At 66.6% G+C, this 56,506-nt stretch carries 53 protein-coding genes (1 of these 53 cut by a window edge); 14 read left to right on the plus strand and 39 right to left on the minus strand.

The features are described from left to right. Window positions 1-311: 311 nt before the first annotated feature. The 23 genes from QRO91_RS01480 to QRO91_RS01590 form a co-directional block, all read right to left on the minus strand. Complete coding sequence (locus QRO91_RS01480; protein WP_285310200.1) at window positions 312-1,817, minus strand: sigma-54 dependent transcriptional regulator; 1,506 nt, start codon at window positions 1,815-1,817, stop codon at window positions 312-314. Further along, complete coding sequence (locus tag QRO91_RS01485; protein WP_197651269.1) at window positions 1,814-2,191, minus strand: response regulator transcription factor; 378 nt, start codon at window positions 2,189-2,191, stop codon at window positions 1,814-1,816. The genes QRO91_RS01480 and QRO91_RS01485 overlap by 4 nt, the downstream gene beginning before the upstream one ends. 14 nt (window positions 2,192-2,205) lie before the next feature. Continuing rightward, window positions 2,206-3,615: an RNA polymerase factor sigma-54 gene (rpoN, locus tag QRO91_RS01490; RefSeq protein WP_285310201.1), complete on the minus strand. Its 1,410-nt coding sequence runs from the start codon at window positions 3,613-3,615 to the stop codon at window positions 2,206-2,208. Between the two features lie 411 nt (window positions 3,616-4,026). Then, window positions 4,027-4,659, minus strand: coding sequence for a response regulator transcription factor (locus QRO91_RS01495; protein WP_005413261.1), 633 nt, complete (start codon window positions 4,657-4,659; stop codon window positions 4,027-4,029). Between the two features lie 92 nt (window positions 4,660-4,751). Next, window positions 4,752-5,330: a PilZ domain-containing protein gene (locus QRO91_RS01500; RefSeq protein WP_197619111.1), complete on the minus strand. Its 579-nt coding sequence runs from the start codon at window positions 5,328-5,330 to the stop codon at window positions 4,752-4,754. Further along, window positions 5,327-5,620 (minus strand): hypothetical protein, encoded by a 294-nt coding sequence (locus QRO91_RS01505; protein ID WP_049427432.1) that lies wholly within the window; start codon window positions 5,618-5,620, stop codon window positions 5,327-5,329. Before QRO91_RS01505 ends, QRO91_RS01500 begins: the two co-directional genes overlap by 4 nt. Continuing rightward, window positions 5,617-6,033, minus strand: a complete 417-nt coding sequence (gene fliS / locus QRO91_RS01510) for a flagellar export chaperone FliS (RefSeq protein ID WP_049427435.1) — start codon at window positions 6,031-6,033, stop codon at window positions 5,617-5,619. Before fliS ends, QRO91_RS01505 begins: the two co-directional genes overlap by 4 nt. A gap of 128 nt (window positions 6,034-6,161) precedes the next feature. Next, a complete protein-coding gene (fliD, locus tag QRO91_RS01515; protein ID WP_197619112.1) occupies window positions 6,162-7,580 on the minus strand; it encodes a flagellar filament capping protein FliD in 1,419 nt (472 codons plus the stop codon). A 440-nt stretch (window positions 7,581-8,020) separates the two neighbouring features. Next, on the minus strand, window positions 8,021-9,199 hold the full coding sequence (locus QRO91_RS01520; protein ID WP_072166967.1) for a flagellin: 1,179 nt from the start codon (window positions 9,197-9,199) through the stop codon (window positions 8,021-8,023). Window positions 9,200-9,285: 86 nt separating this feature from the next. Next, window positions 9,286-10,476 carry a flagellin gene (locus QRO91_RS01525; RefSeq protein WP_099482075.1) on the minus strand — a complete coding sequence of 397 codons (1,191 nt, stop codon included), beginning with the start codon at window positions 10,474-10,476 and terminating at the stop codon, window positions 9,286-9,288. 72 nt (window positions 10,477-10,548) lie between these two features. Continuing rightward, window positions 10,549-11,769 carry a flagellin gene (locus QRO91_RS01530; RefSeq protein WP_100443521.1) on the minus strand — a complete coding sequence of 407 codons (1,221 nt, stop codon included), beginning with the start codon at window positions 11,767-11,769 and terminating at the stop codon, window positions 10,549-10,551. Between the two features lie 418 nt (window positions 11,770-12,187). Continuing rightward, complete coding sequence (flgL, locus tag QRO91_RS01535; protein WP_285310202.1) at window positions 12,188-13,390, minus strand: flagellar hook-associated protein FlgL; 1,203 nt, start codon at window positions 13,388-13,390, stop codon at window positions 12,188-12,190. Beyond that, window positions 13,387-15,267: a flagellar hook-associated protein FlgK gene (gene flgK, locus QRO91_RS01540; protein ID WP_285310203.1), complete on the minus strand. Its 1,881-nt coding sequence runs from the start codon at window positions 15,265-15,267 to the stop codon at window positions 13,387-13,389. Before flgK ends, flgL begins: the two co-directional genes overlap by 4 nt. A gap of 8 nt (window positions 15,268-15,275) precedes the next feature. Beyond that, on the minus strand, window positions 15,276-16,475 hold the full coding sequence (gene flgJ, locus QRO91_RS01545) for a flagellar assembly peptidoglycan hydrolase FlgJ (RefSeq protein ID WP_049432140.1): 1,200 nt from the start codon (window positions 16,473-16,475) through the stop codon (window positions 15,276-15,278). A gap of 1 nt (window position 16,476) precedes the next feature. After that, window positions 16,477-17,613 carry a flagellar basal body P-ring protein FlgI gene (locus tag QRO91_RS01550; protein ID WP_100443520.1) on the minus strand — a complete coding sequence of 379 codons (1,137 nt, stop codon included), beginning with the start codon at window positions 17,611-17,613 and terminating at the stop codon, window positions 16,477-16,479. Window positions 17,614-17,615: 2 nt separating this feature from the next. Beyond that, window positions 17,616-18,308 (minus strand): flagellar basal body L-ring protein FlgH, encoded by a 693-nt coding sequence (flgH, locus tag QRO91_RS01555; RefSeq protein ID WP_049432141.1) that lies wholly within the window; start codon window positions 18,306-18,308, stop codon window positions 17,616-17,618. A 22-nt stretch (window positions 18,309-18,330) separates the two neighbouring features. Then, on the minus strand, window positions 18,331-19,116 hold the full coding sequence (flgG, locus tag QRO91_RS01560; protein WP_005409571.1) for a flagellar basal-body rod protein FlgG: 786 nt from the start codon (window positions 19,114-19,116) through the stop codon (window positions 18,331-18,333). 102 nt (window positions 19,117-19,218) lie between these two features. Further along, complete coding sequence (locus QRO91_RS01565) at window positions 19,219-19,968, minus strand: flagellar basal body rod protein FlgF (protein WP_049432144.1); 750 nt, start codon at window positions 19,966-19,968, stop codon at window positions 19,219-19,221. A 32-nt stretch (window positions 19,969-20,000) separates the two neighbouring features. After that, a complete protein-coding gene (flgE, locus tag QRO91_RS01570; protein ID WP_049432148.1) occupies window positions 20,001-21,224 on the minus strand; it encodes a flagellar hook protein FlgE in 1,224 nt (407 codons plus the stop codon). A gap of 32 nt (window positions 21,225-21,256) precedes the next feature. Then, window positions 21,257-21,940 carry a flagellar hook capping FlgD N-terminal domain-containing protein gene (locus QRO91_RS01575; RefSeq protein WP_005413273.1) on the minus strand — a complete coding sequence of 228 codons (684 nt, stop codon included), beginning with the start codon at window positions 21,938-21,940 and terminating at the stop codon, window positions 21,257-21,259. Window positions 21,941-21,963: 23 nt separating this feature from the next. After that, complete coding sequence (gene flgC / locus QRO91_RS01580) at window positions 21,964-22,371, minus strand: flagellar basal body rod protein FlgC (protein ID WP_033835497.1); 408 nt, start codon at window positions 22,369-22,371, stop codon at window positions 21,964-21,966. Between the two features lie 3 nt (window positions 22,372-22,374). After that, entirely contained in the window at window positions 22,375-22,770 is a 396-nt protein-coding gene (flgB, locus tag QRO91_RS01585; protein WP_005409576.1) for a flagellar basal body rod protein FlgB, read from the minus strand. A 146-nt stretch (window positions 22,771-22,916) separates the two neighbouring features. Next, entirely contained in the window at window positions 22,917-23,861 is a 945-nt protein-coding gene (locus QRO91_RS01590; protein ID WP_106549951.1) for a chemotaxis protein, read from the minus strand. 292 nt (window positions 23,862-24,153) lie between these two features. Here QRO91_RS01590 and flgA point away from each other — a divergent pair, with 292 nt between their 5' ends. The 4 genes from flgA (at window position 24,154) to QRO91_RS01610 (ending at window position 26,838) form a co-directional block, all read left to right on the plus strand. Further along, on the plus strand, window positions 24,154-24,810 hold the full coding sequence (gene flgA, locus QRO91_RS01595; protein ID WP_049432152.1) for a flagellar basal body P-ring formation chaperone FlgA: 657 nt from the start codon (window positions 24,154-24,156) through the stop codon (window positions 24,808-24,810). A gap of 75 nt (window positions 24,811-24,885) precedes the next feature. Next, window positions 24,886-25,191, plus strand: coding sequence for a flagellar biosynthesis anti-sigma factor FlgM (flgM, locus tag QRO91_RS01600; RefSeq protein WP_049432154.1), 306 nt, complete (start codon window positions 24,886-24,888; stop codon window positions 25,189-25,191). After that, window positions 25,188-25,526 carry a flagellar protein FlgN gene (locus QRO91_RS01605; RefSeq protein ID WP_006366325.1) on the plus strand — a complete coding sequence of 113 codons (339 nt, stop codon included), beginning with the start codon at window positions 25,188-25,190 and terminating at the stop codon, window positions 25,524-25,526. The genes flgM and QRO91_RS01605 overlap by 4 nt, the downstream gene beginning before the upstream one ends. Window positions 25,527-25,617: 91 nt before the next feature. Further along, window positions 25,618-26,838, plus strand: a complete 1,221-nt coding sequence (locus tag QRO91_RS01610; protein WP_049432157.1) for an ATP-binding protein — start codon at window positions 25,618-25,620, stop codon at window positions 26,836-26,838. Between the two features lie 44 nt (window positions 26,839-26,882). Here QRO91_RS01610 and QRO91_RS01615 read toward each other — a convergent pair whose 3' ends face one another. Together QRO91_RS01615 and QRO91_RS01620 are read right to left on the minus strand one after the other, a co-directional pair. Then, window positions 26,883-28,655: an EAL domain-containing protein gene (locus QRO91_RS01615; protein WP_049432160.1), complete on the minus strand. Its 1,773-nt coding sequence runs from the start codon at window positions 28,653-28,655 to the stop codon at window positions 26,883-26,885. Between the two features lie 4 nt (window positions 28,656-28,659). After that, window positions 28,660-30,762, minus strand: a complete 2,103-nt coding sequence (locus QRO91_RS01620) for a PAS domain-containing sensor histidine kinase (protein WP_197649988.1) — start codon at window positions 30,760-30,762, stop codon at window positions 28,660-28,662. 131 nt (window positions 30,763-30,893) lie between these two features. Between QRO91_RS01620 and QRO91_RS01625 the strand changes: the two genes are divergently transcribed. Continuing rightward, window positions 30,894-33,653 (plus strand): EAL domain-containing protein, encoded by a 2,760-nt coding sequence (locus tag QRO91_RS01625; RefSeq protein WP_197649989.1) that lies wholly within the window; start codon window positions 30,894-30,896, stop codon window positions 33,651-33,653. Between the two features lie 157 nt (window positions 33,654-33,810). Here QRO91_RS01625 and QRO91_RS01630 read toward each other — a convergent pair whose 3' ends face one another. From QRO91_RS01630 to QRO91_RS01660, 7 genes are all read right to left on the minus strand, one after another. Then, the gene (locus QRO91_RS01630) at window positions 33,811-34,338 is read right to left on the minus strand and encodes a hypothetical protein (protein WP_197649990.1); all 528 of its coding nucleotides are present in this window, start codon (window positions 34,336-34,338) and stop codon (window positions 33,811-33,813) included. 124 nt (window positions 34,339-34,462) lie between these two features. Then, complete coding sequence (locus tag QRO91_RS01635; protein ID WP_197649991.1) at window positions 34,463-34,678, minus strand: hypothetical protein; 216 nt, start codon at window positions 34,676-34,678, stop codon at window positions 34,463-34,465. Window positions 34,679-34,776: 98 nt separating this feature from the next. Continuing rightward, a complete protein-coding gene (locus tag QRO91_RS01640) occupies window positions 34,777-35,967 on the minus strand; it encodes a methyl-accepting chemotaxis protein (RefSeq protein ID WP_049427835.1) in 1,191 nt (396 codons plus the stop codon). Window positions 35,968-36,130: 163 nt separating this feature from the next. Further along, window positions 36,131-36,745 carry a high frequency lysogenization protein HflD gene (gene hflD, locus QRO91_RS01645; protein WP_285310204.1) on the minus strand — a complete coding sequence of 205 codons (615 nt, stop codon included), beginning with the start codon at window positions 36,743-36,745 and terminating at the stop codon, window positions 36,131-36,133. Further along, window positions 36,742-37,884: a tRNA 2-thiouridine(34) synthase MnmA gene (gene mnmA / locus QRO91_RS01650; protein WP_197649993.1), complete on the minus strand. Its 1,143-nt coding sequence runs from the start codon at window positions 37,882-37,884 to the stop codon at window positions 36,742-36,744. Before mnmA ends, hflD begins: the two co-directional genes overlap by 4 nt. Beyond that, window positions 37,881-38,342: an NUDIX hydrolase gene (locus QRO91_RS01655; protein WP_049427056.1), complete on the minus strand. Its 462-nt coding sequence runs from the start codon at window positions 38,340-38,342 to the stop codon at window positions 37,881-37,883. The genes mnmA and QRO91_RS01655 overlap by 4 nt, the downstream gene beginning before the upstream one ends. Before the next feature lies 1 nt (window position 38,343). Beyond that, complete coding sequence (locus QRO91_RS01660) at window positions 38,344-38,814, minus strand: hypothetical protein (RefSeq protein ID WP_197649994.1); 471 nt, start codon at window positions 38,812-38,814, stop codon at window positions 38,344-38,346. A gap of 112 nt (window positions 38,815-38,926) precedes the next feature. Between QRO91_RS01660 and clpS the strand changes: the two genes are divergently transcribed. Beyond that, window positions 38,927-39,253, plus strand: a complete 327-nt coding sequence (gene clpS / locus QRO91_RS01665) for an ATP-dependent Clp protease adapter ClpS (RefSeq protein WP_049432234.1) — start codon at window positions 38,927-38,929, stop codon at window positions 39,251-39,253. A gap of 190 nt (window positions 39,254-39,443) precedes the next feature. Here the strand turns inward: clpS and QRO91_RS01670 are convergent, their stop codons facing one another. Further along, window positions 39,444-40,256, minus strand: coding sequence for an APH(6) family putative aminoglycoside O-phosphotransferase (locus tag QRO91_RS01670; RefSeq protein WP_197649995.1), 813 nt, complete (start codon window positions 40,254-40,256; stop codon window positions 39,444-39,446). 138 nt (window positions 40,257-40,394) lie between these two features. Between QRO91_RS01670 and clpA the strand changes: the two genes are divergently transcribed. Beyond that, entirely contained in the window at window positions 40,395-42,680 is a 2,286-nt protein-coding gene (clpA, locus tag QRO91_RS01675) for an ATP-dependent Clp protease ATP-binding subunit ClpA (RefSeq protein ID WP_285310205.1), read from the plus strand. Between the two features lie 75 nt (window positions 42,681-42,755). On the opposite strand, the gene QRO91_RS01680 is transcribed toward clpA, so the two are convergent. The 3 genes from QRO91_RS01680 to aat all read right to left on the minus strand — a co-directional run bounded on the left by QRO91_RS01680 (window position 42,756) and on the right by aat (window position 44,386). Then, window positions 42,756-43,139, minus strand: coding sequence for a hypothetical protein (locus tag QRO91_RS01680; RefSeq protein ID WP_197619132.1), 384 nt, complete (start codon window positions 43,137-43,139; stop codon window positions 42,756-42,758). Window positions 43,140-43,340: 201 nt separating this feature from the next. Beyond that, a complete protein-coding gene (gene infA, locus QRO91_RS01685; protein ID WP_005409596.1) occupies window positions 43,341-43,559 on the minus strand; it encodes a translation initiation factor IF-1 in 219 nt (72 codons plus the stop codon). A gap of 86 nt (window positions 43,560-43,645) precedes the next feature. After that, entirely contained in the window at window positions 43,646-44,386 is a 741-nt protein-coding gene (aat, locus tag QRO91_RS01690; RefSeq protein ID WP_197619313.1) for a leucyl/phenylalanyl-tRNA--protein transferase, read from the minus strand. Between the two features lie 71 nt (window positions 44,387-44,457). Here aat and QRO91_RS01695 point away from each other — a divergent pair, with 71 nt between their 5' ends. Then, a complete protein-coding gene (locus QRO91_RS01695) occupies window positions 44,458-45,726 on the plus strand; it encodes a hypothetical protein (protein ID WP_197649996.1) in 1,269 nt (422 codons plus the stop codon). A gap of 121 nt (window positions 45,727-45,847) precedes the next feature. Here the strand turns inward: QRO91_RS01695 and QRO91_RS01700 are convergent, their stop codons facing one another. Together QRO91_RS01700 and trxB are read right to left on the minus strand one after the other, a co-directional pair. Then, window positions 45,848-46,972 carry a GNAT family N-acetyltransferase gene (locus QRO91_RS01700; protein WP_285310206.1) on the minus strand — a complete coding sequence of 375 codons (1,125 nt, stop codon included), beginning with the start codon at window positions 46,970-46,972 and terminating at the stop codon, window positions 45,848-45,850. 102 nt (window positions 46,973-47,074) lie between these two features. Next, window positions 47,075-48,046, minus strand: coding sequence for a thioredoxin-disulfide reductase (trxB, locus tag QRO91_RS01705; RefSeq protein ID WP_197649998.1), 972 nt, complete (start codon window positions 48,044-48,046; stop codon window positions 47,075-47,077). Between the two features lie 233 nt (window positions 48,047-48,279). Here trxB and QRO91_RS01710 point away from each other — a divergent pair, with 233 nt between their 5' ends. The 5 genes from QRO91_RS01710 to QRO91_RS01730 all read left to right on the plus strand — a co-directional run bounded on the left by QRO91_RS01710 (window position 48,280) and on the right by QRO91_RS01730 (window position 55,447). After that, window positions 48,280-50,640, plus strand: coding sequence for a DNA translocase FtsK (locus QRO91_RS01710; protein ID WP_100443517.1), 2,361 nt, complete (start codon window positions 48,280-48,282; stop codon window positions 50,638-50,640). Window positions 50,641-50,679: 39 nt separating this feature from the next. Then, window positions 50,680-52,623: a DUF3857 domain-containing protein gene (locus tag QRO91_RS01715; protein WP_049432215.1), complete on the plus strand. Its 1,944-nt coding sequence runs from the start codon at window positions 50,680-50,682 to the stop codon at window positions 52,621-52,623. Between the two features lie 111 nt (window positions 52,624-52,734). Continuing rightward, window positions 52,735-53,373, plus strand: a complete 639-nt coding sequence (lolA, locus tag QRO91_RS01720; protein ID WP_049432212.1) for an outer membrane lipoprotein chaperone LolA — start codon at window positions 52,735-52,737, stop codon at window positions 53,371-53,373. A 217-nt stretch (window positions 53,374-53,590) separates the two neighbouring features. After that, window positions 53,591-54,868: a replication-associated recombination protein A gene (locus tag QRO91_RS01725; RefSeq protein WP_227199431.1), complete on the plus strand. Its 1,278-nt coding sequence runs from the start codon at window positions 53,591-53,593 to the stop codon at window positions 54,866-54,868. A 189-nt stretch (window positions 54,869-55,057) separates the two neighbouring features. Then, a complete protein-coding gene (locus QRO91_RS01730) occupies window positions 55,058-55,447 on the plus strand; it encodes a DUF805 domain-containing protein (protein ID WP_197619315.1) in 390 nt (129 codons plus the stop codon). Window positions 55,448-55,520: 73 nt separating this feature from the next. On the opposite strand, the gene QRO91_RS01735 is transcribed toward QRO91_RS01730, so the two are convergent. Next, window positions 55,521-55,895, minus strand: coding sequence for a hypothetical protein (locus QRO91_RS01735; protein WP_049432205.1), 375 nt, complete (start codon window positions 55,893-55,895; stop codon window positions 55,521-55,523). Between the two features lie 280 nt (window positions 55,896-56,175). Here QRO91_RS01735 and QRO91_RS01740 point away from each other — a divergent pair, with 280 nt between their 5' ends. Further along, window positions 56,176-56,506, plus strand: partial view of an alpha/beta hydrolase gene (locus QRO91_RS01740; RefSeq protein ID WP_285310207.1) — the start only. 698 nt of this gene lie beyond the right edge of the window; only the first 331 of its 1,029 coding nucleotides appear in the window; its start codon is at window positions 56,176-56,178; its stop codon lies off the right edge, out of view.

A 56,506-nucleotide genomic window follows, 5' to 3' on the forward strand; every position in this document is an offset into this window, starting at 1 on the left:
CCCCCCCCCCCCCCCCCCCCCCCCCCCCCCCCCCCCCCCCCCCCCCCCCCCCCCCCCCCCCCCCCCCCCCCCCCCCCCCCCCCCCCCCCCCCACATTTTTACACCAACAGACCGAAAACCCATTAGGGTGTCTGTGTGGTGGGGTGTTTTTTTTTAAAAATACACAGGACTTGGGGCGTATTTCCCGGGGTTGTTTGGGGGGGGGGGTAATCACGCATTACACGCCAAAGGGTAACGCACCCCGGGCGCCACAAACACCAACGCCCGGGCAAGCCCAGGCGTTCGTGCCCCCTTCATGCTGATAGCGCGGTTCAGCCGGCCAGCTCGGCCTGCTCGCGCTCGATGCCGTACTTGCGCAGCTTTTCCACCAAGGTGGTGCGGCGCAGGCCGAGCAGCTGGGCGGCGTGGGCGACCACGCCCTGGGTGCGTTCCAGTGCTTCGTGGATCAGGCCCAGTTCGATGTTGGCCATGTGGTTGCGCAGGTCCATGCCTTCGTCGGGCAGTGCGGCCGGAGCCGCCGGGCGATTGACGGCAATGCCGTGCTCCAGCGCCGGCTGGTTGCCACTGCCGGGTGTGTGGAACGAGAAGCTGCGCAGGTCCAGCCGCTCTTCGCTGGCGGCGGGCGGTGCCGGTGCCGGCGTAGCGACGGCGGCCAGTGCCGCATCGCCACGATAGCGGGCCGGCAGGTCCTGCACGCGCACCGAACCACCCGGATGCAGCACGGCCAGTCGTTCGACCAGGTTGGTCAGCTCGCGCACGTTGCCCGGCCATTCGTAGCCGGCCAGTGCCTGCAAGGCTTCCGGGGTGAAGCGCACCTCGCCACGGCCGGTGCGGGCCAGCTGTGCGGCGATGGTTTCCACCAGTGCCGGCAGGTCCTCGCGACGTTCGCGCAGCGCGGGCACTTCAATCGGGAACACGTTCAGGCGGTAGAACAGATCCTCGCGGAACTTGCCCTCGGCAATACGGGTTTCCAGGTCGCGATGGGTCGCCGCCACCACGCGCACGTTGCAGCGGATGGTCTGGTTGCCGCCCACGCGCTCGAAACTGCGCTCCTGCAGCACGCGCAGCAGCTTCACCTGCATCGGCAGGCTCATGTCGCCGATTTCATCCAGCAGCAGGGTGCCGCCCTCGGCCATTTCGAAACGACCCTTGCGCGCGGTCAGCGCACCGGTGAAGGCGCCCTTCTCGTGGCCGAACAGTTCGCTTTCCAGCAGGTCCGCCGGAATGGCGCCGCAGTTGATCGCCACGAACGGGCCATCGCGGCGCGGCGAGCGCTGGTGGATCGCGCGCGACACCACTTCCTTGCCGGTACCCGATTCACCCAGCACCAGCACGGTGGTATCGAACGCGGCCACCTGTTCGATCATGGTGCGCAGTGCGGTCACCGCCGGACCGTTGCCGGTCGGCCCCTGATCCTGCACGGCACCGGCCTGATGCTCGGCATCCAGGCGCTTGAGGCTGGCGCGGCGCAGAAGGGCTTCCATCTGCGCGTGGCGCAGCGGCGTTTCAAGCGGCCAGATATTGGCTTCGTGCAGGCCGTGCTGCTGCGCGAATGCAGAGGTATCACCATCGGCCAGCAGCACCGGCGGTGGCAGGCTGCTGCCGCCCAGCCAATTGTAGAGTGCGGTGCTGGCCGCGTTGTCTACCAGGCTGCCGACGATCAGCGCCATCCATTCGTTCTGGCGGTGCCGGCCGAGATCGAAGTCGGCACCGTCGGAGACCGAGCGCGGGTTGAAGTCCATGAATTCCAGCAGGGCAACGGTGCGCTCTGCACGCACGGCGTCGTTGTCCAGCACCAGGATGCGCGATTCGCTCACGACTGTTCCTCCCTGAGGCCTTCCAGGATCGGCATGACTTCCTGGATGTAGGACAGCTTGCTGACGAAATTGTCGGCGCCGGCACGCAGCGCGTGCTCGCGATGCTCGGCGTCGTCGAAGTGGCTGGCGATCACGATGTACGGTGCATCGTCCTGCGACTTGATCAGGCGGGTGGCCTGCAGGCCACCCATCTCCGGCATTGCCAGATCCATCAATACGACCTGCGGGCGCAGCGATTCCGAACGCTCGATCGCTTCCAGGCCGTTGCCGGCGCTGCCGACGATCTGCAGCCAGTCGATCTTGCGGAAGTGGCGCATCGCCGCATTGATGAAGCCCTCGTGGTCATCGACCAGCAGGACCGTGAGCTTGTTCATGTCCAACATCCTTTTCAGCCCACCCGGGCCAACAGCGGTTGCCTGGCGCCGAGCCGGCGCCGTTCACGGGCCGGGGCGATGTCCAGTTGTTCTCGGTATTTTGCGACGGTTCGGCGGGCAATGTTCACCCCCTGGCGCGACAGCAGGCCGGCAATGGCCTCGTCTGCCAGCGGGCGACCGGCCGGTTCGGCGTCGATCAGGCGGCGGACCATAGCCTTCACGGCCTGGCCGGAGACGCTGGCGCCTTCCAGGCGCACGGCGAAGAAGTGCTTCAGTTCGAAGGTGCCGCGCGGGGTCTGCAGGAACTTGCCGGTGGTGATGCGCGAAACGGTGGATTCGTGCATGCCGATTTCTTCGGCCACTTCCTTCAGCGTCAACGGCGCCATGGCTTCCTCGCCACGCACCAGGAACGCTGCCTGGCGCTCGACGATCACCCGCGCGGTGCGCAGCAGGGTGTCGTAGCGCATCGACAGGCCGCGGCTGAACCAGCGCGCCTCCTGCAGCATTTCGCGCAGTGCCGGTGCGGCCTCGCTGGTCTCTGCCAGCGCCTGTTCGTACTGGCTGTTGATGGAGACGCGGCGGCTGGTGGTCGGGTTCAATGCCACCTTCCACTGGCCATCGGCGTGCCAGGCGACCACGTCCGGAACCACAACGGCATTGCGTTCCGGCAGCAGGCTGTCGCCCGGGCGTGGCTGCAGCGACAGAATCAGGCGTACCGCTTCGCGAACGTCGTCGATCTCGGCGTCGTGCTGGCGGGCGAGGGCGGGGTAATCATGTGCGGCCAGCGCATCGAGCGCGCCGTCCAGGATGCGCGTGGCCAGGTGGCGGGCAGGCACCGCGCCGTGAAGGCTGCGCAGCTGCGCCTGCAGGCCCTCGCGCAGGTCCTGCGCGGCCATGCCGGCCGGTTCACCGTGCAGCAGCTGCTGGCGGATGGCTTCGACGCCGTCGGCAGCGATGTCGAACTGTGCGCTGGCCAGCAGCTGCAGCTGGTCCAGTGGCGCCTGCAGGTAGCCGGCCTCGTCGCAGTGGTCCAGCCAGAATGCGGCCACTGCCAGCTGGCGATCATCCATGTCGAGCGACAGGCGCTGCAGCACGCGCAGCTGCGGGTCGGTCGATTCGCCGGCAGCGATACGCGCCATGCGATCGTCGTCACCGTCCTGCCAGCTGGTACCGGCAACTTCCCACATCGAGGACTCCGGCAGCTCATCGAACGCGGCGGTTTCCAGCGTCGTGGCGGCAACCTCGGTGGCGTCGGCGGTCGGTGCTTCGGGTTCTTCGATTTCCAGCAGGGGATTGGAGTCCAGCAGGCGCTGGATTTCCTGTTCCAGGTGCAGGCCATCAAGCTGCAGCAGCCGGATCGACTGCAGCAGCTGCGGGGTGAGGTGGAGTTGTTGGCCCAGCTGGGTCGAGAGTGCAGCCTTCATCGTGGTTCCCCGGCACCGCTCCCCGGCGCCTTGTGGAACGCATCTTGCTTTTGATCCGGCGGGGGCGGAATCAGGGGGTTCCTGAGGGGCTTGGTGGTTGCCCCGACAGGGTGTAGGGGTTTTCCCTACATGGTTGCGGGATATTGACGATGGGTGGAGCTAAGGCATTGATTCGCGGTGCCAGATCCGTCGATCCCGCCGTGTGCCGTGTACGGATTCCCGTCGGGGAGTGTCGGGATGACGGGATTTCGTCGCGGATGCGGGATGTCGCAGGTTGGTAGTAGAGTCGACTGTTAGTCGACTGCACTGTTAGTCGACTGCACTGTTAGTCGACTGCTCTCCGATCAGGCTCTGGAAAAGTCCCGCGCTCCGCGCGCAAGTCGACTGACAGTCGACTCTACCGACAGCCGATCACTCCAGCTCGTGCTGGTGGCGCGCGGCCAGCAGCAGCAGATCATTGGCGCGACGGCAGCCCAGTGACTCCATCATGCGTGCGCGGTGGGTTTCCACCGTCTTGACGCTGATGCCGAGGTCGGCGGCGATTTCCTTGTTGCTTTCGCCCTTGCCGATGCGGCGCAGGATCTCGCGCTGGCGTGGTGACAGCGCGGCGATGCCAGTGGGCTTCTCGCGGCCGAGCATCGGTGCCAGCATCTTGGCGGAGATCTGCGGACTCAGGAACACCTGGCCGGCATGCGCCGCGCGAAGCGCCAGTTCCAGTTCCTGCGGTGCCGCATCCTTGACCACGAACCCGACCGCGCCGCGGTCAAGCGCATCGCGCACGTGCGCGGCATCGTCATGCATGGTCATCATCACGACCCGGGTACCAGGCGCGCGCAGCCGGATATCGCTGAGCGCTTCCAGGCCCGTACGGCCCGGCAGTGACAGGTCCATCAGCACCACGTCCGGTGCGTGCTGCAGGGCCAGCTGCAGCGCCTGCTCGGCGTTGCTGGCTTCGGCCACCAGCTGCACGTCGGCAAACCCCTGCAGAAGCCGCGCCAGGCCGGCGCGGACCAGGGTGTGATCGTCGACGATGAGAACTCGCACAGGCACGCAGCAGGTCCGGGTAGGGGAGTCCACCTTAACTTAGCTGAACGGGCCCGCCAAGGCTTGCCCGCCAAGCGTGATGGTGGCAGGTTTCAGCGCGCCCGGCGTGCTTCGGCCACCTGTCGACGGTGCAGGCGGAACAGGTGGCGCTCCATGGCCATTTCCAGGCCATCGCCAAGGCGCTGGAAGCGCAGCCAGAGATAGTGGCCGCCGCCGCCATCCGCTGCTTCGGCGATCACTTCCACCGGCAGGTCGATATGGTCGGGCAGCCAGTCGCTGGGCTGCAGGCGCACCAGGCCTGCCTGGCCGGGACTGGCGCCACTGCGCGGGCCCAGCTGCAGGCGTATCCCGCGACGTGACCAGCGCACCGGGCGCAGGGTCAGCTCCTGGCCCTGCTGGCGGACCAGGCGGCCAAGCAGCACCATCGCCAGATCCAGCTTCGCCTCGAGCCGCTGAAGCTGCAGGCTGGCCTCGTTGCGGTCGTCATGCTCGTCAACGCGGCTGTCTTCCACCAGCGCCAGGCTGCGCAGCAGGCCTTCGGCGCTGCTGGTACGACCGGCGGCACTGCCGGGCTGGAACTCGGCGGGCAGGGCCAGTTCGCAGCTGAGCGTTTCGTCGAACAGCTCGCTTTCGGCAGGATGGTGCAGCGACGTTGTCGGCAGTTGGGTCATGCCAGCGATTCTGCCTGCAGGTAGGCATGCGCCGCGCGAAGGGAGCGCTGGCCGTCATTCATCAGTGCAGCCACCGCATCGCGGCGCTGGCGCAGCAGGCCCAGCAGGTTCTGCTGGCGCTCGAACAGCGCACTGAGTGGTGCGTGGTCGTCCAAGGTCAGCGGCTGGCTGAGCAGGGCATGCAGCGTGCTGTCGTGGCCGTCGAGCAGGCTGTCGGCCTGGTCGAGCGCATCTTCGCCCAGGGCCTTTTCGAAAGCATCCAGCTGGGCGTGCAGTTCGTGCAGGCTCATGGTGCCACCGCGGCCGAGCGGCGCTGTTCCATCGGGATCGCATTCCAGGCGCTGTCGATCTCGCCCAGCAGCTGCAGGGATTCGTCGAGGGCGGCACGGTCGTTGTGCAGGTTGGCCTCGGTCAGGCGCTGCAGCACGTAGTCGTAGAGCGCCGACAGATTGCCGGCGATCTCGCCGCCGGCCTCGTGGTCCAGCGAGCCGTTGAGGTGGCCGACGATCGCGCAGACCTCGCCGATCGCCTTGCCCTTGCCGGCCTGGTCGCCACGCTCGAGGCTGGCCAGTGCGCGCCGCACGCGCTCCAGCGCGCCGGCCAGCAGCATCGCCACCAGCTTGTGCGGATCGGCGTCGGCAACCGCACTGGTCACTCCCACCTGGCGGTACTGCTCGGCATATTGACGGCTGGAACCGTACATTCGTGATTCTCCTTGCGCTGGGTGCCGCCGGCAGGTCGTGGGGACCGTTACCGGCGGTGCGGCGTTGATTGCTGTTGCGTCCGTTATCGGTGCGTTGCACGCCAAACTTGAGCGTTGCACGCCGTCCTTTAACGGTTCAGCTGTGCCAGCTGCTGCTGCAGCGACGTATTGCTCTGCTGCAGCTTGCCCATCAGGCTGTCCAGCGCGATGAACTGCTTCTTGTAGCGCTCTTCCACGTTCTTCATGCGTGTGTCGAGGTCCTTGCGGCGCTTGTCGATGTTGTCCAGCGTGGTGTTCAGGCCCTTGGTGCGGGCGACGAAGGCGCCTTCCTTGCCGACCGTGGTGCTGACGTAGCCGTCAACCATGGTGTAAAGCGTGCCGGCACCGCCGGTGTCGCCGGTGATGGCGGCGCGGATCTTCTCCGGCTGGCTGGCCAGTGCAGCGGCAAACTTGGTGGTATCCAGCACCAGGCTGCCGTCGGCATTGGGATAGCCGCGCGTCTGCAGGCCAAGCACCTTCGGGTCCAGGCCGTCAGCGGAAAGCTCCTTCAGCACGCCGGACATCATCGAGCGCAGCTGGCTGGAGGCACCGCGCATCTGCGCGTCACCGGTCAGCGTGGCCGCTTCCTTGGTCTTGGCGTCGTACTTGGTTTCGGTGTTGATCGCCGCGATCGCCGCGTTGTAGGCGGTCACGAACTCCTGCATCACCTTGGTCGCGGCGGCAGTGTCGGTACTGATCACCACGGTGCTCTTGCCGGGAACCTTGAGGTTCAGGGTCAGGCCCGGAACCGCATCGGCCACCGTGTTGCTGGCGCTGACGACCTTCACACCATCGATGGTCAGCTCGGCGTCCGCTGCGGCCGTGTTCTGCTTCAGGCTGCCGACCAGTGCGCCCAGCTTCGGGTCGCTGCCACCGTACTCCAGCTTGATCGCGTTGGCAGCGCCGGTCTTTTCCTGGGCGATCGACAGATACTGGTTGTCGCCCGAGGTGATCAGTGTGGCCTGCACGCCCTCCTTGCGGCCGGCCGCATCGATCTTGTTGCGGATGGTGGTCAGCGTATCGCCGTCCTCCACCGCCACGTTCATGGTCTTGGCCTTGTCGCCGACGCCAACGGTCAGCGTCAAGGTTCCGGCACCGAAGGTGTCGGTCTTCGGGAATGAGGTGTCGGCAATCAGCTTGTGCGCGGTGGCCAGGGAGGTGACCTCCACCTGGTGCGTGCCGTTGGAGGCGGCTGCCTTGGTCGTGCCGAGGTCGTACAGCGCCACCGAGGCTGTCAGAACGTCGTCGGCATTGGTGGGGCCGGCCTTGCCGGTGGCTGTCACGGTGCGCGTATCGAACGCGGTGGTGGCCTTCAGTGCGGTCAGTGCGGTCTTCAGCTTGTCGAAGGCCGAAGTGACGGTGCCGATCGACGACAGCTGCATCTTGGCCTTGGACTGCTGCAGGTTCAGCGCGTTGTCGGCGGGCTTGCGGTCGGCTGCGACCAGCTGGTTGACGATGTCCGAGATGTTGAGCCCCGAGCCAATGCCACCGTATCCAAAGCTTGCCATGTGATTCTCCTGGTATCCGGGCCTGGCCGCCGTGCGGTGGCCCGTCGTCAACGAAAATAGCGGCCTGCGCCGCTGGGTCTTGAGGACTTCGTTGATGCATGCGCCGTGCCAGTTGTCTGGCGGCGGATCTGGCACGCGGTTTGCAGGAGGGCTGGGGCAGGGTGCGGGTGGAATCACCGCAGGCTGCCGGGAGTCTGCAAAAAACCCTCCCCCAAGGCAGGGGAGGGATCAGGCTACTGACAATCGGGGGGAGACGAAGCCGCCCGGTACGTACAGTCAAAGGTACAGCGCTGAAAGAGAGGTCCGCAGGAGCGGGCGATGCCAAGCCGGTTCGGGAGTGATCCCGGGCCGGGCATGGCCCGCGCCTTCGTGCACCGTGGCTTCCGGGTTGCCGCTACCGTCGGTTCGATCCGACGGTAGCGGCGCCTTCTTGCCGTGGATCAGCGCAGCAGGCTGAGCACGCCCTGCGGCACCTGGTTGGCCTGGGCCAGCATGGCCGTACCGGCCTGCTGCAGGATCTGGGTGCGGGTCAGCTCTGCGGTTTCCTTGGCGAAGTCGGTGTCCTTGATGCGGCTGCGCGACGCCGACAGGTTCTCCGAGGAGGTCTGCAGGTTGGCCACCACCGAGGTGAAGCGGTTCTGGATCGCACCGAGGTCGGCGCGGGTGCTGTTGATCGCACCCAGGGCCTTGTCGACCACTTCCAGGGCCTGCTGGGCGCCGAGCACGGTGCTCACGTCCAGCTTCTGCACGTTGGCCGAGGTATCGGTGCCGGCAGTGTAGGCGCCCGCAGCTGCCGCGGTGCCCCAGGTCTTGGCGGTCGCGTCGTAGTCGCTGCGCATCAGGGCGATATCGGCGGCGGCGACAGCCTTGCCTTCCTTCACCGAGCTCAGCTTCAGGGAGCCGTCGGCATTGGCTTCGGCGTAGATGCCTGCTTCGCCGATCTTGGCATTGATGGCGGTGGCGACGGCCTTGGAGGCATCAGCCGTGGTGGCGCCGGCCTTCACTTCAACCGTGCCGATGTCCACGCCCATCACGGTGCCGGAGAAGCGGGCACCGTCGGTGCTGGCGGCCAGGGCAGCGGTCGCACCGGTGGCGAAGGTCGAGGTGCCCAGCGAACCGGCCTTGGCATCGATGGTCTTGTCGATGGCGATGGCCTGACCGGCATTGGCGCCGACCTGGAACAGCTGGCTGGAGAAGGTGCCGTCCAGCAGCTTGGTGCCGTTGAAGTCCGACTGCTTGGCAACGCGGTCGATTTCCGAGACCAGCTGGGTCACTTCGGCCTGCAGCGCCTTGCGGTCGCTGGCCGAGTTGGTAGCGTTGGAGGCCTGCACCGACAGCTCGCGGACGCGCTGCAGGTTGTTGCCGATTTCGGTCAGCGAGCCTTCGGCGACCTGGGCCAGCGAGATACCGTCGTTGGCATTGCGGATGGCGACGTCGGTACCGCGGATCTGCGTGCCGAAGCGCTCGGAGATCGCCAGGCCGGCGGCGTCGTCCTTGGCGCTGTTGATGCGCGAACCGGAGGACAGGCGCTGGATGGTGGTAGCCAGCGAGCTGCCGCTGGTGCTCAGGTTGCGCTGAGCATTCAGGGACATGGTGTTGGTGTTGATGACTTGTGCCATGGTGCTTTTCCTTTGGCGAAGGTGGAACGTATTTCAGGATCCGGGCGCCGCGTCATGCGGCGCCCGGAGGTCGATCAGCGAGCGGATCAGCGCAGCAGGCTGAGCACGCCCTGCGGCACCTGGTTGGCCTGGGCCAGCATGGCCGTACCGGCCTGCTGCAGGATCTGGGTGCGGGTCAGCTCTGCGGTTTCCTTGGCGAAGTCGGTGTCCTTGATGCGGCTACGCGAAGCCGACAGGTTTTCCGACGAGGTCTGCAGGTTGGCCACGACCGAGGTGAAGCGGTTCTGCACGGCGCCAAGGTCGGCGCGGGTGCTGTTGATCGCACCCAGCGCCTTGTCGACAATTTCCATTGCCTGCTGGGCGCCCTTCACGGTGCTGACGTCCAGGTTGCTGGCGTACTTCGCAGCCGGGGCCGCAGCAGCGGTGGTGGCGGTGAAGGTCGGCGCGGTGGCGCCGGTCCAGGTGCCCGGGGTGGCGGTGATGGCCTTGAACGAGCCGTCGGCGTTGGTGCTGTCCTTGACCGAGGTCAGGGTCACGCCAGCGGTGCCGTTCACTTCAGCGTAGACGCCGGTCTCGCCGATCTTGGCGTTGATCGCGGTCACCAGCGCTTCACGCGATGCCTTGCCGGTGGCAGCGGCGTCGGCGCCCTGCTTGACCGAGACATCGGCGATGGCCACGCCGTTGATGGACAGGCCGCTGGTGCTGAAGTCAGCGTTGGTGCCCGGGTCGGCCAGGGCCAGTGCGTTGGTGTCGAACTTGGCGCCGCCCAGGGCATTGGCCTTGGCATCAATGGTCTTGTCGATGGCGATCGCCTGACCGGCGTTGGCGCCGACCTGGAACAGCTGGCTGGAGAACGAACCGTCCAGCAGCTTGGTGCCGTTGAAGTCCGACTGCTTGGCGACGCGGTCGATTTCCGAGACCAGCTGGGTCACTTCGGCCTGCAGGGCCTTGCGGTCGCTGGCCGAGTTGGTGGCGTTGGAGGCCTGCACCGACAGCTCGCGGACGCGCTGCAGGTTGTTGCCGATTTCGGTCAGCGAACCTTCGGCGACCTGGGCCAGCGAGATGCCGTCGTTGGCGTTGCGGATGGCAACGTCGGTACCGCGGATCTGCGTGCCGAAGCGCTCGGAGATCGCCAGGCCGGCGGCGTCGTCCTTGGCGCTGTTGATGCGCGAACCGGAGGACAGGCGCTGGATGGTGGTGGCCAGCGAGCTGCCGCTGGTGCTCAGGTTACGCTGAGCATTCAACGACATCGTATTGGTGTTGATGACTTGTGCCATGAGGAGAGGTCCTTGAGCGGTTGCACGTGAGTTGGGTTAGACGCCCCCGACGTGCCCCGGGGGCGGCTCATGTCAGCGCTGCAACAGGCTGAGCACGTTCTGCGGTACCTGGTTGGCCTGGGCCAGCATGGCCGTACCGGCCTGCTGCAGGATCTGGGTGCGGGTCAGTTCGGCGGTTTCCTTGGCGAAGTCGGTATCGCGGATGCGGCTGCGCGAGGCCGACAGGTTCTCCGAGGAGGTCTGCAGGTTGGCCACCACCGAGGTGAAGCGGTTCTGGATCGCGCCAAGGTCGGCGCGCACGCTGTTGACCGATTCGAGGGCCTTGTCGACGATCGATAGCGCCTTCTGCGCGCCTTCGGCCGTGGTGACGTTCAGGTCCTTGACGAAGTTGGACGTGGCGCCGGTCAGCAGGCCGCCGTTGGTGCTGGTTTCAGTCAGGCCCAGGCCGGCGATGGTCGCGGCGGTGGCGCCGGCCGGCGGGGTTGCGGCACTGACGCCCAGCGTGAAGGTCTGGCCGTCCTTGACCGAGGCCAGGCTGATCACGCCGGCATTGACCGAGGCCATGACGCCGGTTTCGCCCAGCTTGTTGTTGATCGCGGCAGAGGTGGCCGAGGTGATCGATTCACCCGCTTTCACGGTGAAGTCGTTGATGGTGACCGTGGTGGCGGTGCCGCCCGGCGGGGTCACCGAGATCTGCAGGCCGGAGTAGGTGGTGTCGGCGGTGGCCTTGTCGGCCGCGGCCAGGCTGGTGCCGGTGTAGCCATTGGCGAAGGTCGCCGCGCCCAGCGAATCGGCCTTGGCGTTGACCACGCTGTTGATGGCGATGGCCTGGCCGGCGTTGGCGCCGACCTGGAACAGCTGGCTGGTGAAGGAGCCGTCCAGCAGCTTGGTGCCGTTGAAGTCGGCCTGCTTGGCCACGCGGTCGACTTCCGAGACCAGCTGGGTCACTTCAGCCTGCAGGGCCTTGCGGTCGCTGGCCGAGTTGGTGGCGTTGGAGGACTGCACGGCCAGTTCACGGATGCGCTGCAGGTTGTTGCCGACTTCGCTCAGCGAACCCTCGGCGACCTGGGCCAGCGAGATACCGTCGTTGGCATTGCGGATGGCCACGTCCAGCCCGCGGATCTGGGTGGTGAAGCGCTCGCTGATGGCCAGGCCGGCCGCGTCGTCCTTCGCGCTGTTGATGCGCAGGCCGGACGAGAGGCGCTGGATGGTGGTAGCGAGCGAGCTGCCGCTGGTGCTCAGGTTGCGCTGAGCGTTGAGCGACATCGTATTGGTGTTGATTACCTGTGCCATGGGGTCGTCTCCTCTTATATGGAACCCGTTGGTGAATGAAACGAAGCGCCGCCTGTTTTTTTGTGTGGCTGTGTGCTTCGCTGTTGCCAAATGAATAACGGCGCTTTGTCAACAACCTTTAGCCGTGAATTCCGTCGATGCTGAAATCCGGTGCCGGCGGCTGTTTTCCCGGGGTTTTTCAGCCCTTGTCGGGCGTGAAGGCGACCCCGGAAGGGGCGGTTGGGCATGCCCAACCAGCGCTGATGAAGGTATCGGCGGGGCAGGGCCGGGCTTGATGGGCAATCACGGAAAATGCGCAGGAGCACCTTTCCGGCAGCGCCGGGCCACGCCCGACGAGCGCGACGGAACGGGCACGCAGGAACGAAAAAGGCCGCGATGCAGGGCATCGCGGCCTTCAGGGAGTGACGCTTGGGAAGCGTCAGCGGATCTTGTTGAACAACGACATCGACTGCATCTGCGAGAAGATCGTCTGTGCCGCCTGCAGTGCGGTGCTCTGCAGCTGGTACTGGCTCAGCGCATCGGCGTAGTCCAGGTCGCGCATCTGCGACAGCGTGGTCTTCAGGGTCACGCTGTTGGCTTCGCGCATGTCGGCGGCATTGTCCAGTGCCTTCAGCTGCGCACCGCCGGCCGCGCGCGAATCGATCATCCGTTCCGATGCACGGGCCACATCGCGCAGGGCGCTCTGCAGTTCGTTCTGCTGCGCGCTCATTTTCGCGGTGGTGCCGGTGTCGGCATCAAGCGCGGCAATCAGCTTGTCCATGGTGTCGAAGATGTCGCGGCTGGTTGCCGGCTTCACGTTGAAGCTGTCACCGGCAGCAGGTGCGCCGGTGATCTGCAGGCGTACACCGTTGACTTCCACGTTGTCACCGGCCTTGAACGTGCCGGTGCCAGTCACGTTGCCAGCGCCGTCCAGTACCTGGTACTGGTCGGCGGCGGTGAAGCGGATGCTGAAGGACTGGCCGTTCCAGCTGTCGCTGCCATCGCGGGTGATGTTGGTCAGCACGCCGTTGCCGGTATTGCCGGCCGCGGCGCCACCATCGACGAAGCCGTCGCCGGTAGGAATGCGCATGAAGATTTCGCTGCCGGGCAGGGCGTCCCGCACATAGGTATCGGGGCCGACTTCAATCTGGCGCTGGGTCTGGTCGCCACGGCAGACCACCTTGCCATTGATCTTGGCGAACGGTGGATCGCCATCGTTGGTGCCGCCGAACACGTAACGGCCGGTACCGTCGTCGGCGTTGGCCAGCGACAGCAGGCCCTCGCGGATCTGGTTCAATTCGGTGATCAGCGTCTTCTTGTCAGCGGCGCCCAGCGCGGGGTTGCTGGCCTGGATGGTCAGGTCGTTGACGCGCGCCATCAGGTCGTTGACCTGGGCCAGGGTGTTTTCCTGCACGCCCAGCCGGTTCTGCACGTTGCCGGCATTGAGTTTCATCCGGTCCAGTGCGGCCAGGCTGCGGTCAAGCCCCACGGCCGCACCCGCGGCGACCGGATCGTCCTTGGCGCTGACGATCTTGCTGCCGGTGGCGATCTGCTGCTCCAGGTGGCTGAGCTTGGCCTGCTTGGCCATCATCAGCGACACGGACTGGTTGAACATCATGCTGGTGGAGATACGGCTGCTCATCGACGGACGGCTCCCAGAATGGTCTGGAACATGCTGTCGGCGGTGGAGATCAGCTGCGACGCGGCCTGGTAGGCCTGCTGCAGGCGCAGCATGTCCGCCGCTTCCTCGTCCAGGTTGACGCCGGACACCTCATCGCGCGCTTCCTGCGCCTTGTCGTTGATCACCAGCTGCGCTTCCAGCGAATACTCGGCCGAGCGGGCGGCTGCACCGACCTGGGTGGTCAGGCCGCCCAGGGCACCGTTGAGGGTGACCGTGCCGCTGTTGAACGCCTTGGCGCTCTCCACCTTGGACAGCCTGGAGGCATTGCTGTTGTCCGAAGAGCCCGCCGGGGTCGGGGTGATGTTGAAGGTGTCGCCGACCTTTGGCGCACCGTCCAGCACGAAGCTCCAGCCATTGGCGCTGATGGTCTGGCCGGGCGTGTAGGTCTGTGGCGGGCCACCATCGATGGTGTAGGTGGTGGCCGAGGTGAACACGATCGCGGCCGGATTGCGCAGGTTGGCGTTGGTCGAATCGCTGACGGTGACACCGCTCAGCTTGCCGGTGCCGGTGTTGGACGTCGCTGCCGCGCCCTTCACCGCCGCTGCGGCGGCGATGCGCGAGGGATCGGTGATCGCCACTTCCATGCTGCCGGCCACGCCCGCGGTCGGCTGCAGCAGGAAGCGATCGTTGGCTGCCGGCGTACCGCCGACCACCAGCTTGACGCCGTTGATCACCAGTGGATCAGCGGCCGTGCCGGTGCCGGTCAGCGGAACGTTGGCGCCGGTGTCGGCACGGCTGGCCTTCCAGTTGGTGCCATCGAACTGCAGCACCACGTTCTGCGCGTCCAGCTTGCCGAGGTCGCCGTAAGCGGCGCTGAGGCTTGCGGTACCGGTATTGGCATTGTTGGCGGTGACGCGCGGGTTGCCGATGTTGAAGAAGTCCCCCCCCAGCTGGCCATACAGGTCCACGCCCTGGTGATGCACCTGGTTGAAGCTCTCGGCCAGGCCTACCGCCAGCTTGCCCAGTTCGGCCTGGGCCGGCGTCAGCACGGTGTCGCGGAACTCCAGCAGGCCGCCGATCTGGCCACCGACCGCCTTCGGGTCGAGCCGGATGGTGTTGCCCTGCGTTTCCAGCGCCAGCTGCAGCCGCTCCGGCTGGTACGGGTCGGCAACCGTGGTGACCTTGGTTGCCGTGGTACCCACCACCAGCGCGTTCCCGCCGGCGGTATAGACATTCATGATGCCGCCGTCCTGGATCACTGCGGTGCCACCGGTGTAGCCGATCAACTGGGTGATCAGCTGGTCGCGGCGATCGAGCAGGTCCGGTGCGGCGGTAGCGATGTTGGTGCCGATCGCACCGTTGATCTGCGCGATCTCCTGCGTCAATCGGTTGACCTCGGTGGCACCAGCCAGCAGGCCGTTGTTGACCTCGCTGTTGAGGTTGTTCAGGTGCGTGTTGAGCTGCACGAAGCGGTTGGCCAGCGCCTTGCCACCGTCCAGCATGTTCTGGCGGTCGGCGGTGCCGGCCGCATTGGAGGACAGGCCGCTGACCGAATCGAAGAACTTCGACCAGACGCCGGACACGTTGGTTGCCGCGTCGGAGAACAGCGAGTTGACCCGGTCGGCCATGCCAGAGAGCTGCTTCAGGCGCGCCAGCTCGCCGCTGCTGTCGAGCAGGCGCGAGATCGCCAACTGGTCGGCGGTACGGCGGATGTCGGTGATGCGGGTGCCGTTGCCGACCGTGCCGTAGCCGTAGTTCTGGGGATCAGCCGTGGCGAAGTTGACCTTCTGCCGGCTGTAGCCCGGGGTATTGAGGTTGGCCACGTTGTGGCTGGTGGTCGCCAACGCACGCTGGAAGGCGAGCAGGGCACCGGTACCGGTGGAAAGTACGCTGGACATGGGGTTCCTCAACGACGGGTGATACCCAGCGCCGCGGTTGCGGTGCTGGCGAAGGTCTGGCCAAGGCGCGAGCCGGCGTCTGCCACGGCGCTGACGGCACGCTCGATGGTCGGTCCGCCGGCGATCGCGGCGATCTTGGCCGCGTAGCGCGGGTCGGTGGCATAGCCGGCGCGCTGCAGACCGCGGGCGAAGCCCTGCACATCGGTGCCGGCCTGCAGGGCCTGCTGGTAGCGCGGGCTGGTCTTCAGCAGGCGCACGTAGTCGGCAAAGCTCTCGGCCGGCGAACTGTAGGCGCGGAAGCTGGCGGTCTCGTTGCGGCGCACGCCATCGACATACTCGTGGGTGCCGGCCACGGCGCGCTGGCCGTTCCAGCCATTGGCCTTGATGCCGAACAGGTTGTGCGAGGTGCTGCCGTCGGCATGCTTGATGTGGCGCTTGCCCCAGCCGGTCTCCAGCGCTGCCTGGGCGACCAGGGCGCGGGCATCCACGCCCAGCTCCTTGGCCGCACGCTGCGCGTGCTGCCAGATGCTTGCGACGAAACCTTCCGGGGTGTGCTCGCCCAGCTGGGCGACGGCGGTGCGGGTAGCCATCGCATCGGCCGGGCTGATGGCCGTGCCGCGGTTGCTGGCGGTGGCCGACCACTGATCGCTGTTGGCGGCCCAGTCCTCGCCCTGCAGGCTGCCGATGTACGGATCTTCGGTGCCCAGCGAGCGGTGCATGCTGCTGCTTTCGCGCCCGGCGATCAGGTCCAGCGCCTGTTCCATCGGTGCAACCGCCGCGTGTGCGCCCGACTGGGCGCCGGCCGCCATCTGCTGCAGCAGGCGCACCGCCTGGCTGCCGTCTTCCAACGGCAGCGACGGCGCGGGCTTGGCCGGCGCATTGAGTTGATAGGCACGGCTGGCTTTGGCCGGGTCCACGCGGGTATCGAGCGCCGGGCCATCGGCGGCCTGGCCGGACAGCTGCCGGCTGATCATGCCGGACAGGCCCAGGCCCTTGCCTCGGGTCATCGCCTCGGCGATCTTCTGGTCGTACATGTCGCGGAACATCTTGTTCTCGCCGGGGAACAGCGAGTCGCCGAAGCTGGCATCACGCATGCTCTTGACCAGCATCTGCGCGAACTGGCCTTCCAGTTGTCGCGCGACCTTGTCGATCTTGGCCGGATCATTCTGTTGCGCCGGGTGCAGATCGAATGCGGGATTGATGCGCATGTCAGATCACCTCGAGCTCGGCACTCAGGGCGCCGGCCTGCTTCAGGGCTTCCAGGATCGCAATGAGATCGCCCGGTGCCGCGCCTACCGCGTTCACCGCGTGCACGATCTCGTCCAGGGTGGTGCCGCCGCTGAACTTGAACATGCGGCTGCCGTCATTGGTGGCGGTGATGGTCGACTGCGGGCTGGCTACGGTACGGCCGCCGGACAGCGCGTTGGGCTGGCTGACATTGGTGTTTTCCTGGATCGTCACGGTCAGCGAACCGTGCGAGATCGCGGCGGGTCCGACCCGCACCTGCTGGCCGATGACCACGGTGCCGGTACGCGAATTGACCACCACTTTGGCCGGGGCGCTGCCCGGGGTCAGTTCCAGGTTCTCGATGCGCGCCAGCAGGCCGATGCGTGCGCCCGGATCGGTCGGTGCGGTGACCGCCACGGTCACGCCATCGACCGCGCGTGCCGCACCTTCGCCGAATGCATTGTTGAGTGCCGCGACCATGCGTGAGACGGTCGTGAAGTCATTGTTGTGCAGGTTCAGGGTGATCTCGCCGCCATTGGCCAGCGGGTCGGGCAGGGCACGCTCCACGGTGGCGCCATTGGGAATGCGGCCGACGCTGGGCACGTTCACCGAGACGCGTGAGCCGTCCTTGCCCTGCGCGCCGAAGCCACCCACGATCAGGTTGCCCTGGGCGATGGCATAGATCTGCCCATCGGCGCCGCGCAGGGGGGCCATCAGCAGCGAACCGCCGCGCAGCGACACCGCGTTGCCGATCGAGGACACGGTGATGTCGATCGGCTGGCCCGGCTTGGCGAACGGCGGCAGTTCGGCGTGGATCGCCACCGCCGCCACGTTCTTCAGCTGCGGGTTGACGTTCGGCGGTACGTTGACGCCCAGCTCGCCGAGCAGGTTCTTCAGGCTCTGCACGGTGAAGGGTGCCTGGCTGGTGCGGTCGCCGCTGCCGTCCAGGCCCACCACCAGGCCGTAGCCCACCAGCGCATTGCCACGCACGCCACCGACCTGGGCCAGGTCCTTGATGCGTTCGGCGCTGGCCGGGGCTGCAACGATCAGCAGCATCAAGGCGACGAACGACGCCGTGCGCCGCTGCCAGGAAGAAGAGAAGAAGAGTTTCATGGCCATACTCAGAACGGCGTCAGGCCGGAGTTGAAGAAGCGGCTCAGCCAGCCCATCGCGTTGGACTGCGCGACAGGGCCGCGGCCGCCGTAGACGATGCGTGCCTCAGCCACGCGGCTGGAAGGCACAGTGTTGTCCGCGCCGATGTCGCCGGGGCGCACGATGCCCTGTACCTGCACCAGCTCGTCGCCCTGGTTCAGGCGCAGGTTCTTCTGCCCCTGCACCACCAGGTTGCCATTGGGCAGGCGCTGCACCACGGTCACGGTCACGTTGCCCTGCAGGCGGTTGCTCTGCGCGCTGTTGCCCTTGCCGGTGAAGTCACGCGCGCCCTTGGCCGTGGCACTCAGGATGTCCTTGCCGCCCAGGGTGACCGGCGCGCCGAGGATGGAGGGCGTGCCCAGGCTGAGGTTGGATTCCTTGTTGGTGGCCGTGTTGGCACTGGTCTGCGCGGTGGTGTTTTCCAGCAGGGTGATGGTCAGCAGGTCGCCGACATCGCGTGCGCGACGGTCCGAATACAACTGCAGGGTCGGACCGGCCGCATAGATGGCGCCGGCGGTCGGCTCGGCCTGCGGTGGCATGATCGGCTGGATCGGTGCCATTGCCGGATAGGGGCGCACGTCGCCGGCAATCACGCAGCCACCGAGCAGGGCAGCCACGGTGCAGGCGAGGGCAGTGCGGGCGAAGTTGGAAATGGGCGACATGGCGGTTTCCCGGGTTGGCCGGTCAGAGCTTGTTGTTGAGGTAGCCGAGCATCGAATCAGTGGTGGAAATCGCCTTGGCGTTCATTTCGTAGGCGCGCTGGGTTTCGATCATCGACACCAGCTCTTCCACCACGTTGACGTTGCTGCCCTCCAGCGCGCCCTGCACCACGGTGCCCAGGCCGTTGAGGCCGGGATTGCCGTTCTGCGCCGGGCCCGATGCGGTGGTCTCAAGGAACAGGTTTTCACCCCGTGCCTGCAGGCCGGCCGGATTGACGAAATCGGTCAGGGTCAGCGCGCCCACTTCCACCGAGGCCGCGCCGTCGGCCATCTTCACGCTGATGGTGCCGTCAGTACCGATGGTCACCGACTGCGCGCCTTCGGGAATCTGGATGCCCGGCTGCACCGGGTAGCCGCTGTTGGTGACCAGCTCGCTGTCCTGGTTGATCTTGAACGAGCCATCACGGGTATAGGCCGAGCTGCCATCGGGCATCTGCACTTCGAAGAAGCCGCGGCCGTTGACCATCACGTCCAGTGCGCGGCCGGTCTGCTGCTGGCCACCCTGTTCGAAGTTCTTGGCGGTGGCGACCACGCGCACGCCGGTACCCAGCTGCAGGCCGGTCGGCAGCTGTGTCTGTGCCGAGGAGGAGCCGCCGGGTTGGCGCACCTGCTGGTACAGCAGGTCCTCGAAGCTGGCGCGGTCCTGCTTGAAGCCGGTGGTGTTGGTGTTGGCGAGGTTGTTGGAAACCACCGACATGCGCATCTGCTGCGCATCCAGTCCGGTTTTCGCGATCCACAATGCCTGGTTCATCTTCGGTGTCCTGTCTGGTGGAGCCGGCCGCGCGGTGCGGCCCTTGTCTTCGGGTGTGCAAGCGGTGTGCCAGCGCCGCATTCAAGCGGCGCCGGAATTCCGTCAGCTGCCCAGGCGCAGCAGGCTGTTGGCGCTGCGCGCGTTGTCGTCGCCGTGCTTGATCACCTGCACCTGCATTTCGTACTGGCGCTGCAGCTGGATCATCTGCACCAGCGCGCCGGCGGCATCGACGTTGCTGCCTTCCAGCTGGCCGCTGTGCACCGCCGTGCCCTGCGCAGGTGCGAACGGCTGGCGCGGATCGGTGTTGCGGAACAGCCCGTCCAGGCCGCGCTCCAGGCGCTCGTCCGGCGCCTGCACCACCTTGATCCGTCCGACCTGCGCCATCGTCTGCGGGCCTTCGCCCTGCGGAATGATCGAGATCGTGCCGTCGGCACCGATCTCCATCGCCTGGTAGGGCGGAATGGCGATCGGGTTGTTGTTGTCATCCAGCACCGCGCGGCCGCTGGAGGTCACCAGCTGTCCGTTCGGCGTGACCGACAGTGCGGCGCCACGCGTGTACGCCTCGGTGCCATCGGTGGACTGCACGGCCAGCCAGGTGCCGGTCTGCAGCGCCAGGTCCAGCGGCTTGCCGGTGATGTGCTGCGCGCCGGGCCGGCGGTTGAAGCCGGCGTCGACGTGCAGTGCATCCACCCGCGAGGCAAAGCCCTGGCCCTTGATCGGGAAGGCTTCGGTGTTGGCCAGCGCTTCCTTGAAGCCAGGGGTGTCCGAGTTGGCGAGGTTGTGGCTGAGCGTACCCTGCGCCTGCAGGGAGGCGCGGGCACCGGTCATCGCCACGTAGAGGGCTTTATCCATGCGGGAAGTTCCGAGACGGGGTCAGCAGTTCATCAACGGATGTTGATGACGGTCTGGGTGATCTGGTCCTGGGTGGTGATCATCTGCGCGTTGGCCTGGAAGTTGCGCTGCGCGGTGATCATGTTGACCAGCTGCTCGGTGAGGTCGACGGTGGACGCTTCCAGCGAGCCGGCCTGGATCTTGCCGAGGTTGGAGGTGTCCGGCATGCCGGTGCGTGGCGTGCCCGAGCTGAAGGTATCCACCCACAGGTTGTTGCCCTTCGATTCCAGGCCCTGCGGATTGTTGAAGGTGGTCAGCGCGACCTGGCCCAGCGGCTTGTCGGCACCGTTGGAATAGCGGGCATAGACCACGCCGGTTTCCGACACGGTGATCTCATTGAGCTTGCCGGCGGCATAGCCGTCCTGCTGGGTGTTGCGCAGCGCGAACTTCTCGCCGTACTGGGTCGAACCGTTGATATCCAGCGTCATGTTCAACACGCCGGCGCCCGTGTTCGGGGTGAACGTGCCGAGGCTGACCTTGCCGTTGGCTGGTGCGACCAGCTTGCCGCTGTTGTCGAAGGTGACCGGGGTCGGTGTACCCGCCGGTTGGCCGTCCACGTAGTTGCGCACGGTCCACTCGTTCGGGTTGGCACCTTTCACGAAATACGAAACCTGGATGTGGCTCACGCCCAGCGAGTCGTACACGGTGATGCCGCCGCTGGAGTGGTTGTAGCTGTTGGAGTCGGTCGGGTCGAAGGTGGTGACGGTCGGCTGCTTGGCGTTGGCCGGCAGGGTGAAGCCGACCTTCACTTCGCTGGTCTGCTTCGGCGGGCTGTCAGTGGTCAGCAGCTGCAGGTCGACCATGCGCCCGGCATCGAAGTTGGTGCCGTCGGCATTCGGTGCGAACACCTGCAGGCGCGCGCCCTGCGGGTTGACCACGTAGCCCGATGCATCGGTCTGGAAGTTGCCGGCGCGCGAGTACACGCGGGTGCCGTTCATGTTCATGGTGAAGAAGCCCTCACCGGAAATGGCCATGTCCAGGCTGCGGCCGGTCTGTTCGTTGTGGCCCTGCTTGAACTGCTGGGCAACGTTGGAGACGCGGACGCCCGAACCCACGGCGTTCTTCGACAGGCCGTAACCGGTGGCCGAGAACAGGTCGGCGAATTCGGCGCGCGATTCCTTGAAGCCGGTGGTGTTGACGTTGGCGACGTTGTTGGCAGTGACACTCAGGTCGGAATTGGCGGCATTGATGCCGGACAGCGAGACATTGAAGCCCATGGGATGCTCCTGGTAAGTACGGGGTGTGCGGCTCAGCTGACGCGGAGCACGTAGTCGATCGGGGCCGTGCCCAGGCCCTTGAGGTTCAGGTACAGGCCGTCGGAACCGACGGTCACGCTTTCCACGGGCGCCTGCACGTAGGTGGACAACTTGGTGCTCTTGCCGGCGGTGTCGACGTGGTTGGCGACGATGGAGTACTTGCCCGGCTCCATGCGCTTGCCGTTGGCATCCTTGCCGTCCCACTGGAACGCGGTCTCTCCGGCGGCCTTGGCTTCCACGCTCAGCGAGGTGACCTTGGCGCCGGTGGCATCGGTGATGTCCACGGTGATGATGCCGGCAGAAGGCGCGGCCACCGTGCCTTCAACGTTGCCTTCCTTTTCCAGTACCAGCTTTTCCGACGGCACCAGCACCTGGTGGCCGACCAGCGCCGCGCCACGCAGCACCTGGTCGCTGGCCATCGATTCCTGGAAACCCTTCACCGTTTTGTTCAGGTCGGTGATGCCCTGCACGGTGGACATCTGCGCCATCTGCGCGACCATCTGCGTGTTGTCCATCGGCTTCAGCGGATCCTGGTGCTGCAGCTGTTCGGTCATCAGGCGCAGGAAATCGGCCTGGTCCAGCGTGTTCTTCTTCTTGGTAGCGTTGCTGTTCGGGGCGTTCAGACCGAGTGCGGTGTAGACGTCCTGGTTGGTCTGGTTGTTGACGGCGGTGGTCATGGCGGTATCCGGTACTGCGGGCCTCAGCGGCCCATGGTCAGGGTGGCCAGGGCCAGTTCCTTGGCGGTGGTCAGCATCTCCACGCCGGCCTGGTAATTGCGCGAGGTCGAGATCAGGTTGACCATCTGCGCCACCGGATCGACGTCGGGCTGGTAGATGTAGCCGTCGGCGTCGGCCAGCGGATGGCCGGGCTCGTAGCGCTTGATCGGCGCCGCATCGCTCTGGGTGATCTCCTTCACCTTCACCGAGGTGATGTTCGGATCGTTCTTGCTGGTGACGGCCTGGAAGATCGGCTCCAGCGGCTTGTACACGGCGTCGGCGGAGCCGGCGACGGTGTCGGCGTTGGAGAGGTTGGAGGCGATGGTGCTCATGCGCACCGACTGCGCCTGCAGCGCGGAGCCGGCGATATCGAAGATCGGCAGGTTGCTCATGGCTTATTGCCCCGTGATCGCGGTCAACATGGAACGCACCTTGCTCTCGACGAAGCTGAGCGAAGCGCGGTACTCGAGCGCGGCACGGCCATAGGCCGCACGCTCGGCATCGGGATCGACGGTGTTGCCGTCCAGGCTGGGCTGCACGCCTTCGCGCGCGATCTGGAACGGGTTCAGGCCACTACTGATTTCGTAGTGCTGCTCATGGGTGGTGGCCATCAGGCCATTGGCATCCTGCCCCTGGGCATGGCGCAGGGCGGCATCGAAGTCCAGGTCCTGGGCCTTGTAGCCGGGAGTGTCGGCATTGCCGAGGTTGCTGGCGATCAGCTTCATCCGCTGTTCGCGCAACGGCATGGCCTGGGCGTGGACGCCCAGGTAGTCGGTAATCAGGTTGCGCACGGTGCACTCCCACGGGAACGTTGCCCGGGAAGCTGCAAGGGGTGTGCCAAAGTGCGCGCGATCCTGTAGAGCCGAGCCATGCTCGGCTGCCTTTCGTTCAGGCGCCGCACAAGCCGAGCATGGGCTCGGCTCTACAGGAGAGGGCCTTACGCCGCCATCGCGACCTTGCGCAGGCGGTCCAGCACGAAGTCGGCCAGCTCGTGCGGCGAGTACTTGGCGACGAAGGCATTGGCGCCCACGCGCTCGACCATCGCATTGTTGAATACGCCTGACAGCGAGGTGTGCAGCAGCACATACAGGCCGGCCAGGCCCGGATGGCGCCGGATTTCCGTCGTCAGCGTATAGCCGTCCATGGCCGGCATCTCGATGTCCGAGATGACCATGGCGTAGCGTTCGGCAGGGTTCTCGCCCGAGGCATGGATCTGCAGCAGGTGGTCCAGCGCCTGCTTGCCGTCGGAGAGCAGGGTGGCACCCACGCCCAGCTGGTCGAGAACGCTGCGGATCTGCTGGCGGGCCACGCGCGAGTCATCCACCACCAGCACCTGCAGCTGCGGGCCGTCGGAGGGCATCGCCATCGCCGGGTCGAGCACTGCCTCGCCGCGCACCTGGGCAATGTCGGCCAGTACGCTTTCCACGTCGATCACCTGGATCAGCTCGCCCTGGAAGCGGGTCACGGCGGTCAGGTAGCTCGATTCGGCGCCCAGCTCCGGTGGCGGATGGATGTCTTCCACCGCGATGTTGACGATGCGCTCCACACCGCTGACCAGGAAGCCCTGGATCGAGCGGTTGAACTCGGTCACGACCAGGTAGCCGGGCGAGGTGTCCGCCTCCGGCTCGCGCTCGGGATGGCCGATGGCCAGGCCGAGGTCCAGCACCGGCACCGAGCGGCCGCGCACGTCGGCCACGCCGGAGAACTGGCTGGGCAGCCCGGGCACCTGGAACAGCTCCGGGCGCCGCAGGACTTCCTGCACCTTGAAGACATTGACGCCAAAAAGCTGACGTCCGCCGAGACGGAACAGCAGCAGCGCCAGTCGGTTGTGGCCGGCCAGACGGGTTCGCTGGTCGATCCGGTTGAGCAGGTCATGGGACATGGCTGCTGTATCGGCGCCGCAGTGGCGGAACTTGAGGGCGCTCTGCCACGCGCGTGCTCTGCGCCGCTTCTGCTTTTCTGTAGAGTCGACTGTCAGTCGACTGCTCTTCGGGGTCGACTGCTCTTCGCGGCCGACTGCTCTTATCCGATCGCGGGAAATCCCGCGCTTCGCGCGAAAGTCGACCAACGCGAAAGTCGACTAACAGTCGACTCTACACATTCCCATTCCGACACCCTGCCTCTGGCACGCCCCTTGCACGCAGCTGGGCCAGGTCCCAACGACAGGAGGCGCCATGCGCCGGGTCACATCTCTATTGGTCATCGCGCTTGCCCTGGCCTCGCCGTGGGCGGTGGCCTCCGACTGGCAGCCCGTGGCCAGCATCCGCGCCGCGGCGCTGACGACCTTGCCGACGGGTAGCGAGGGTGAGGCCCAGGTGGCCGATGCGCTGCGCCTGCCGAAGTGCGGCGGCGCACTGCAGGTGCAGCCCACCGCCAACACCACCGTGGAGGTCAGTTGCCCCGATGCGGGCGGCTGGCGGCTGTTCGTGCCGGTGAAAGTGCGGCGCAACCAGACCGTGCTGGTGCTCAATCGTGGAATCGGCACTGGAGAAACCCTCACTGCCGCCGATATCACCACTGCCCAGCGTGACGCTGCCCGGATTGCCGGTGCGGTGCTGGCCGATCCCAACGCGGCGATCGGTCGCATCGCCCGCCGTCCATTGCAGGCCGGGGCCTTGCTGTCGAACAACGATCTGGTGGTGCAGCGTCTCATCAAGCGAGGAGACAATGTGGCCCTGGTATCGCGTCGCGGCTCGGTCGAGGTCCGCATTGCCGGTCGCGCGATGGGCGATGCCGGTGAGAATGAACGGGTCTCGGTGGAGAACCTGTCCTCGCGGCGGATCGTGCAGGGCACGGTCGATGCCGCAGGTGACGTAATCGTGGCGCGTTGATTTACCGCAAAATAGCCCTAAAGATCGCGGCCCTGAGGCCGTTATCCCTTGTGAACGGCAACTCCAGGACACCCCATGAGCCAGAAAATCGACGGCAACCTGCAGGTCCCCCAGGCACTGCGCAGCGTGACGACCCCGGCCAGCAAGCCCGGCGTCAGCAGCGATGCGCCGGCGCGCCCGGTCGAGGCAGCCGACAGCCTGCGCCTGACCGGCGAGGCCACCAATCTGCAGGCCATCGAGCGTGAGCTGACCACCGCCCCGGCGATCGACGCCCAGCGCGTGGCCGCCGTGCGCGAGTCGCTGCAGAACGGCACCTACAAGATCAATCCGGACGCGATCGCATCGCGCATGCTCGATCTGGACCAGCAGCTGCAGGGATGACCGCAGCGATGAGCGAGCCGCTGCAGCGTCTCGCCCAGGCCCTGGACGTTGAACGCCAGGCCCTGGTCGAGCACGACGTGCACGCCCTGATCCGTGCCACCGGCGCCAAGCTGGAGGCGCTGCGGGCGCTGGAAGGCGCACCGCCGGTCGGCGAGGGCGAACAGCTGCAGGAACTGGCCGAGCGCAACCGCGCCAACGGCGTGCTGCTTTCGCGGCGCCGGCGCGAGGTCAACTGGGCACTGCGCCAGTTGGGCCGTACCGAAGACGCCTCGGCCTATGACGCCAAGGGTCAGTCACACACCGTCACTGCCCGCCGCCCACTCGCCGTCGCCTGACGCGACGGCGGTCGCACTACCCACCCCCGCGGGCTGAAGCCCGCTGCGTGACCGCGTATATTGGGCGCCTGTTCGAATGCCCCGAGTCGCCGTGTCCGCTGCCAACGCCCTGGTTACCGCCCCCCTTCCGCCTCAGCCGGTGCTGCAGGCCCTGCTTGAGCGCCTGCGCGAAGGGCTGCTGCTGTTCACTGAAGACGGGCAGGTGGCGCTGGCCAATCCGGCCGCGCAGAACCTGCTGGCCAGTGGCGAGGATGGCGCATTGCCGCCACCGCAGCGCCTGCGCGAACTGCTGCCCCCCGATGCGCTGGAACAGGCGCGGCAGCATGGCCACTGGAACGGCAGCCTGCCGCTGGGCGAGGGCGTGGTCATTGCCCACCTGTACCACCACGGTCCGGTGGGCCAGGGGCACTTCCTGGCGTTGTTCCGCCATATCGAAGGACAGGAAGACTATGAGCGCGAGCTGCAGCAGCGCCACGCCGAGCTGCGCCAGGCCTACCTGCGCCTCAACGGTACCCAGGAGAAGCTGCTGCAGTCGGAAAAGATGGCCTCGATCGGCCAGCTTGCGGCGGGTGTCGCGCACGAGATCAACAACCCGATCGGCTACGTGCACTCCAACCTGGGCAGCCTGCAGGAATACCTGCGCAGCCTTTTCACCGTGATTGAGGCGTACGAGCGCGCCCTGCGCGCGCCGGACCCGAAGGCGTTGATTCCGGAAATCGACGATATACGTGACCGCCTGGACATCGATTTCATCAGCCGCGACCTGCCGCAGCTGATGGCCGAATCGCGCGAGGGCATCGAGCGGGTCACCCGCATCGTGCGTGACCTGAAGGACTTCTCATATTCCGGCCGCGACGAATCGTGGAAGCTGGTCGACCTGCACGCAGGCCTGGAATCGACCATCAACATCATCTGGAACGAGCTCAAGTACAAGGTCACCCTGCACCGCGAGTTCGGCCAGCTGCCGCTGGTGGAGTGCCTGCCGTCGGAGTTGAACCAGGTCTACATGAACCTGCTGCTCAATGCCGGCCACGCCATTGCCGAGCGCGGCACGATCACTGTGCGTACCGGTGTCGATGGTGACCAGGTGTGGGTCGAGTTCGAAGACACCGGCGGCGGCATCTCGCCGGAACTGCGCCAGCGCATCTTCGATCCGTTCTTCACCACCAAGCCCGTTGGCAGCGGCACCGGCCTGGGCCTGTCGATCTCCTACAGCATCATCAACAAGCACCATGGCCGCATCGATCTGGACAGTACTCCAGGCGTCGGTTCGCGCTTCCGCGTGGTACTGCCGGTGAAGCAGCCGCGCTAAGGCGATTCTGTAGAGTCGAGCATGGCTCGACTCTACATGGCCGGTTACCGCAACGGGCGGTCCTCGCCACCATCTCCGCTTTCCACCGGCGCCGGCCCCGCATTGCTGCGGCGCTGTTCCTCGTAGGTGCGGAAGGCCTGGTGGATGTGCTTGCGCAGCTCATCGTCGTTCCAGGGCTTGGTCAGGAAGCGGTAGATCGCACCACGGTTGATCGCGTCGGTCACCGTGTTCAGATCGGTGTAGCCGGACAGCACCAGGCGGATCGTATCGGGGTAGAGCATCTTCACCCGGCCCAGGAACTCGGTGCCGCTCATGTCGCTCATGCGCTGGTCGGACAGGATCACCTGCACATCGTTGATCGCCAGCAGGTCGAACGCATCGCGCACGTTGCCGGCCGCCAGGATGCGGTAGCCATCACGGCGGAACAGGCGCACCAGCGAGCGCAGCACGTTCTCCTCGTCGTCCAGCAGCAGCAAAGTACGGTCCGGGCGGGTTTCGGCGAACGCCTCCGGACGCAGGTAGCGGCGGCGCAGGGTCATGCCGGCGGCATCGGCTGACATCGGCTCGCCGAACAAGTAACCCTGGAACACGTCACAGTCGTTGCGCCTCAGGAAGCCCAGCTGGGCCTGCGATTCCACGCCGTTGGCAATCACGGTCATGCCCAGCTGGTGGCCCATGGCAATGATCGCGCGGGCGATGGCGGCCTCGCGGTTGCCGGCGGGCGCGCTCTTGATGAAGCTGCGGTCGATTTTCAGCTTGTCCACCGGATAGCGTACCAGCGCGCTCAGGCTGGAATCGCCGGTGCCGAAGTTGTCCAGGCTGAGGCTGATGCCTTCGTTGCGCAGGTTGGCCAGCGTCTCGTGCACGAAGTTGACGTTGTTGGTCAGCGCGCTCTCGTTGATCTCCAGCGTCAGCATCTGCGCCGGCACGCCTGCCGCCTGGATCAGGCCCATCACTTCGGCGAAGAAATTGGGCCGCAGCAGCTGCAGGGTCGACACGTTCACGGCGATGGTGAAGTCGTCGAAGCCCTGGTCGCGCCACAGGCGGGCCTGCTTCAGTGCGCCTTCCAGCACCCAGGTGCCGATCTGCACGATGATGCCCAGGCGCTCGGCGGTGCGCATGAAGCGCTCCGGCACCAGCATGCCCAGGGTAGGGGACTGCCATCGCAGCAGCGCTTCCATGCCCACCACGTGGCCATCGCGGGCACTGACCAGCGGCTGGTAGCGCAGCTTCAGCTCGCCATTGGGAATGGCATCCACGATCTGGCGCGCGATGATGCTCTCGCTGTGCGCACTGGGCGGGGTGTCCACCGCATGGATGCGCACTGCGTTGCCTCCCTCGCGGGCCGCCTGGTACAGCGCATCTTCGGCGTGATCGAGCAGGCGCGACGTGCTGCTGGCATGCTCCGGGCACAGGCTCACGCCCAGCTTTCCGGTCATGAACAGCGTGTACGGCAGCACCGACAGCGGCAGCTCCATCTGCTGGCGGATTTCCTCGGCGAAGTCCTCCGGCAGCGGCACGTCGGCGGCGCGCGGCACCGCGATCAGGAACTCGTCACTGCCGTGGCGCCACAGCTTGCCTCGCCCGCGCAGGTAGGACTGCAGCCGCTGCGCCACCAGCACCAGCGCCTGGTCGCCCACCTCGGCGCTCATGTTTTCGTTGACCGAAGCGAAGTGGTCGATGTCCACGTGCATCAGCATCAGCGCGGTGCCACCGGAGGCCGCCTCGGCGACCATCGCCTGCAGCTCGGGGTTGCCGGCACCGAGGCGGTCGGGTGCATCGTCGATGCTGACCGGGGGCTGGTTGGGATTCCACATAGGCTCAGTATTCCGGTGAATCGACGGCAGCCATGCTGGCCGCCTGGTAGGGGAGGTGGACGTCGATCAGGGTGCCCTCGCCATGTGCGGACTCGATCCGCACATGGCCGCCGACACTCTGCGCGCGCTCGCGCATCACGATCAGGCCCAGGCCGCGCGGACCGTCCGGGTCGAAACCCTCGCCGTCGTCGCGGATCTGCAGGTGCAGGCCGCGTTTGCCGACGTCGCGCAGCTGCAGTTGTACCTGGCTGGCGCGCGCGTGCCGCAGCACATTGGTCAGGCTCTCCTGCGCGATGCGGAAGCAGGCCTGTTCGATGCTGTTGTCAGGGCGGTGCGGCAGGGGCTCGATTTCGGCCAGCAGCTCCACCGGCGAAGAACGGAACAGCACCCGTGCCTGCCAGCTGAGGGCCGCTTCCAGGCCCAGCGCGTCCAGCTGCGGCGGGCGCAGCAGGGTGGAGATGTCGCGCAGCTTTGCCACCGTGGTATCGGCCAGGCTGACGATCTGTGCCAGGTCCTCGCTGCGGCGCTGTGGATCGTGCTCGTCCTGCGCCGCATGGGCGGACAGCTTGATCGCAGTGATCGCCTGGCCGATGTCGTCATGCAGGTCGCGCGAGATCGCGCGGCGCTCGTCCTCCTGCAGCGAGAACAGCCGGCCAGCCATCGCCTGCAATTCGCGGTTGCTGGTTTCCAGTGCACTGCGCGTCCGTTCGGAATCGCTCAGGTCACGCACGATCAGCAGCTTGCAGTCGCGGCCGCCGTAGCGCACCTCGCCCACCGCCAGGCCGGCATGGAAGCTGCGTCCGTCTGCGCGCTGCATGGCCACCACACTGCTGTGGCCGGGGCCCAGATGTGGCTGCCCGGCGCGCAGCTGGCTGCGGACGCGGGCCAGGTCATCGGCAGCGACCAGCGCCGACAACGGCTCACCGAGCAGGGTGTGGCTGCCATAGCCGAACAGGCTGGCCGCCCAGGCATTGGTGTACAGCACGTGCTCGTCGGAGAGGATCACCACGCCATCGGGCAGCACCCGCACCAGCTCGCGGAACTGTTCTTCGCGCTCGCGCAGCAGGCGTCGCGATTGCTCCCGCTCGGTCACGTCCTGCAGGGTACCCAGTACGCGGCTGCGGCCGGACTCATCGACACCACTGGCGGCACGCAGGTGCACCATCAGGGCGCGGCCGTCCATCGACAGCAGGGGCAGCAGTACGTCCACCTGCACCGGATCACCCGAGCAGAGGTCGGCCAGCAGCTGCTCAGTCTGCGTGGAGGTGGTGGGGTCGGCGGGCACCAGCAGCTCGTCGAAGCGGTGCCAGCGGCGGGCTTCCGGCGGCCGGCGGCCAAGCAGGCGGTAGACCTGGTTGGAATAGCGGCCCATGCCGGTGGATGGATCCAGTTCCCAGGCGCCGATGCGCGCCAGCTCGTGCGCTTCCTCGACCCGCGCCAGCGCCTGGTCGCGGCGCAGCTGGGCCAGGTCTTCCGCGGTGCGGTCGATGGCGATCAGCAACCGGGCATTGTGGCCGTCATAGCTGATGGCGTTGGAGCGCAGTTCCATCTGCCGCAGCGAGCCGTCGCGCAGCTGCAGCTGTGTCCGCAGGATGCAGAGCTCCTCGGGTGCCTCGCGGATCGCCTCCAGCTTGGTCTGCAACGCCTGGTCCTGGCCGGGCGGCCACAGCGAGTCGATGGTCTGCTCAAGCAGTTCATCGCGCTCCCAGCCGAATGCGCTGCAGGCCGCCGGATTCGCGTCGAGGATCGCCAGCGTGTCCAGGTCGTAGACCAGGATCGGGCCGGGGTTGCCCTCGAACATCTGCCGCAGGCGCAGCTCCGATGCCTGCTGGCGCGCATGGGTGTGCAGCACGTGCTCGGCCAGCGGCCGCAGCAGCAGGTACAGCAGGCCGGCACTGGCCAGTGCGAAGAACGAGCCCTTCACGCTCTGCCACATCGCCGCCTGCTGCGGATCCGGCACCAGCGCCTGCACGGCACTGTCGGAGGCGATCATCCAGGCCAATGCCATCACCAGGTAGCTCAGCACCACCCGCCGCCGGTCGCGGCTCAGCGCCTGCGCCATCCGCGGGTCGGGAACAGGGGCGATGCCGGTCGGTTCTGCAGGCATGGACGGGCTGGATGAAAGGGGCGCCGGCCATCTTACCGCGCGGGTGTGCCCTGACCACTCAATTATCCGCCGCAGGCGCCGTTAACCACTGCGTGCCCCGCTGACGGGCGTGTCATCCGGAGCAAGATCGCGTGGACCAAGGGATCATCGCCAGCCTGCTGCAGCACCCGCTTGCGTCGGCGCTGGTCATCGTCGACCGCACGGGCCGCCCGCTGGCGGCCAATCCGGCTGCGCGCGAGCATGGCCTGCCGGCCACCGTGGCCGCCTATGCGCCGATGCTGGAGGATCTGCGCCTGATGGCGGCTGATGGCGGCATCGTGGCCTGCACGCTGCCGGGTGGCCCGCACGGGCACTACGACGGCCACCTGCGCGCCGTGCATGATGGCGCCGGCAATCTGCTGGCCTTCACGCTGAGCATTCCCGAACCGGTGCCGCTCGGCGGCGGTGGGCGCTGGGAGCTGGCGCTGGACAGTGCCGGCCACAGCCTGTGGGACTGGGACATTCCCAGCGACCGTGTGGTGCGGACTCCCGCACTGGGCGATGAAACCGCCACCGAGATACTGGCGCGCGTGCACAGCGAGGACATCGCCCAGGTACGGGGCGCACTGGACGAGCATCTGCGAGGGCTGAGCGAGCAGTACAGCGCACAGTTCCGTTTCCGCCAGGCCGATGGCCAGTGGCGCTGGGTGCTGGACCGGGGCCGCGTGGTCGCACGCACCGCCGATGGCCAGCCGTTGCGCATGGTCGGCACCCATACCGATATCGAACAGCAGAAGCAGCTGGAAGGGCTGCTTCAGGAACAGCAGCTGCACCTGAGCGAGGCCCAGCGCATCGCCAGCATGGGCAGCTGGTCGTTCGATCCCAACAGCGGTCACTTCTGGTGGTCGCCGGAGCTGCGTTCGCTGCTGGCGCTGGAGCAGGGCGCCGTGCCCGGCCAGCGCCGCTGGCTGAAGCAGCTGCACCCGCGTTCACGTGGTGCACTGCGTGCAGCCTGGCGACGGTTGTGGCGCGATGGCCGCGCCGCCAATCTCGAGCTGGAACTGACCCGCGGCCATGAACCGTCGCAGCACCTGCGGCTGTGGATGCAGCCGCTGCTGGACATGGACGGACAGCCCAAACGCCTGCTCGGACAGGTGCAGAACATCACCGAGCAGCACCAGACCGACGCGCTGATCCGCTGGCGTACCGAGCTGCTCAACCGCGTCTCCGCGCTGGGCCGCATCGGCGGCTGCGAGATCGAGGTGCAGACCCGGCACATGCAGTGGACCGAAGAGTGCTACCGCATCCACGGCCTGCGCAAGGAGCCGATCACCCTCGACCAGGCGCTGGCGCTTTACACCGAGGACTCACGCAACGCCTTCGAAGCGGCGTTGGGGCGCATCGCCGATGGCGGGCTGCCCGAGCAGCTGGACCTGTGCTTCTACCGCCAGTCCGGCCTGCGCGTCTGGGTGCAGGTGCTGATCGAACTGGACCGTCGTGATGGGCTGCCGCCGCGCTTCGTGGTGCTGTTCCGTGACATCACCCGCGAACGCGAGGCCAACGAGCGTATCGAGCTGCTGGCGCATTACGATCTGCTCACTGGCCTGCCCAATCGCGTGCTGCTCGGCGAACAGACCGCCGAAGCCATCGAGGAAGCGCGCGACCGCGGGACATCGCTGGCGATGCTGTTCATCGATCTGGATGGCTTCAAGACCATCAACGACAGTTTCGGCCACGCCACCGGCGACGCCCTGCTGAAGGCGGCCGCCACCCGGCTGCACCAGAACCTGCGCAACAACGATCTGTTCGGGCGCTTCAGTGGCGATGAATTCATCGTGGTGCTGCGCGATCTGGCCGAGCCGGAAGACGCCGGCCATGTGGCACGCAAACTGATCGCTTCGTTGGCCGAACCGCTGCGCCGGGGCGAAACCACCTTGAAAGTGGGCGCCAGTGTCGGCATCGCGATGCTGGGTGACGCGCAGACCGACTTCGACTCCCTGCTGCGTGCCGCCGATGCGGCGATGTACGCGGCCAAGGAAGCCGGCCGCAATACCTACCAGTACTACAGCCAGGACGCGCTGGCCCGCATCCAGCGCAAGCTGGAGCTCGAGCACGCCCTGCACGGCGCCATCGAGCGCGAAGAGTTCAGCCTGGCCTATCAGCCGCTGCTGCACGCCCATCACGGCGAGCCGCCGGCGATCGAGGCGCTGCTGCGCTGGCACCGGCCCGGGATCGGCTACTGCAGCCCGGCCGAGTTCATCCCCATCGCCGAGAAGTGCGGCGAGATCGTACGGATCGGCGACTGGGTACTGAACGAGGCCTGCCGCCAGGCCACCGCCTGGGACCGCGCCGGCCTGCGCTTCGACCGCATCGCCGTGAATGTCTCGGCGGTGCAGCTGCGTGACCGCGGCTTTGCCGAGCGCGTGATCGAGATCTGCCACGCCCATGGCTGGCCGCCGCAGCGGCTGGAGCTGGAACTGACCGAGTCGGCGTTGATCCGTGACACCGACATCCTGCGGCATTGCTTCGACGTGCTGGAACGTCACGGCGTGCCGCTGGCGGTGGATGACTTCGGGACCGGCTTCTCCAACCTCAACTACCTCAACCGCTTCCCGGTGGGGCGCCTCAAGATCGACCGCAGTTTCGTGCAGGGCATGCTGCACGATTCGGGCACGGCCGAAGTGACCCAGGCCATCGTGCACCTGGGCCACGCGCTGGGCATGAAGGTGGTGGCCGAGGGCGTGGAAACGCACCAGGAGGAAGACATGCTGCGCCGCCAGGGCTGCGACGAGATCCAGGGCTACCTCTACTCACGCCCGCTCAGCCCTCGCGATCTGGCGCAGTGGCTGCGCCAGCCACAGCCGGTTTCGCTGCGCACCGATGCTAGTGGGGAAGTGGTGCTGGTGCGCTGAAAGCGCGCTCTGGTAGGTGCCGACCGTTGGTCGGCACGAATGCCTGCGCGCGCGACCATCCACGCATAGCGTGGATCTACCGCAACCCGCTTTGGTGGGTGCCGACCTTGGTCGGCACGAATGCCTGCGCTCGCGATCATCCACGCATGGCGTGGATCTACCGCCTTGGGTCAACGAATCGCTGCGGGAACTCCGACCGCACCCGCGCCCGCACTGCCTCGACAACCTCGGCATAGCGCCGCAGCTGGATGCGATACCCCATATAGAACACCAGCAGCATGCCCAGCATCGGCCATGCCACCGGGCGCACCAGAATGATGGGCAGCACCAGCACGGTCAGGGCCAGCGCGAACCAGCTGCATCGCCCGATCACACGCACCTCGCGGCGTCGCTTGTCGACCAACAGCTGGCCGTGCATCAACGGAAAATAGCGGCCGCCATAGCCCGGTGCGAAGCTCTCACGGAACGCCACGCTGCGGTCGGGCAGTACACGGAACACAAAGCTCAGCCACTTGTCGGTAGGAAGGTCGTACTCCAGCCCGATCAGTGACAGTTGGGTCAGTTCAGCCGGAGAGGCGGCGATGCGCTGGTTGAACAGGACGATGCCGGTGCGGAAGAAGAGCGGTGCCCAGAACAACAGAAGCAGCAGTTCCAGCAGCATCAATGCGATCAAAGCGATGGCCATCGGTCTTCCATGAGCGGGATCGGCGCATCATGCCACAGCGATTCAACCCATCTGGTAGATCCACGCCATGCGTGGATGATGTGGCAGCGCGTGTTCCCGGACGCCATCCACGCATGGCGTGGATCTACCTCAGGGCTTCGCCATCCAGCCCCAGGTCCCACGCCAGCCCCAGCAGCTCCTCGTCCGCGCGGGACGGCGCCGGACGTGCATCGGCCAGCTGCTGCAGTTCGCGGATCTCTTCGCGGGCGACCTCTTCCAGCTGCTGCAGCTGCTCACGCACGCTCGCGTTGCGCGGGCGCTCGGTGACGGTGAGGGAGGGCAGGGTGCGGATCAGGGTCATGGTGCGCGTACAGGATGCATCCAACGGCAGGGTACAGGCAAAGGCCCCGGGATGACCGGGGCCTTGCGGGCTGCCGGCAACGGCAGCGGACATCAGGATCAGAACAGCTCGACGGTGCCGGCGCCCATGCTCTGCTGGGCAACCGGCTTGTGCGGCGGGCGTTCCCACTCGCTGCGCAGTTCGCGCAGGCGGCTGCCGGTGCGCTGCAGGGCGGTGGCGATCTCTTCGTCGAACACGCCGCCATTGCGGTGCAGCAGCTCCTGCAGGGCCACCGCTTCACGGTTGATTGCGGTCAGGCGGTCCAGGTGGGTGTGCACGCCGCCCAGGGCCTGGGTGGCGATGTCTTCGAACTGCAGGGCGCGCACGGCTTCGGCCACGCTGCCATCGATCGAACGGGCGCACTCGGAGACTTCGCGCATCCCGTCGCCCAGCGAAGCATTGATCTGCGCGACGTTGTCGAGCATCGCCGCGGCTTCCAGGCGCGCTTCGCGGGAGCGATCCATGTCACGCGACGCCATGTGCGAGACCGTCTCGCGCACCTTGGCGATGGCGTCCTTGGAGCTGTGCGCCAGCTTGCGGATCTGCTCGTTGAAGGTGGTCGAGCGCTCGGACAGGTTGCGCACTTCGTCGGCGACCACCGCGAAGCCACGACCGGCTTCACCGGCACGCGCCGCTTCAATGGCAGCATTCAGCGCCAGCAGGTTGGTCTGGTCGGCGATCGACTTGACGTCTTCCAGCAGCGCGAAGATGCCATCCAGGTGCTGCGCCATCTGGTCGATGTGCTGCACGGTGGTGCTGCTCTGGCCGCTGACCTGTTCCAGCGCTTCCACCAGCTGTTCCATGCGGTGGCTGGCGTGCTGGGCGAAACGGGCAACGTCGAGGCCGGCATTGCCTTCATCACCAGCGCGGTCGACGATGCGCGACAGGGCCTGGCTCTGCTGGCGCGACTTGCGGTTCATCGCATCGAAGCTGCCACCGAGGCTGGAGACGGCCTGGCGGATCAGGTCACGGGCGCGTTCCACTTCGCCGCGCGAACCGTCGATCTCGTTGCCGACGAAGTTGCGCAGTTCGGTCAGCAGCTGGTCCTGCTCACGCAGGACACGGGCATGTTCCGGGGAACGGTGCGCCTGGGCGCGGGTGGTCCACCACGCAAAGCCGAGCCAGCTCAGCGTCATCGTGGTCAGGATCGCCCAGCGCAGGGCGGCCGGCCATTCGAAACCGATGGCGATGGGGAGCAGCAGGGTCAGAGCCAGGGGGGCGGCCAGACGGATGAAAATGCGTGAGTACATGGACGTTCTCGGGAGGTGCACGGAGGATGTATCGGCCGTACCCCCTTTCTCTTTAACGTCGATGTGCCTCGAAGTGCATTCTGAATGCGCCGGTTTTCCGGCGCTCTGGCGGCTTCAGGGTCAGAGCCCTTTCCGTGCCGGAAAGGGATCCGACCCCACACCCTCAGGCCAGCAGGCGGTCCACGGCCTCGATCATCGCCCTGCGGCTGAACAGGAAGTCCCAGTAGCTGCCGCCCAGCTGGCGCCACAGCACCGCCGAGCGCACCGCCCCCAGCAGCAGGGCGGGGATCTCGGCGACCACCCCGGCCCGGCCCAGGAAATGCGCGGTGGCCTGGACAATCACCGGCGGCTTCAGGTGCCTGAAGGTGTCGGCATACAGGCCCGCCACGGTGGTCAGCACGACCCGGTGCCCGCAGACGCCGAGTTGGGGGTCCAGGCGCTGGGCGCGCTCGATGCCCGAGGCGACCTTGTTCACGGTGGCGCCGTCCTGCACGAAGCGGCGCTCCAGCTGCAGCACCGACAGGGCCAGCTTGGGCAGGATCGGGTCCTGGCCCTGGCTGCGGAAGTAGTTGTGCAGCAGGCGCAACCCGGCCTTCAGTGCATGACGGTCACCGAACACCTCCTGCGGCGAGGACGCATCGACACGGAACACGCTGTCCACGGCGGTGCGCACGGCGGCGGCGTCGGAATGGCCGGTATCGGCGATGCGGCGTACCTGCTGCAGGGCCTGGGCAATGCCGGCCAGGGCCAGGACGCGGTCGTCGACAGTGAAACTCATGCAGCGATTACCTCAAAAGGGGAAGGGGTGGTGCGCAGGCGCTGTTCCAGCGGCGCATCGGTGGCGGCGATCACCGCGCCACCCAGGCACACATCACCGTCATACAGCACCAGCGATTGACCGGGGGTAACGGCGCGTTGCGGGCGCGCGAAGGTGACCAGCACGCTGCCATCGTCCAGCACCTCGACCGTACACGGCTCGTCGGGCTGGCGGTAGCGGGTCTGGGCGGTGCATTCGAAGCGCCGCGCCGGCGGCGAGCCGGCAATCCAGTGCGCGCGTTCCGAACGCAGGCGCCCGGACAGCATCCACGGGCTGTCGCGGTCCTGGTCCACGTACAGCACATTGCTGGCCACATCCTTGCCGACCACATACCACGGTGCAGCCGGGCGGCCACGCACGCCGCCGATGTTGAGTCCCTCGCGCTGGCCTAGCGTGAAATAGAACACGCCCGGATGCTCGGCAATCACGCTGCCGTCGGCCGGGTCGAGGATCTGGCCCGGCTTGGCCGGCAAATAGCGTCCAAGGAACTCGCGGAAATCGCGCTCACCGATGAAGCAGATGCCGGTGGAATCCTTCTTGGCGTGGGTCGGCAGGCCAACGTCGCGCGCGATCCGGCGCAGGTCGCTCTTTTCCAGGTCGCCGATCGGGAACAGGGTGGCCGCCAGCTGCTCCTGGCCCAGCTGGTGCAGGAAGTAGCTCTGGTCCTTGGAACGGTCGGCACCACGCAGCAGCAGCCACTGGTGGCCGCGCTGGGTCACCCGTGCATAGTGGCCGGTGGCGATGCGCTCGGCGCCCAGCTCGCGGGCGGCATCCAGGAAATGCTTGAACTTCACCTCGCGGTTGCACAGCACGTCCGGGTTCGGCGTACGGCCGGCCGCGTACTCGGCCAGGAAGTGCTCGAACACGCCCTGCCAGTACTCGCTGGAGAAGTCCCGGAAGTGGAACGGGATGCCGAGCAGGCCGCAGACGGCCACCGCATCGCGACGGTCATCCTCGGCGCGGCAGTCACCGCTGCCATCGTCAGCCCAGTTCTGCATGAACAGGCCAGCCACGGCCTCGCCCTGCTGAACCAGGCGCCAGGCGGCGACCGAGGAATCGACGCCACCGGAAACGCCCACCATCACGCGCGGAGTGCTCATGCGACCTCCCGGACCAGGGAGAGCGGATGGCGCTGGCCACCCAGGTAATCCGCTACTACCTGCCATACCAGCGGGCTGCGCTGGCGCTCGCCTGCGGCCTGCAGTTCTGCCGGGGTCAGCCACAGCGCGCGGTCGATGCCGGTGTCCAGCGGCTGCGCCGGGTCGTGCGAGACCGGGCGCGCCGCATAGCAGAAGCGCAGGAAGGTCGTGCCGTCGCCGGCAGTCCACTGGTAGCAGCCGATGAAATGGGTCAGCTGCACCGTCCAGCCGGTTTCCTCGCGGGTCTCGCGCAGGGCTGCCTCGGCCAGGCTTTCGCCGGGCTCGAGGTGGCCGGCCGGCTGGTTGAGCACCTGCCGGCCGTCAATGGTCTCTTCAACCAGCAGCACGCGGCCGCCGTCGACCACCACGGTGGCGACGGTGGCATGCGGTGCCCAGCGCGGGTCCGGCGTGGCGTTCAACTCAGAACTCGTCCTTCTTGGTCAGTTCCAGCTCCATGGCGTCGGCGGTGCGGATGGCCGCATCGATGGCGTCGCTGAGCTGGTCGGCCGTGGCATCGGCGTCGATCTTCACCACGAACATGGCGGTGGTGTCCTGCTTTACCCAGCCGCCCATCTTGGCGTCCTGCGAATCTTCCAGCAGGCGGTTGGCCACGGCCACCGGGAACTGCTTGGTCTTGGCGCTGTAAGCCGGCGACCAGATCTCGCGGATGTTGTGGGTGCCGAAATCTTCCACCGCCGAGCGTACGTAGACCATCTGGGTGCGGTCACCCTCGACGTCGAAGACCATGCGGTAGTCGCCGTCCTCGTCGACTTCATAGGTGTAGCCCAGCTTGTCCAGGTGGCGGGCCACGGCCTTGTCGGCGTCTGCGGCAGTGGCGGAGCCGGATGCAGCCAGGGCGATCAGCAGGGTGGAGAGAAGCGTCCTTTTCATGAAGATCCTGTGAAACATTACTGAGAGAGGGTGCAATTGTGACGGCGGGCGTGCGTGCCGTCCAATCTGCGGCGGGCCGACGCAGGCTCGCCCGAGCCTCTATAATGACCCGATGCCCCATGAGTCTTCCCCCGATTCCCAGCACGAGCACGGCGTCGCCGTAGAGGCCGCGCACCCGGAAGTGGCGCCGCCGCCGTTCTACCAGGTGATGCTGCTCAACGACGACTACACCCCGATGGATTTCGTGGTGGACGTCCTGCAGCAGTTCTTCAGCATGGACCTGGACAAGGCCACGCAGGTGATGCTGCACGTCCATACCCGCGGCCGCGGCGTGTGCGGTGTGTTCACCCGCGAGGTGGCCGAGACCAAGGTTGCCCAGGTCAACGAGTACTCGCGGATGAACCAGCACCCGCTGCTCTGCACGATGGAAAAGGCCTGACCGGCTGCCGGTTCTCGTCCGGGTAGACCGATCGTCAAGGCGTGCCGACGCCTGACGCATCGTGCCCACCAAGGTGGGCACCTACCAGGGCAGGAGCCTGTAGAGCCGAGCCCGCGCTCGGCTGCTGTTCACCCAGGCATCCAGATCTCTGCCAACGGCAGCCGACCGCAGGCTCGGCTCTACAGCTGGGTCACGCTTCCGCCAGTGCCTCCAACGCCATTTGCGCCACCGTCTCATCGATGTCGGCGGGGTCGCCGTCATCCCGGAACCAGACCGCCGACAATCCCGTGCTGGCTGCGATCCAGCGCAGCAGGCGCGTGCGTTCCAGCCCAGCCAGCGCACTGACCTGTTGCAGCCGGGCGGCAAAGCGCTCCGATCGCGTCGCGACATGGATGCCGGGACCGCACAGGTCCGGGTTGCTGAACAGCGTGGTGTAGTCGAAGGCCCGGTCGCCCAGCAGTCGCTTCGGGTCGATCGCCAGCCAGCCGCGCGCGCCGAAATCCAGCACGTTGTCGTGGTGCAGGTCGCCATGCAGTGGCCTGATCTCCCGTTCGTCCTGCAGCAGCCCCTCCGCCAGTGATCTGCACTGTTCCAGCAGTGGCGGCAGCGCAGCCCTTGGCTGCAGCAGGTCGGCGAACCATGCACGCAGGCAGACCAGTTCCGCTGGCGTTGCGCTCCGTGGCCGGTGCAGCCGCTGCAGGACCTCGCACAGGATCGTCGTGCAGGCGTCGTCGTCGCCCTGGATCGAACGTTGCCGCAGCGAGTCGCCACCGGCACGCTCGATCAGGATTGCCGGCCCCTCGTGGGCCAGCAGTTGGGCAGCGCCGTCGCCAGCCCACCAGCGCAGCAGCCGATGGGCGTTCTGTTCCTCGGGTTCGTCGCTGACCTTCAGCATCGCCGGTTCGCCGGCGGCGGTCAGCACCGGCCAGAGGTGGGCGCGCGGCGTTTCGATGGCCTCGCCATCACGCCGCAATCGCCAGAGGCTCAGGTAGGGTTCGCTCATGCTGGGCGGGCTGTCCTGGAGTGAATGAAGATCAAGCGATGTGTACTGCTAACGCCATCTGAACGCAGCAATCCGCTAGGGTGATGGAAAACGCGTAGTCAGGCCGCATATTGTCCCCATCTGCCGCCGGAGTAATCCATGTTCAGCAAAGACCTCGAACACACCATCGGCCAGTGCTACAAGCGCGCCCGTGAGGCCCGGCATGAGTTCATGACGGTCGAACACCTGCTGTTGGCACTGCTCGACAACCCGTCCGCCCAGGCCGTACTGAAGGCCTGTGGTGCCGACGCCGAACGCCTGCGCCAGGAGCTGGGCCAGGCCATCGAGGCCTCCGTGTCCCGCCTGGCCGAGGATGACGGCCGCGATACCCAGCCGACGCTGGGCTTCCAGCGCGTGCTGCAGCGGGCCGTGTACCACGTGCAATCCTCGGGCAAGAAGGAGGTCACCGGCGCTAACGTGCTGGTCGCCATCTTCGGCGAAAAGGACTCCCATGCCGTCTATTACCTCAACCAGCAGGATGTGACCCGGCTGGATGTGGTCAATTACCTTTCCCATGGCATCGCCAAGCTGGGCGAGGAGGGCGAGCAGCCGTCTTCGTCCTCGGAGGGCGAGAGCCGCATGGAAGGCGGGGAGGGCGAGCCCAAGGGGGATGCCCTGACCGAGTTCGCCAGCAACCTCAACGACCAGGCCCGGGCAGGTCGCATCGACCCGCTGGTCGGCCGTGCCGACGAGATCGAGCGCACCATCCAGGTCCTGTGCCGCCGTCGCAAGAACAACCCGCTGTACGTGGGTGAGGCCGGCGTGGGCAAGACGGCCATCGCCGAAGGCCTGGCCCGTCGCATCATCGAAGGCTCGGTGCCCGACGTGCTGGCCGACGCGGTGATCTACTCGCTCGACCTGGGTGCACTGGTAGCCGGTACCAAGTACCGTGGTGACTTCGAGAAGCGCCTGAAGAGCGTGCTGACGGCACTGAAGAAGGTGCCCAACGCGGTGCTGTTCATCGACGAGATCCACACCATCATCGGTGCCGGTTCGGCGTCGGGCGGCACCATGGATGCGTCCAACCTGATCAAGCCGGCGCTGGCGTCGGGCGAGCTGCGCTGCATCGGCTCGACCACCTTCCAGGAATACCGCGGCATCTTCGAGAAGGACCGGGCACTGGCCCGCCGCTTCCAGAAGATCGACATCGTCGAGCCGACGGTGGGCGAGACCTACGAGATCCTGCAGGGCCTGAAGTCCAAGTACGAGCTGCATCACGGTGTGACCTACTCCGACGAGGCCCTGCAGGCCGCAGTGGACCTGTCCGTGAAGCACATCGGCGACCGCCTGCTGCCGGACAAGGCCATCGACGTGATCGACGAGGCCGGTGCCCGCCAGCGCCTGCTGCCCGAGGGGCAGCGCAAGGAGCTGATCGACGTCGAGGAGGTCGAGGCGATCGTGGCCAAGATGGCGCGCATCCCGGCCAAGCAGGTCAGCGCCACCGACAAGGATGTGCTGCAGCACCTGGAGCGCAACCTGAAGATGGTGATCTTCGGCCAGGATCCGGCCATTGAGACGCTGTCTTCGGCGATCAAGCTGGCCCGTTCAGGCCTGGGCAACCCGGAAAAGCCGATCGGCAACTTCCTGTTCGCCGGCCCGACCGGTGTCGGCAAGACCGAAGTGACCAAGCAGCTGGCGCTGCAGCTGGGCATCGAGCTGGTCCGCTTCGACATGTCCGAGTACATGGAGCCGCATTCGATCAGCCGGCTGATCGGCGCGCCTCCGGGCTACGTCGGCTTCGACCAGGGCGGCCTGCTGACCGAGAAGATCGTAAAGACGCCGCACTGCGTGCTGCTGCTGGATGAGATCGAGAAGGCGCATCCGGACATCTTCAACATCCTGTTGCAGGTGATGGACCGCGGCGTGCTGACCGATACCAACGGTCGTGAGGCCAACTTCAAGAACGTGGTGCTGGTGATGACCACCAATGCCGGCGCGGCGCAGGCCTCGCGGCGCTCGATCGGCTTCACCAAGCAGGACCATGCCACCGACGCGATGGAAACGATCCGCCGCAGCTTCACCCCGGAATTCCGCAACCGCCTCGACGCGGTGGTGCAGTTCCAGGCGCTGGGCTTCGAGCACATCCTGCGCGTGGTGGACAAGTTCCTGATCGAGCTGGAGATGCGCCTGCAGGAGAAGCACGTCAGCCTGTCGGCCACCCCGACTGCGCGCGATTGGCTGGCCCACCACGGATTCGACCCGCTGATGGGTGCCCGGCCCATGGCCCGCGTCATCCAGGACAAGGTCAAGCGCCCGCTGGCAGACGAACTGCTGTTCGGCAAGCTGGTGAACGGTGGCAAGGTCAGCATCGACGTGCGCGACGACGAGCTGGTGGTCGAAACCCAGGCCGAGCCGGAGCGCCTGTTGCCGGTGACGGTGGAGTAAATCCACGTCGGGCCGGTGCCCGATGTGGGCAGCGACAAGGGCGGCTTCGGCCGCCCTTGTTGCATGTACCAAAACTTAACGCCCCTGCTGTGCCAGCCGCCTGAAGGTTGCCGCGTCGATCGGCTCGATCCGGGTCACAGTGCAGTGGTTGCTGTCTGTCTTCAGCGTACTGCGGGCGTCACCGCAGATCCGTTCAGGGGTGCTGGGGGTGAAGAAGACGTAGCTGGCCGAGGCGGCAGCGCCCAGGCAGCGCTTCTGCAGATGCACCCGATAGTGGCTGTCACCGTCGCGCAGCAGCACCTCGCGTTCCGTGCTGGAAGGGCGGATATCGCGATTGGCGCCGAGAGCGATGCACTCGGATGCATTGGAGGGCTTTGTGGGTTCAGCGGCGAATGCCGCCAGGGGCAGGCTGGCCAGCAGAACTGCCGGCAGTAGGACGTGCGGGAGCAGGGCGTTCATGATCGGGCGGGGGTAGCGATCCGGACTGGATCGGATCCCACGATGCCGCGGCGGCTGCAAGCGCGAATCTGCCGCAAGCAGGGCTGACCGACGCCACGGTGAGCTCGGTCACGGTGACCTCCGGCAGGGCCGGATTCCGGACATGACAAAAGGCCAGCAACCAGGGCTGGCCTTGTCGAAATGGCGCCAGGCGCCGACCGCTTACTTCATGCGGTAGGTGATACGGCCCTTGGTCAGGTCGTACGGGGTCATTTCAACCTTGACCCGGTCACCGGTGAGGATGCGGATGTAGTTCTTGCGCATGCGGCCGGAGATATGGGCGATGATTTCGTGCCCATTTTCCAGGCGAACGCGGAAAGTGGTGTTCGGCAGCGTCTCGCTGACGGTGCCCTCGAACTCGATGGAATCGTCTTTCGACATGTAGTCCTGTGCGGTTCAGAAAACGGCCACGCTGGGCCTAAGGCGCAGTATTTTACGCGTGACGGCGCCAGCTTGCAAAGTTTGTGTTAACCCCCGGCCAAACGCCGTGCTGGCAAGCGTCCGACCGCCCGTGTCCATGGGCCCTCCCGGCCGTCACCGCGCACGGCCCGGCGCACGTGCTGCAGGAATTCCGCGCGCGGGAGGTGCTCGGCACCCATCCGCAGCAGGTGCGGATTCTCCACCTGGGCATCGATCAGTTCCCAGCCCCAACCATGCAGAGTGGAGGCCAGGGCGGCCAGGGCGATCTTGGAGCCGCCGCTGGCGCCACTGAACATGCTCTCGCCAAAGAACATCGACCCGATTGCCACCCCGTAGATGCCACCGACCAGGGTCTCCCGGTCCCAGACTTCGAACGAATGGGCGAAGCCCAGGTCGTGCAGCTGGCTGTAGGCCTCGACCATCGCCGGGCTGATCCAGGTGCCATCCTGGCCGGGCCGTGGTGCCGCCGCGCAGGCACGCATCACGCGGCTGAAAGCGGTGTCGGCGGTGACCTCCCACGTACTGCTACGCAGCTGGCGGCGGAACCGGCTGGACAGATGCACGCCCTCGGTGCGGAACACCACGCGCGGGTCCGGTGACCACCACAGGATCGGCTCGCCCTCGCTGAACCATGGGAAGATGCCGCCAGCGTAGGCATTGAGCAGGCGCACAGGGTGCAGGTCACCACCGATGGCGAGCAGGCCATCAGGCTGGCGCAGCGCGGTCTCGGCCGGAGGAAAGGGGGCGTCCGGCGTATCGGCCAGGCGCCAGGGCAGCTGGCGGGTCATGCCGGCATTGTATTCGTCGTGGTGATCGGCGATGTCTGGCACCATCAGTCTCCATCGGCAAGGAGCCCCGCATGAGTGAGTCGATCAGTGCCATCCTCGATGTGCACGACACCCCGCGCACCCGCAACGACAGCCAGAACATGCTGCTGTCGCTGGCCGGCGAGGCGCCGGATCAGCTCGGCGAACTGATCCGGGTTGCGCTGGCGCGTCGCTCACCGGCTTCAGCCTTTCTCGACATGGCGTTGGACCTGCTGCCCGATGAAGCTGTCGAGCCGGTCTGTGCAGACGCCTGGCGCCGCTATCGTGACGGCGAGCGCGGTGAACTGCTGGCCAGCGTGCTGGAGTTCGCCAGCTACCAGGCGCCGCAGGTGCTGCAGGATGACTGGGAGGCGTTGCTGGCGGTGGCCATTGAAGATGAGCTGCAGCTGGCCTCACAGGTGTGGCAGGGCTTGCCCCCTGCCATTGCCGCACACTGGGCGCAGGTCCTGGCCGAAGCCGACGATGATCGCGAAATGGCGAGGGCTAGGGCGTTGCTGCTGGCCGCCCAGCCAGAGACCTACGCCGTTGCCCGCGGCTACGTGGTCGACTGGGGGCGGCTGGATGCCGAGGTCTGGGCGCACTGGGCCGGCGTCGCCGACGGACCGCAGCCGCGGCGCCTGCATGGGGAGCGGCCGCTGCACATCCGCTTCGGTCGTGAGCAGCATCGTGCGCAGCAGGCGGACGAGCCGAGCTGGCGCAAGCGCATCTGGCGCCTGCACCCGACCTGGAATGGTGGGCAGGTGCGTCATGCCGGTTGTATGGGAGGGCCGCTGGAGGCGCAATGTGGCAGCTGCCATGCACCGCTGCAGGGCCTGCTGCGAACCGACGCTGCCGCGCTGCAGCCGGGCGCGGCGGGTGAGATCACGCTGGGCCTGTGCCTGGATTGCTGTGGCTGGGAGGAGCCGCCTGTGCGCTTCTATCGCCATGATGCCACTGGTCTGCCCGCCTGCCACCCGAGCCAGTACCGTGCAGTACCGGCCACGCCCACCGACAGCGGGGACCTGATGCGTGCCGAAGTGGACCTGGCCGTCATGGACAGCGCGCGCTGGCGGCAGCAGGACTGGGGACAGTCCAATCATCGGCAGAACCTGTCGCGCGTGGGCGGCGCACCGAGCTGGGTGCAGAGTGCCTGGTATCCGGCGTGCATCGATTGCGGCGAGGAAATGCACTTCGTGATGCAGCTGGACTCGACGCTGCCGACCACCGGTGGAGGCGCGCTGCTATGGGGCAGTGGCGGCATGCTCTACACGTTCTGGTGTGCGAAGTGCCGGGTGAGCGGGCACTTCTGGCAGTGCACCTGAGTACAGCGTCCTCGCCATCGCTCGCGACTCTACGAATGCGTGCGGCTCTCGCTATTGCTCTGGTGGGTGCCACCCTTGGTTGGCACGCTTTTGGCTGTGCCCAAGTCGAGCAAGCTCGACTCTACGGCTCTACGCGGAACGGCCCATGCCCCTGCAACTCCTGCTGGTAGCGACGCACATCGCGACGCTCCTGCCGGCACCAGTCCTGAAGTGCTTCTGCAAAGTCCGCATCAGCCACCCAGTGCCGGCTGCGTACCAGCGTCGGCAGGAAGCCCCGCGCCAGCTTGTGCTCGCCCTGCGCGCCCGGCTCGAAACGGATCAACCCTTCGCGCAGGCAGTATTCGATGCCCTGGTAGTAGCAGGCTTCGAAGTGCAGGCCGGGCAGGGTGGCGCCGCCCCAATAGCGGCCGTACAGGGTGTCGCCACCGCGCAGGCACAGCGCGCCGGCAATCGGCTCGCCGTCCTGTTCGGCCAGGAACAGCACCAGCCCGCGGCCCAATGAAATGGCCAGATGGCGCAGGAAGGCCTCGGTCAGCGCCGGGGCGTTGCCGTACTCGAGGAACGTCTGCAGATAGAAGCGGTACATCGCCTGCAGGTCGGCGCGGCTGGCCTCGTCGCCATGCACCACGCGGAAGGTGATGCCCTGGCGGGTGACCTTGGCGCGTTCCTGGCGGATGTTCTTGCGGTGCTTGTGGTTCATCGCACCGAGGAACTGGTCGAATGTCGTCCAGTCACCGGGGTTCTGCCACTGGAACTGCACGTCTTCGCGCAGCAGCCAGTCATCGCCGAAAAGCGCCTCGTCCACTGCGGTGTGGAAGTTGATATGGGCCGAGGACACGTCCAGCGTTGGCAGCGCCTCGCGCAATGCCGACAGCACCGTGGCGCGCCCTGAATGGTGACGGGCCAGCAACCGCGGGCCGGTGACCGGCGAGTACGGCACCGCGCCCAGCCACTTCGGATAGTAGTCGCGGCCATGACGGGCATACGCGTTGGCCCAGGCATGGTCGAACACGAATTCGCCGTGCGAATTGGTTTTCAGGTAGCCGGGAATGGCGCCGACCAGCGTCCCGCCTTCCCACAGTGTGAAGTGCCGGGGCTGCCAGCCCCAGTCCTCGCGCAGGCAGCCATGCTGTTCCAGGCCCGAGAGGAAGGCGTGGCTGACGAAGGGGTTGCGGCCGTCGTGCAGGGCATCCCAGTCGGTCGCGGCAATGGACTGCAGGGAGTCGAGGAGGCGGGGGGAAGACATGGGGGAAGGATAGGGCAGATGAAACAGAAAGGCCGACGCACTGGCGTCGGCCTATCATCCGGAGTCGGGCGTGGCTCGACCCTACAGGAGCGGGTCAGCCTCTCAGCTGGCCTTGCCCTGTGCATCCAGGTAGCGCTCGGCGTCCAGTGCGGCCATGCAGCCGAAGCCGGCCGAGGTAATCGCCTGGCGGTAGTGCTGGTCGGCCACGTCGCCGGCGGCGAACACGCCTTCCACCGAAGTCTGGGCGGCGTTGCCGCCCAGCCCGGAGCGGATTTCCAGGTAGCCGTTGTTCATCGCCAGCTGGCCATCGAACAGGGTGGTGTTCGGGTGGTGGCCGATGGCCACGAAGAAGCCGTGGGCATCGATGTCGCGGGTGCTGCCGTCCAGCGTGGACTTCACGCGCACCCCGGTCACGCCGGCGTCGTTACCCAGCACTTCCTCCACCTGGTGGTGCCAGACGGTCTCGATCTTGCCTTCGGCCACCTTCTTGAACAGCTTGTCCTGCATGATCTTTTCCGCCTTCAGGGTGTCGCGGCGGTGGACCAGGTAGACCTTGCGGGCGATGTTGGACAGGTACAGGGCCTCTTCCACGGCGGTGTTGCCGCCGCCGACCACGACCACGTCCTGGTCGCGGTAGAAGAAGCCGTCACAGGTGGCGCAGGCGGACACGCCGCGGCCCTTGAACTCGTCCTCGGTCGGGATGCCCAGGTACTTGGCGGTGGCGCCGGTGGCGATGATCAGCGCGTCGCAGGTGTATTCGTGGCTGTCACCGATCAGCTTGAACGGGCGCTGGGACACGTCGGCGGTGTGGATGTGGTCGAAGATGACCTCGGTCTCGAAGCGCTCGGCATGGGCCTGCATGCGCGCCATCAGGTCCGGGCCCATCAGGCCGTGGGCGTCACCTGGCCAGTTGTCCACCTCGGTGGTGGTCATCAGCTGGCCGCCCTGCTGCAGGCCGGTGATGACAACCGGCTTCAGGTTGGCGCGGGCGGCGTAGACGGCGGCGGTCCAACCGGCCGGGCCGGAACCGAGGATGACGAGGCGCTGGTGGCGGGAGGGCAGGCTGGTGCTCATGTAGACTCGCGAAAAGGTAGATGGGACAAGGCGCTGGCGATATTTGCGCAGCATCCGTGGCTGGTCATAGAGTGGCGGCTGGGGCAGGGCGATTCAAGCCGATGAACAGAACGCCGTCATCCCGCGGTGGTTCCGGCCCTCCGCAGACCCTGTCAGATGTCGCATAACTGAAAACTGACGCCGTCTCATTTATTATCAATCACTAACAGCGCATTCCAAAGGTATGGTCTAAGGTGGCGAAGCAGGTCCCCGAACGCTCCAAGTCCGACGACAGCAAGGCGTCACGTCGCACGGCCGCGGCGGTGACGACCGACAATCCACGCCGCCAACGCCTCTGGCGCGACCTTGGCCTTATCGCCATCGCGCCAGCGCTGCTGTATCTGGCGGCCAGTCTGTTCACCTATTCAGCAACCGACCCGGGCTGGTCGCACACCGGCAGCGTGGTCGCACCGGTTCACAACCTCGGCGGCCGCGCCGGGGCCTGGATCGCCGACGTGCTGCTGCAGCTGTTCGGCTACATCGCCTTCCTGCTGCCGGTGGTGCTCGGCGCACTGGCGTGGATCGCCATGTTCGGCCTCAAGCGCGAGAGCAAGGGCGAGAACGACCTGGACCCGGCGCTGCGCCTGGTCGGCCTGGTCGGTTTCCTGATTGCCGGCACCGGCTTCCTGCATGTGCGCCTGTTCAGTGGCGATGTCTCCAGTGCCGGCGGCATCCTCGGCAAGCTGGTCGGCAATTCGCTCACGGTGGGCTTCGGCGCGCTGGGTGCGAACCTGTTCGTGCTGGTGCTGCTGCTGGCCTCGATCACCCTGGCCACCGGGCTGTCCTGGTTCACGGTGATGGAGAAGATCGGCCGCGGGGTGATGTCGCTGGCGCCGCTGCTGGCGCGCAAGAAGGAAGAAGTCACCGAGTGGCAGCAGACGCGGGTGATGCGCGAGGAGCGCCAGGAAGTGCGCAAGGCCGACGCCGAGGTGCGCGCCAAGCGTGAGCCGGTGAAGATCGAGCCGCGCCCGGAGCCGGTGATCGAGAAGAGTGACCGGGCCAAGCGCGATACGCAGATTCCGATGTTCCGTGGCGTCAACGGCGATGGTTCGGACCTGCCGCCGCTGGCCCTGCTGGACGACCCCAAGCCGCAGCCGGTGGGCTACGACAAGGAAACCCTGGACGCGCTGTCGCGACAGATCGAGTTCAAGCTGAAGGACTTCCGCATCGACGCCCAGGTGGTCGGCGCCAACCCCGGTCCGGTCATCACCCGCTTCGAGATCGAGCCCGCGCCGGGCATCAAGGTCAGCCAGATCAGTTCGCTGGACAAGGACATCGCGCGTGGCCTGTCGGTGAAGTCGGTGCGCGTGGTCGACGTGATTCCGGGCAAGTCGGTGATCGGCCTGGAAATCCCCAACGTCACCCGCGAGATGATCTACCTCTCCGAACTGCTGCGGTCGAAGGAGTATGACAAGTCGGCCAGCGTGCTGACCCTGGCGCTGGGCAAGGACATCGCTGGCCGCTCTACCGTGGCCGACCTGGCGCGCATGCCGCACCTGCTGGTGGCCGGCACCACCGGTTCGGGCAAGTCGGTGGCGGTCAACGCGATGGTGCTGAGCCTGCTGTTCAAGGCCTCGCCGAAAGACCTGCGGATGCTGATGATCGACCCGAAGATGCTCGAACTGAGCGTCTACCAGGGCATTCCGCACCTGCTGGCGCCGGTGGTCACCGACATGAAGGAGGCTGCCAACGGCCTGCGCTGGTGCGTGGCCGAGATGGAGCGCCGCTACAAGCTGATGAGCGCTGTAGGCGTGCGCAACCTGGCCGGCTTCAACAAGAAGGTGAAGGAAGCCCAGGATGCCGGCCAGCCGTTGATGGACCCGCTGTTCAAGCCGAACCCCGAGCTGGGCGAGGCGCCGCGCCCGCTGGAAACGCTGCCGTTCATCGTCATCTTCATCGACGAATTCGCCGACATGATGATGATCGTCGGCAAGAAGGTGGAAGAGCTGATCGCGCGACTGGCACAGAAGGCGCGTGCGGCCGGCATCCACCTGATCCTGGCCACGCAGCGCCCGTCGGTGGACGTGATCACCGGCCTGATCAAGGCCAACATCCCGACCCGCATCGCCTTCCAGGTCAGCTCCAAGATCGACTCGCGCACCATCCTCGACCAGTCCGGCGCGGAAACCCTGCTCGGCCACGGCGACATGCTGTACCTGCCGCCGGGCACCGCGCTGCCCGAGCGCGTGCATGGTGCGTTCGTGTCCGACGATGAAGTGCATCGCGTGGTCGAGCACCTCAAGGCGATGGGTCCGGCCGACTATGTCGACGGCGTGCTGGACGAAGTGCAGACAATGGGCGACGGCGTGGTCGTCGGCGCCACCGGGCTGCCGGAGAACAGTTCGTCCGGCGACGAGTCCGACCCGTTGTATGACGAAGCACTGCGGGTGGTGACCGAGACCCGCCGTGCCTCGATTTCCGGCGTGCAGCGCCGGCTGAAGATCGGCTACAACCGTGCAGCGCGACTGATCGAGGCCATGGAAGCGGCCGGGGTGGTCAGCCCGCCCGAGCACAACGGCGACCGCACGGTGCTGGCACCGCCGCCGCCGAAGTAAGAACCGACGTATCCCCCACGACGTCCAAGGAACCGACGCATGCTTCACCCCGTACCAAGCGCGCTGGCGCTGGCGCTGGCAGCCTTCCTGGCTGCCGGCCCGGCACTGGCAGACACCGCCACCTCCGCGCCCGCCACGGCGCCGCCTTCCACCCGCGGCGATACCGAAGCCAGCAATAATTTCAGCATTGTCCGTTACCGCGCCGACTACCAGGTGCGGCCCGATGCGGGCAATGTGCAGACCGAAACCTACGAAGTGCTGCTCAAGACCAAGGCCTCCGTCGAGCAGTTCAGCCAGGTGCGGCTGAGCTACAGCGAGAAGATGGAAACGCTGGAAGTGCTCGGCGCCTACACCATCACTGCCGACGGCCAGCGCCGCGACGTGCCGGCCGATCGCATCTACACCCAGGAGAGCTACTCCAGCGCTTCGGCGGCGATGTACGCCGATCGCAAGGTGCGGGTGATCGTGTTCCCCAACCTGGCCCCGGGCACGCGCCTGTACTACCAGGTGCGCCGCACGCAGGCCACGCCGTACTTCCCGGGCTACTTCGGCCTGTGGGAGACGTTCAATGTGTTTACCGAGTACGAGGACGCCGAGGTCACCCTGAGTGCGCCGGCCAACCTGCCCATGTTCGTCGACAGCCGTGGCGTGCAGGGCAGCGATCGCCCGACGGTGAAGAACGGCCAGGCGCAGTGGCGCTGGCGCTACCAGCGTCGCGAAGCCATGCCGGCACAGAACTGGTCGGCGGCGGGCTGGGAGTTCGGCCCGAACATCATGGCCAGTACCTATCGTGACTGGTCGCAGATGGGTCGCGCCTACCAGCTCAAGGCGGGCCCGGCGGCCGAGGTGACCCCGGCGCTGCAGGCGCTGGCTGATGAGATCACCGCTGGTATCAGCGACCGCCGCGAGCAGGCGGACGCGCTGTACCGCTGGGTTGCGCAGAACATCCGCTATGTGGCGGTGTACCTGGGCAATGGCGGCCTGGAGCCGAACAGTGCGCAGAGCATCCTCGACAACCACTACGGTGACTGCAAGGATCACGTCACGATCCTGGAGGCGCTGCTGGCGGCCAAGGGCATCGCCAGTTCGCCGGTGCTGATCGGTGCCGGTGGTGGACCGACGCTGCCGAAGATCCCGGTGCTGGGCCGCTTCAACCACGCCATCACCTACATTCCCGAGTTCGATCTGTACCTGGATTCGACCACTGCGTGGGCGCGTTTCGGCCAGCTGCCGGAAGGTGACCTCGGTGCGCCGGTGATGCGCACGCGCGATGCCACGCTGGCGCGCACCCCGGCCAATACGCCGGAACGCAATGCCACCTCGATGGACGTGCGTTTCACCTTCGACGCCAACGGCAACCTGCGCGGCGAGACCATTCCGAAGCTTGGCGAGAACGCCGAGATCGGCATGCGCGCCCAGTTCTCCCAGCTCAACGCACAGAACCGTGCGCGCGCTGAAGAGCAGATCATGGCCGCGTCCGGTTTCGACGGGCGAGGACAGCTGCAGATCCAGGGCGTGCCGGTCGACCTGACCCGGCCGTTCGGCTATCGCATGGCGTTCCAGGCCGAGGACTACGCCGACTTCAGCGTGGCCGGTGGCATGGCGGTGCCGGATCCGCCAGGTGGGGAGTCGGTGCGCGGCCTGTACGCCACCGCCTCGGCGCCCGCCAACGAGACGCCGTTCTACTGCAATGCCAGCCTGCGCGAGGAAACCTACCGCCTGCAGTTCCCGGCCAATGCACCGATCATCGCCATTCCGGCCAGCCAGCGCTTCGCCAACGCGGCCGGCGAGTATCGGGTGGACTGGAGCCGCGAAGGCCAGGAGGTCACCGTGCATCATCGCCTGCAGCAGAACGCGGTGCGCGGGCCGGAGGCGTTGTGCCAGCCGCAGGACTATCCGGCGTTCCGCGCGCTGTATCGCGAAGTGCGGCGCGGCTTCCGTGGCCAGGTGCTGTACGGCAAGCTGCCCGGCTCGGGCGGCTGAATCGCCGATGGACGTTAGGGGCGGCATAATGTCGCCCTGATCGCCCATTCATCTTTACCCGGGCACACTGGCAACCACCTTTCCTGGCGCCCGCGCCCACAGGATTTCCGCATGAACTTCCGCTTCCGCCGTTTCCTTGCCACCACCACCCTGGCCGTGGCCTGCGCCGCCGCCGGCAGCGCCTGGGCCGGCGCCCGCGATGACCTGAAGACCTTCACCAGTGGCCTGAAGGGCCTGGATGGGCAGTTCAACCAGCAGGTGTTCGACAGCCGCGGCAAGGTGAAGGAATCGACCAGTGGCCGTGTGGCGCTGTCGGCGCCGCGCCTGTTCCGTTGGGAGTACGTGCGCCCGCACGAGCAGCTGATCGTGGCCGACGGCAAGAAGGTCTGGATGTACGAGCCGGACCTGGAGCAGGCCACCGTGCGCGAGCAGGGCAAGGAAGAGCAGAACAGCCCGCTGACCGCGCTGATCAACCCGGCGCTGCTGGAACAGCAGTACGACGTCAGCGAAGAGGCCGCACAGCGTGATGGCCTGCAGTGGCTGTCGCTGTCGCCGAAGCGCGAAACCGAGGCCAGCTTCCAGTACGCCGCGCTGGGCTTCAACGCCCAGGGCCTGGCGAAGATGGAGATCACCGACGCCGTGGGCCAGCGTACCGTGATCAGCTTCAGTGGCTGGAAGCGCAACCCGGGCTTCGCCGCCGGCACCTTCAGTTTCACCCCGCCGAAGGGCACCGACGTCATCGGCAATTGATGGGTGACGCCGGGCTTGGCCCGGCGCTACCTGCTCTGGGGGTGCCAACCGGCACCGCCTTGGTGGGTGTCGACCAGCACCGCCCTGGTGGGTGCCAACCTTGGTTGGCACGCTCTCACGGTACAATGGGCAGGTGGCAAGACATCGTTCAACTTCCTTCCCCGGCCCCGATCTGCTGAGCGTCGATCGGGATCACCTGCGCCCGCTGGCCGAGCGCATGCGCCCGCGAACCCTCGACGAGATGGTCGGGCAGAAGCGCCTGCTGGCGCCGGACAGCGCGCTGCGTCGCGCGGTCGAATCCGGCCGCGTGCATTCGATGATCCTGTGGGGGCCGCCCGGCTGCGGCAAGACCACGCTGGCGCTGCTGCTGGCCGAGTACTCCGACGCTGAATTCCGTGCCATCTCCGCCGTGCTGTCCGGTCTGCCGGAAGTGCGCCAGGTGCTGGCCGAGGCCGCGCAGCGCTTCGCCGAAGGCCGCCGCACCGTGCTGTTCGTAGACGAGGTGCACCGCTTCAACAAGGCGCAGCAGGATGCGTTCCTGCCGCACATTGAACGCGGCACCATCCTGTTCGTTGGTGCCACCACTGAGAATCCATCGTTCGAACTGAACTCGGCGCTGCTGTCGCGTTGCCGCGTGCATGTGCTGGAGGCGGTCTCGCCAACCGATATCGTCGAGGCGCTGGAGCGTGCACTGGGTGACCGCGAGCGGGGACTGGGCGAAGAGGGCATCGAGGTCGCGCCCGAGCTGCTGCTGGAAATCGCCACCGCTGCCGACGGTGATGTGCGCCGTGCGCTGACGTTGCTGGAAATCGCCGCCGAGCTGGCAGGCGGGGAGGGCGGGCGCATCACGCCGCAGACCCTGACCCAGGTGTTGGCCGATCGTACCCGTCGCTTCGACAAGGGCGGTGAGCAGTTCTACGACCAGATCTCGGCGCTGCACAAATCGGTACGCAGCTCCAACCCCGATGCAGCGCTGTACTGGCTGACCCGCATGCTCGATGGCGGTTGCGATCCGTCGTATCTGGCGCGCCGGCTGACCCGCATGGCCATCGAGGATATCGGCCTGGCTGATCCGCGTGCGCAGAGCATGGCGCTGGAGGCCTGGGACATCTACGAGCGGCTGGGCAGCCCGGAGGGCGAGCTGGCGTTCGCGCAGCTGGTGCTCTATCTGGCCAGCACCGCCAAGTCGAACGCTGGCTACGCGGCCTTCAACCAGGCCAAGGCCGACGTGCGCGAGAGTGGTACCGAAGAGGTGCCGCTGCACCTGCGCAACGCGCCGACCAAACTGATGAAAGAGCTCGGCTACGGCGCTGAGTACCAGTACGACCATGATGCCGAAGGGGGCATCGCGCTGGACCAGACCGGTTTCCCGGACGCGATGGGCGAGCGCGTGTACTACAACCCGGTGCCGCGTGGCCTGGAAATCAAGCTGAAGGAAAAGCTGGACCGGCTGCGCGCCGAGCGCGAGGCGGCAAGGGCCGCGAAGGGCCGCTGACCCAGCTTCTGTAGAGTCGAGCCATGCTCGACTTCGCTCCTGCGCCGGTTACGGGTGCCTTCTGGAACAGCAGCCGAGCATGGCTCGGCTCTACAGAGGGCAATGGCAGTCGAGCATGGTTCGTCGCCACATTGTTCTGTGCGCGTGCATTTGGCACACTGCGCGGCCACTTTTTCAAGGATTGATGCCGTGCAGGAAATGATTCTGCCGTTGAAGCGCTATGCCCAGTTCGAGGGCCGCGCCAACCGCCGCGAATATTGGATGTACCAGCTGTTCCTGTTCCTGGTGGCGACGGCGGTGATGCTGCTGGCCGGCGTGCTGGCGATCCTGCTGCGCAACAGTCCCGATGCGCTGGCCGGCATCCTGATCGGCATGGTGATACTGCTGTGTGTGATGTGGCTGGCGACGATCGTTCCTCTGATCGCAGTGACCGTACGGCGCCTGCATGACTGCAATCAGTCGGGCTGGCTGTTCCTGCTGGCGCTGGTGCCGGGCGGTGGAATCGTGATCATGATCTTCTCGCTGCTGCCGGGCACGCCGCAGGAGAATGTCTATGGTCCGGTGCCTTCGGGGCCGTGACGCTGTGCGAGTCGAGCATGGCTCGACTCTACAGAGGCAAGGAAGAGAAGCCGGCATCTTGCCGGCTTCGTTTTTACTTGACGGTGCAATCGCCGAAGGACAGGTAGTCCGTGCCGGAGCTGAACTGCAGCGTGCAGCTGGCGGTGAACGTTGCGCCTTCTTCCAGGGCGCCCAGCTTGGCCGCCTGCTGCTCGTCGTCGGTGGTCAGCCGGGCCAGGACATTGCCCTGGTCATCGCCGGCCTCGATCAGCGGTTCGCCCGCCAGGTTGCTGGAAACGCCCAGCGCCACGGCGGTGAACGTCACCGTCTGGTTGAGTTGGTCCATGCTCAACGTCGAATTGCCGGCCTCTTCAAAGGCCTGGTAGAGCGACGGCAGATCCTGCGCGGCGTGGGCGGCCAACGGTGCAAGCAGGCCGAAGGTAAGGGCGATCAGTGCGGTGTGCTTCAAGGGGGTCTCACAATCATGGGATCCAATCCCATGGCGGTTGTGTGCAGATGAGCGCGACCCGGATGGCGGGAAGTGCCCGCCATCCATGGCTGCGCTGGAAGCGGGGCGATCCAATGCCCCGGTGGCCGGCAAAATAGGGGAAGTGCCGCCTCCTGTGCAACTGGCCGTGCGCGCGCGTGATACATAGCGTGACGTTTGATCGATGTGATAATCATTCGCGTTTAAGGTAGACTGCGGTCCCTTGTGAACCGGCGGCCGTGGGCCGCTCCTGCCGCCGCTGATGAAGCATTTCGTCCCGCTTTCGTGCCGTGGTCCGCTGGCCCGCGGCTTGGCCGCCTTGATGATGGGTCTGCTCCTGGCCACCCCCTACGCCCATGCGCAGCAGCGCAATCCGCTGCAGAAGATCGGCCACACCGTGCTCGACGAGCCGGCGGCCAGCTATCGCTTCGAGCAGTTCGTGGTGGACAGCCCCGACCAGCAACGCCGCTGGCGGGTGAATGTGGCGATCCCTGCCAAGGCCGGCAAGGCGCCGCTGCCGGTGCTGTACGCGCTGGATGGCAATGCCGTGGCGATGGTGCTGGACCAGCCGATCCTGGCCGAGCTGGCCGCGC

Origin of the sequence: Stenotrophomonas maltophilia group sp. Smal32 (assembly GCF_030237085.1) — a bacterium.
GTDB lineage: Bacteria > Pseudomonadota > Gammaproteobacteria > Xanthomonadales > Xanthomonadaceae > Stenotrophomonas > Stenotrophomonas maltophilia_Q.

Excerpts from the sequence above, each read along its gene's own strand:
- QRO91_RS01485 (WP_197651269.1), bottom strand. The coding sequence starts at position 2,191 with ATGAACAAGCTCACGGTCCTGCTGGTCGATGACCACGAGGGCTTCATC.
- rpoN (WP_285310201.1), bottom strand. The coding sequence starts at position 3,615 with ATGAAGGCTGCACTCTCGACCCAGCTGGGCCAACAACTCCACCTCACC.
- QRO91_RS01500 (WP_197619111.1), bottom strand. The coding sequence starts at position 5,330 with ATGACCCAACTGCCGACAACGTCGCTGCACCATCCTGCCGAAAGCGAG.
- QRO91_RS01505 (WP_049427432.1), bottom strand. The coding sequence starts at position 5,620 with ATGAGCCTGCACGAACTGCACGCCCAGCTGGATGCTTTCGAAAAGGCC.
- fliS (WP_049427435.1), bottom strand. The coding sequence starts at position 6,033 with ATGTACGGTTCCAGCCGTCAATATGCCGAGCAGTACCGCCAGGTGGGA.
- fliD (WP_197619112.1), bottom strand. The coding sequence starts at position 7,580 with ATGGCAAGCTTTGGATACGGTGGCATTGGCTCGGGGCTCAACATCTCG.
- QRO91_RS01520 (WP_072166967.1), bottom strand. The coding sequence starts at position 9,199 with ATGGCACAAGTCATCAACACCAACACCATGTCCCTGAATGCTCAGCGC.
- QRO91_RS01525 (WP_099482075.1), bottom strand. The coding sequence starts at position 10,476 with ATGGCACAAGTCATCAACACCAATACGATGTCGTTGAATGCTCAGCGT.
- QRO91_RS01530 (WP_100443521.1), bottom strand. The coding sequence starts at position 11,769 with ATGGCACAGGTAATCAACACCAATACGATGTCGCTCAACGCTCAGCGC.
- flgL (WP_285310202.1), bottom strand. The coding sequence starts at position 13,390 with ATGAGCAGCCGTATCTCCACCAGCATGATGTTCAACCAGTCCGTGTCG.
- flgK (WP_285310203.1), bottom strand. The coding sequence starts at position 15,267 with ATGTCCAGCGTACTTTCCACCGGTACCGGTGCCCTGCTCGCCTTCCAG.
- flgJ (WP_049432140.1), bottom strand. The coding sequence starts at position 16,475 with ATGCGCATCAATCCCGCATTCGATCTGCACCCGGCGCAACAGAATGAT.
- QRO91_RS01550 (WP_100443520.1), bottom strand. The coding sequence starts at position 17,613 with ATGGCCATGAAACTCTTCTTCTCTTCTTCCTGGCAGCGGCGCACGGCG.
- flgH (WP_049432141.1), bottom strand. The coding sequence starts at position 18,308 with ATGTCGCCCATTTCCAACTTCGCCCGCACTGCCCTCGCCTGCACCGTG.
- flgG (WP_005409571.1), bottom strand. The coding sequence starts at position 19,116 with ATGAACCAGGCATTGTGGATCGCGAAAACCGGACTGGATGCGCAGCAG.
- QRO91_RS01565 (WP_049432144.1), bottom strand. The coding sequence starts at position 19,968 with ATGGATAAAGCCCTCTACGTGGCGATGACCGGTGCCCGCGCCTCCCTG.
- flgE (WP_049432148.1), bottom strand. The coding sequence starts at position 21,224 with ATGGGCTTCAATGTCTCGCTGTCCGGCATCAATGCCGCCAATTCCGAC.
- QRO91_RS01575 (WP_005413273.1), bottom strand. The coding sequence starts at position 21,940 with ATGACCACCGCCGTCAACAACCAGACCAACCAGGACGTCTACACCGCA.
- flgC (WP_033835497.1), bottom strand. The coding sequence starts at position 22,371 with ATGAGCAACCTGCCGATCTTCGATATCGCCGGCTCCGCGCTGCAGGCG.
- QRO91_RS01590 (WP_106549951.1), bottom strand. The coding sequence starts at position 23,861 with ATGTCCCATGACCTGCTCAACCGGATCGACCAGCGAACCCGTCTGGCC.
- flgA (WP_049432152.1), top strand. The coding sequence starts at position 24,154 with ATGCGCCGGGTCACATCTCTATTGGTCATCGCGCTTGCCCTGGCCTCG.
- flgM (WP_049432154.1), top strand. The coding sequence starts at position 24,886 with ATGAGCCAGAAAATCGACGGCAACCTGCAGGTCCCCCAGGCACTGCGC.
- QRO91_RS01605 (WP_006366325.1), top strand. The coding sequence starts at position 25,188 with ATGACCGCAGCGATGAGCGAGCCGCTGCAGCGTCTCGCCCAGGCCCTG.
- QRO91_RS01615 (WP_049432160.1), bottom strand. The coding sequence starts at position 28,655 with ATGTGGAATCCCAACCAGCCCCCGGTCAGCATCGACGATGCACCCGAC.
- QRO91_RS01620 (WP_197649988.1), bottom strand. The coding sequence starts at position 30,762 with ATGCCTGCAGAACCGACCGGCATCGCCCCTGTTCCCGACCCGCGGATG.
- QRO91_RS01630 (WP_197649990.1), bottom strand. The coding sequence starts at position 34,338 with ATGGCCATCGCTTTGATCGCATTGATGCTGCTGGAACTGCTGCTTCTG.
- QRO91_RS01635 (WP_197649991.1), bottom strand. The coding sequence starts at position 34,678 with ATGACCCTGATCCGCACCCTGCCCTCCCTCACCGTCACCGAGCGCCCG.
- QRO91_RS01640 (WP_049427835.1), bottom strand. The coding sequence starts at position 35,967 with ATGTACTCACGCATTTTCATCCGTCTGGCCGCCCCCCTGGCTCTGACC.
- hflD (WP_285310204.1), bottom strand. The coding sequence starts at position 36,745 with ATGAGTTTCACTGTCGACGACCGCGTCCTGGCCCTGGCCGGCATTGCC.
- mnmA (WP_197649993.1), bottom strand. The coding sequence starts at position 37,884 with ATGAGCACTCCGCGCGTGATGGTGGGCGTTTCCGGTGGCGTCGATTCC.
- QRO91_RS01660 (WP_197649994.1), bottom strand. The coding sequence starts at position 38,814 with ATGAAAAGGACGCTTCTCTCCACCCTGCTGATCGCCCTGGCTGCATCC.
- clpS (WP_049432234.1), top strand. The coding sequence starts at position 38,927 with ATGCCCCATGAGTCTTCCCCCGATTCCCAGCACGAGCACGGCGTCGCC.
- QRO91_RS01670 (WP_197649995.1), bottom strand. The coding sequence starts at position 40,256 with ATGAGCGAACCCTACCTGAGCCTCTGGCGATTGCGGCGTGATGGCGAG.
- clpA (WP_285310205.1), top strand. The coding sequence starts at position 40,395 with ATGTTCAGCAAAGACCTCGAACACACCATCGGCCAGTGCTACAAGCGC.
- QRO91_RS01680 (WP_197619132.1), bottom strand. The coding sequence starts at position 43,139 with ATGAACGCCCTGCTCCCGCACGTCCTACTGCCGGCAGTTCTGCTGGCC.
- infA (WP_005409596.1), bottom strand. The coding sequence starts at position 43,559 with ATGTCGAAAGACGATTCCATCGAGTTCGAGGGCACCGTCAGCGAGACG.
- aat (WP_197619313.1), bottom strand. The coding sequence starts at position 44,386 with ATGACCCGCCAGCTGCCCTGGCGCCTGGCCGATACGCCGGACGCCCCC.
- QRO91_RS01695 (WP_197649996.1), top strand. The coding sequence starts at position 44,458 with ATGAGTGAGTCGATCAGTGCCATCCTCGATGTGCACGACACCCCGCGC.
- QRO91_RS01700 (WP_285310206.1), bottom strand. The coding sequence starts at position 46,972 with ATGTCTTCCCCCCGCCTCCTCGACTCCCTGCAGTCCATTGCCGCGACC.
- trxB (WP_197649998.1), bottom strand. The coding sequence starts at position 48,046 with ATGAGCACCAGCCTGCCCTCCCGCCACCAGCGCCTCGTCATCCTCGGT.
- QRO91_RS01715 (WP_049432215.1), top strand. The coding sequence starts at position 50,680 with ATGCTTCACCCCGTACCAAGCGCGCTGGCGCTGGCGCTGGCAGCCTTC.
- lolA (WP_049432212.1), top strand. The coding sequence starts at position 52,735 with ATGAACTTCCGCTTCCGCCGTTTCCTTGCCACCACCACCCTGGCCGTG.
- QRO91_RS01725 (WP_227199431.1), top strand. The coding sequence starts at position 53,591 with ATGCGCCCGCGAACCCTCGACGAGATGGTCGGGCAGAAGCGCCTGCTG.